The 57,671-nt window shown below is 32.0% G+C and carries 53 protein-coding genes, 6 tRNA genes, 2 pseudogenes, 3 riboswitches and 1 other annotated feature (2 of these 65 cut by a window edge); of the genes and pseudogenes, 18 read left to right on the top strand and 43 right to left on the bottom strand.

Annotation, left to right across the window (positions count from 1 at the left end; genetic code table 11):
• Window positions 1-345, bottom strand: the 5' end (the start) of a protein-coding gene (locus tag ACSVC9_RS15805) for a nucleoside kinase (RefSeq protein ID WP_446899883.1). It extends 1,287 nt beyond the left edge of the window; the window shows 345 of its 1,632 coding nt (coding positions 1-345); the start codon lies at window positions 343-345; its stop codon lies off the left edge, out of view.
• A 204-nt stretch (window positions 346-549) separates the two neighbouring features.
• Between ACSVC9_RS15805 and ACSVC9_RS15800 the strand changes: the two genes are divergently transcribed.
• The 9 genes from ACSVC9_RS15800 (at window position 550) to leuS (ending at window position 8,443) form a co-directional block, all read left to right on the top strand.
• Window positions 550-1,218 carry a DUF421 domain-containing protein gene (locus tag ACSVC9_RS15800; protein ID WP_446898349.1) on the top strand — a complete coding sequence of 223 codons (669 nt, stop codon included), beginning with the start codon at window positions 550-552 and terminating at the stop codon, window positions 1,216-1,218.
• A 62-nt stretch (window positions 1,219-1,280) separates the two neighbouring features.
• Window positions 1,281-1,634: a DUF4363 family protein gene (locus tag ACSVC9_RS15795; RefSeq protein ID WP_446898348.1), complete on the top strand. Its 354-nt coding sequence runs from the start codon at window positions 1,281-1,283 to the stop codon at window positions 1,632-1,634.
• Window positions 1,635-1,823: 189 nt separating this feature from the next.
• A complete protein-coding gene (gene fba / locus ACSVC9_RS15790) occupies window positions 1,824-2,756 on the top strand; it encodes a class II fructose-1,6-bisphosphate aldolase (RefSeq protein WP_446898347.1) in 933 nt (310 codons plus the stop codon).
• A gap of 151 nt (window positions 2,757-2,907) precedes the next feature.
• Window positions 2,908-3,441, top strand: a complete 534-nt coding sequence (locus ACSVC9_RS15785; protein ID WP_446898346.1) for a class IV adenylate cyclase — start codon at window positions 2,908-2,910, stop codon at window positions 3,439-3,441.
• Between the two features lie 5 nt (window positions 3,442-3,446).
• On the top strand, window positions 3,447-4,322 hold the full coding sequence (locus ACSVC9_RS15780) for a DUF5685 family protein (RefSeq protein WP_446898345.1): 876 nt from the start codon (window positions 3,447-3,449) through the stop codon (window positions 4,320-4,322).
• A complete protein-coding gene (locus tag ACSVC9_RS15775) occupies window positions 4,306-4,899 on the top strand; it encodes a J domain-containing protein (protein WP_446898344.1) in 594 nt (197 codons plus the stop codon). Before ACSVC9_RS15780 ends, ACSVC9_RS15775 begins: the two co-directional genes overlap by 17 nt.
• Before the next feature lie 37 nt (window positions 4,900-4,936).
• Window positions 4,937-5,455: a hypothetical protein gene (locus ACSVC9_RS15770; RefSeq protein WP_446898343.1), complete on the top strand. Its 519-nt coding sequence runs from the start codon at window positions 4,937-4,939 to the stop codon at window positions 5,453-5,455.
• A 101-nt stretch (window positions 5,456-5,556) separates the two neighbouring features.
• Window positions 5,557-5,631: transfer RNA gene (locus tag ACSVC9_RS15765), tRNA-Gln, on the top strand.
• Window positions 5,632-5,709: 78 nt separating this feature from the next.
• Window positions 5,710-5,916, top strand: a binding site (T-box leader).
• 94 nt (window positions 5,917-6,010) lie between these two features.
• The gene (leuS, locus tag ACSVC9_RS15760; protein ID WP_446898342.1) at window positions 6,011-8,443 is read left to right on the top strand and encodes a leucine--tRNA ligase; all 2,433 of its coding nucleotides are present in this window, start codon (window positions 6,011-6,013) and stop codon (window positions 8,441-8,443) included.
• A gap of 41 nt (window positions 8,444-8,484) precedes the next feature.
• On the opposite strand, the gene ACSVC9_RS15755 is transcribed toward leuS, so the two are convergent.
• Window positions 8,485-9,273 (bottom strand): GTP pyrophosphokinase, encoded by a 789-nt coding sequence (locus ACSVC9_RS15755; protein WP_446898341.1) that lies wholly within the window; start codon window positions 9,271-9,273, stop codon window positions 8,485-8,487.
• Between the two features lie 125 nt (window positions 9,274-9,398).
• Here ACSVC9_RS15755 and ACSVC9_RS15750 point away from each other — a divergent pair, with 125 nt between their 5' ends.
• The gene (locus ACSVC9_RS15750; protein WP_446898340.1) at window positions 9,399-10,169 is read left to right on the top strand and encodes a DUF2225 domain-containing protein; all 771 of its coding nucleotides are present in this window, start codon (window positions 9,399-9,401) and stop codon (window positions 10,167-10,169) included.
• Between the two features lie 55 nt (window positions 10,170-10,224).
• Here ACSVC9_RS15750 and ACSVC9_RS15745 read toward each other — a convergent pair whose 3' ends face one another.
• The 4 genes from ACSVC9_RS15745 to ACSVC9_RS15730 all read right to left on the bottom strand — a co-directional run bounded on the left by ACSVC9_RS15745 (window position 10,225) and on the right by ACSVC9_RS15730 (window position 13,672).
• Window positions 10,225-10,911 (bottom strand): metallophosphoesterase, encoded by a 687-nt coding sequence (locus ACSVC9_RS15745; protein WP_446898339.1) that lies wholly within the window; start codon window positions 10,909-10,911, stop codon window positions 10,225-10,227.
• Window positions 10,912-10,940: 29 nt separating this feature from the next.
• Window positions 10,941-11,207, bottom strand: a complete 267-nt coding sequence (locus ACSVC9_RS15740; RefSeq protein ID WP_446898338.1) for an EscU/YscU/HrcU family type III secretion system export apparatus switch protein — start codon at window positions 11,205-11,207, stop codon at window positions 10,941-10,943.
• A gap of 16 nt (window positions 11,208-11,223) precedes the next feature.
• Window positions 11,224-12,945: a hypothetical protein gene (locus tag ACSVC9_RS15735; RefSeq protein ID WP_446898337.1), complete on the bottom strand. Its 1,722-nt coding sequence runs from the start codon at window positions 12,943-12,945 to the stop codon at window positions 11,224-11,226.
• A gap of 112 nt (window positions 12,946-13,057) precedes the next feature.
• A complete protein-coding gene (locus tag ACSVC9_RS15730; RefSeq protein WP_446898336.1) occupies window positions 13,058-13,672 on the bottom strand; it encodes an ECF transporter S component in 615 nt (204 codons plus the stop codon).
• A gap of 102 nt (window positions 13,673-13,774) precedes the next feature.
• Window positions 13,775-13,890, bottom strand: a riboswitch (FMN riboswitch).
• Window positions 13,891-14,153: 263 nt separating this feature from the next.
• Between ACSVC9_RS15730 and ACSVC9_RS15725 the strand changes: the two genes are divergently transcribed.
• The 4 genes from ACSVC9_RS15725 to ACSVC9_RS15710 all read left to right on the top strand — a co-directional run bounded on the left by ACSVC9_RS15725 (window position 14,154) and on the right by ACSVC9_RS15710 (window position 17,512).
• Window positions 14,154-14,969 carry an alpha/beta fold hydrolase gene (locus tag ACSVC9_RS15725; protein WP_446898335.1) on the top strand — a complete coding sequence of 272 codons (816 nt, stop codon included), beginning with the start codon at window positions 14,154-14,156 and terminating at the stop codon, window positions 14,967-14,969.
• 593 nt (window positions 14,970-15,562) lie between these two features.
• A complete protein-coding gene (locus ACSVC9_RS15720) occupies window positions 15,563-16,891 on the top strand; it encodes a helix-turn-helix domain-containing protein (protein WP_446898334.1) in 1,329 nt (442 codons plus the stop codon).
• 17 nt (window positions 16,892-16,908) lie between these two features.
• The gene (locus tag ACSVC9_RS15715) at window positions 16,909-17,064 is read left to right on the top strand and encodes a hypothetical protein (RefSeq protein WP_446898333.1); all 156 of its coding nucleotides are present in this window, start codon (window positions 16,909-16,911) and stop codon (window positions 17,062-17,064) included.
• A gap of 148 nt (window positions 17,065-17,212) precedes the next feature.
• Window positions 17,213-17,512, top strand: coding sequence for a glutaredoxin family protein (locus ACSVC9_RS15710; protein WP_446898332.1), 300 nt, complete (start codon window positions 17,213-17,215; stop codon window positions 17,510-17,512).
• Between the two features lie 61 nt (window positions 17,513-17,573).
• On the opposite strand, the gene ACSVC9_RS15705 is transcribed toward ACSVC9_RS15710, so the two are convergent.
• Window positions 17,574-19,727: a Tex family protein gene (locus ACSVC9_RS15705; RefSeq protein WP_446898331.1), complete on the bottom strand. Its 2,154-nt coding sequence runs from the start codon at window positions 19,725-19,727 to the stop codon at window positions 17,574-17,576.
• 132 nt (window positions 19,728-19,859) lie between these two features.
• Between ACSVC9_RS15705 and ACSVC9_RS15700 the strand changes: the two genes are divergently transcribed.
• Window positions 19,860-21,200, top strand: coding sequence for a M28 family metallopeptidase (locus ACSVC9_RS15700; protein WP_446898330.1), 1,341 nt, complete (start codon window positions 19,860-19,862; stop codon window positions 21,198-21,200).
• On the opposite strand, the gene ACSVC9_RS15695 is transcribed toward ACSVC9_RS15700, so the two are convergent.
• From ACSVC9_RS15695 to hpf, 4 genes are all read right to left on the bottom strand, one after another.
• On the bottom strand, window positions 21,181-22,413 hold the full coding sequence (locus tag ACSVC9_RS15695; protein ID WP_446898329.1) for an MFS transporter: 1,233 nt from the start codon (window positions 22,411-22,413) through the stop codon (window positions 21,181-21,183). The two genes, ACSVC9_RS15700 and ACSVC9_RS15695, sit on opposite strands and share 20 nt — an antisense overlap.
• A gap of 37 nt (window positions 22,414-22,450) precedes the next feature.
• A protein-coding gene (prfB, locus tag ACSVC9_RS15690; RefSeq protein ID WP_446898328.1) for a peptide chain release factor 2 occupies window positions 22,451-23,558 on the bottom strand; the annotation gives its coding sequence in 2 pieces (ribosomal slippage) (window positions 22,451-23,479 and window positions 23,481-23,558; 1,107 coding nt in all).
• A 23-nt stretch (window positions 23,559-23,581) separates the two neighbouring features.
• Window positions 23,582-26,146: a preprotein translocase subunit SecA gene (gene secA / locus ACSVC9_RS15685; RefSeq protein WP_446898327.1), complete on the bottom strand. Its 2,565-nt coding sequence runs from the start codon at window positions 26,144-26,146 to the stop codon at window positions 23,582-23,584.
• 153 nt (window positions 26,147-26,299) lie between these two features.
• Entirely contained in the window at window positions 26,300-26,830 is a 531-nt protein-coding gene (hpf, locus tag ACSVC9_RS15680; RefSeq protein ID WP_446898326.1) for a ribosome hibernation-promoting factor, HPF/YfiA family, read from the bottom strand.
• A 1,155-nt stretch (window positions 26,831-27,985) separates the two neighbouring features.
• Here hpf and ltrA point away from each other — a divergent pair.
• Window positions 27,986-29,386, top strand: a complete 1,401-nt coding sequence (ltrA, locus tag ACSVC9_RS15675) for a group II intron reverse transcriptase/maturase (RefSeq protein ID WP_446898325.1) — start codon at window positions 27,986-27,988, stop codon at window positions 29,384-29,386.
• A 198-nt stretch (window positions 29,387-29,584) separates the two neighbouring features.
• Here ltrA and ACSVC9_RS15670 read toward each other — a convergent pair whose 3' ends face one another.
• From ACSVC9_RS15670 to crcB, 3 genes are all read right to left on the bottom strand, one after another.
• Complete coding sequence (locus ACSVC9_RS15670) at window positions 29,585-29,962, bottom strand: IDEAL domain-containing protein (protein WP_446898324.1); 378 nt, start codon at window positions 29,960-29,962, stop codon at window positions 29,585-29,587.
• Between the two features lie 146 nt (window positions 29,963-30,108).
• Window positions 30,109-30,615 (bottom strand): spore protease YyaC, encoded by a 507-nt coding sequence (gene yyaC / locus ACSVC9_RS15665; protein ID WP_446898323.1) that lies wholly within the window; start codon window positions 30,613-30,615, stop codon window positions 30,109-30,111.
• 305 nt (window positions 30,616-30,920) lie between these two features.
• On the bottom strand, window positions 30,921-31,295 hold the full coding sequence (gene crcB / locus ACSVC9_RS15660; RefSeq protein ID WP_446898322.1) for a fluoride efflux transporter CrcB: 375 nt from the start codon (window positions 31,293-31,295) through the stop codon (window positions 30,921-30,923).
• 32 nt (window positions 31,296-31,327) lie between these two features.
• Window positions 31,328-31,387: riboswitch (Fluoride riboswitch) on the bottom strand.
• A 209-nt stretch (window positions 31,388-31,596) separates the two neighbouring features.
• On the opposite strand from crcB, the gene ACSVC9_RS15655 reads away from it, so the two are divergent.
• Window positions 31,597-32,763: an MFS transporter gene (locus tag ACSVC9_RS15655; protein ID WP_446898321.1), complete on the top strand. Its 1,167-nt coding sequence runs from the start codon at window positions 31,597-31,599 to the stop codon at window positions 32,761-32,763.
• Between the two features lie 184 nt (window positions 32,764-32,947).
• Here ACSVC9_RS15655 and ACSVC9_RS15650 read toward each other — a convergent pair.
• The 11 genes and pseudogenes from ACSVC9_RS15650 to ACSVC9_RS15600 all read right to left on the bottom strand — a co-directional run.
• A pseudogene (locus ACSVC9_RS15650) lies at window positions 32,948-33,109 on the bottom strand (flavodoxin family protein); the annotation flags it as partial.
• A 614-nt stretch (window positions 33,110-33,723) separates the two neighbouring features.
• Window positions 33,724-34,371, bottom strand: a pseudogene (locus ACSVC9_RS15645) (PhzF family phenazine biosynthesis isomerase); the annotation flags it as partial.
• Between the two features lie 578 nt (window positions 34,372-34,949).
• Entirely contained in the window at window positions 34,950-35,630 is a 681-nt protein-coding gene (locus ACSVC9_RS15640) for a ComF family protein (RefSeq protein WP_446898320.1), read from the bottom strand.
• Window positions 35,603-36,628 carry a hypothetical protein gene (locus tag ACSVC9_RS15635; protein ID WP_446899882.1) on the bottom strand — a complete coding sequence of 342 codons (1,026 nt, stop codon included), beginning with the start codon at window positions 36,626-36,628 and terminating at the stop codon, window positions 35,603-35,605. The genes ACSVC9_RS15640 and ACSVC9_RS15635 overlap by 28 nt, the downstream gene beginning before the upstream one ends.
• Window positions 36,564-38,846 (bottom strand): SF1B family DNA helicase RecD2, encoded by a 2,283-nt coding sequence (gene recD2 / locus ACSVC9_RS15630; RefSeq protein WP_446898319.1) that lies wholly within the window; start codon window positions 38,844-38,846, stop codon window positions 36,564-36,566. Before recD2 ends, ACSVC9_RS15635 begins: the two co-directional genes overlap by 65 nt.
• Window positions 38,847-38,930: 84 nt before the next feature.
• Entirely contained in the window at window positions 38,931-40,106 is a 1,176-nt protein-coding gene (gene metK, locus ACSVC9_RS15625) for a methionine adenosyltransferase (protein ID WP_446898318.1), read from the bottom strand.
• A gap of 69 nt (window positions 40,107-40,175) precedes the next feature.
• A riboswitch (SAM riboswitch) is annotated at window positions 40,176-40,274 on the bottom strand.
• A 40-nt stretch (window positions 40,275-40,314) separates the two neighbouring features.
• Window positions 40,315-40,399: transfer RNA gene (locus ACSVC9_RS15620), tRNA-Tyr, on the bottom strand.
• 7 nt (window positions 40,400-40,406) lie between these two features.
• Window positions 40,407-40,482, bottom strand: a tRNA-Thr gene (locus tag ACSVC9_RS15615).
• A 19-nt stretch (window positions 40,483-40,501) separates the two neighbouring features.
• Window positions 40,502-40,577, bottom strand: a tRNA-Val gene (locus ACSVC9_RS15610).
• Between the two features lie 5 nt (window positions 40,578-40,582).
• Window positions 40,583-40,667, bottom strand: a tRNA-Tyr gene (locus ACSVC9_RS15605).
• Between the two features lie 5 nt (window positions 40,668-40,672).
• A tRNA-Thr gene (locus ACSVC9_RS15600) sits at window positions 40,673-40,748 on the bottom strand.
• A 289-nt stretch (window positions 40,749-41,037) separates the two neighbouring features.
• Here ACSVC9_RS15600 and yyaC (ACSVC9_RS15595) point away from each other — a divergent pair.
• Window positions 41,038-41,583, top strand: coding sequence for a spore protease YyaC (yyaC, locus tag ACSVC9_RS15595; RefSeq protein WP_446898317.1), 546 nt, complete (start codon window positions 41,038-41,040; stop codon window positions 41,581-41,583).
• Between the two features lies 1 nt (window position 41,584).
• Here the strand turns inward: yyaC (ACSVC9_RS15595) and mreB are convergent, their stop codons facing one another.
• The 18 genes from mreB to ACSVC9_RS15505 form a co-directional block, all read right to left on the bottom strand.
• A complete protein-coding gene (gene mreB / locus ACSVC9_RS15590) occupies window positions 41,585-42,613 on the bottom strand; it encodes a rod shape-determining protein MreB (protein WP_446898316.1) in 1,029 nt (342 codons plus the stop codon).
• A gap of 100 nt (window positions 42,614-42,713) precedes the next feature.
• The gene (gene spoIIID / locus ACSVC9_RS15585; RefSeq protein ID WP_182089129.1) at window positions 42,714-42,968 is read right to left on the bottom strand and encodes a sporulation transcriptional regulator SpoIIID; all 255 of its coding nucleotides are present in this window, start codon (window positions 42,966-42,968) and stop codon (window positions 42,714-42,716) included.
• 108 nt (window positions 42,969-43,076) lie between these two features.
• A complete protein-coding gene (locus ACSVC9_RS15580) occupies window positions 43,077-43,793 on the bottom strand; it encodes a peptidoglycan DD-metalloendopeptidase family protein (RefSeq protein WP_446898315.1) in 717 nt (238 codons plus the stop codon).
• Between the two features lie 87 nt (window positions 43,794-43,880).
• On the bottom strand, window positions 43,881-44,891 hold the full coding sequence (spoIID, locus tag ACSVC9_RS15575) for a stage II sporulation protein D (RefSeq protein ID WP_446898314.1): 1,011 nt from the start codon (window positions 44,889-44,891) through the stop codon (window positions 43,881-43,883).
• A gap of 109 nt (window positions 44,892-45,000) precedes the next feature.
• Window positions 45,001-46,260, bottom strand: coding sequence for a UDP-N-acetylglucosamine 1-carboxyvinyltransferase (gene murA / locus ACSVC9_RS15570; RefSeq protein WP_446898313.1), 1,260 nt, complete (start codon window positions 46,258-46,260; stop codon window positions 45,001-45,003).
• Window positions 46,261-46,317: 57 nt separating this feature from the next.
• Window positions 46,318-47,076 carry a hypothetical protein gene (locus ACSVC9_RS15565; protein ID WP_446898312.1) on the bottom strand — a complete coding sequence of 253 codons (759 nt, stop codon included), beginning with the start codon at window positions 47,074-47,076 and terminating at the stop codon, window positions 46,318-46,320.
• 193 nt (window positions 47,077-47,269) lie between these two features.
• A complete protein-coding gene (locus tag ACSVC9_RS15560) occupies window positions 47,270-47,668 on the bottom strand; it encodes a F0F1 ATP synthase subunit epsilon (protein WP_446898311.1) in 399 nt (132 codons plus the stop codon).
• 33 nt (window positions 47,669-47,701) lie between these two features.
• Window positions 47,702-49,096 (bottom strand): F0F1 ATP synthase subunit beta, encoded by a 1,395-nt coding sequence (gene atpD, locus ACSVC9_RS15555; protein WP_446898310.1) that lies wholly within the window; start codon window positions 49,094-49,096, stop codon window positions 47,702-47,704.
• Window positions 49,097-49,108: 12 nt separating this feature from the next.
• Window positions 49,109-49,957: an ATP synthase F1 subunit gamma gene (gene atpG, locus ACSVC9_RS15550; RefSeq protein ID WP_446898309.1), complete on the bottom strand. Its 849-nt coding sequence runs from the start codon at window positions 49,955-49,957 to the stop codon at window positions 49,109-49,111.
• A gap of 21 nt (window positions 49,958-49,978) precedes the next feature.
• Complete coding sequence (gene atpA, locus ACSVC9_RS15545) at window positions 49,979-51,493, bottom strand: F0F1 ATP synthase subunit alpha (RefSeq protein ID WP_446898308.1); 1,515 nt, start codon at window positions 51,491-51,493, stop codon at window positions 49,979-49,981.
• Window positions 51,494-51,503: 10 nt separating this feature from the next.
• Window positions 51,504-52,043, bottom strand: coding sequence for a F0F1 ATP synthase subunit delta (locus tag ACSVC9_RS15540; RefSeq protein WP_446898307.1), 540 nt, complete (start codon window positions 52,041-52,043; stop codon window positions 51,504-51,506).
• A gap of 2 nt (window positions 52,044-52,045) precedes the next feature.
• Window positions 52,046-52,525 carry a F0F1 ATP synthase subunit B gene (locus ACSVC9_RS15535; RefSeq protein ID WP_446898306.1) on the bottom strand — a complete coding sequence of 160 codons (480 nt, stop codon included), beginning with the start codon at window positions 52,523-52,525 and terminating at the stop codon, window positions 52,046-52,048.
• Window positions 52,526-52,582: 57 nt separating this feature from the next.
• Window positions 52,583-52,828, bottom strand: a complete 246-nt coding sequence (gene atpE, locus ACSVC9_RS15530) for an ATP synthase F0 subunit C (RefSeq protein WP_291723414.1) — start codon at window positions 52,826-52,828, stop codon at window positions 52,583-52,585.
• 39 nt (window positions 52,829-52,867) lie between these two features.
• Window positions 52,868-53,551 carry a F0F1 ATP synthase subunit A gene (locus ACSVC9_RS15525; RefSeq protein WP_446898305.1) on the bottom strand — a complete coding sequence of 228 codons (684 nt, stop codon included), beginning with the start codon at window positions 53,549-53,551 and terminating at the stop codon, window positions 52,868-52,870.
• A 27-nt stretch (window positions 53,552-53,578) separates the two neighbouring features.
• Window positions 53,579-53,941: an ATP synthase subunit I gene (locus tag ACSVC9_RS15520; protein WP_446898304.1), complete on the bottom strand. Its 363-nt coding sequence runs from the start codon at window positions 53,939-53,941 to the stop codon at window positions 53,579-53,581.
• Window positions 53,942-54,138: 197 nt separating this feature from the next.
• The gene (locus tag ACSVC9_RS15515) at window positions 54,139-55,326 is read right to left on the bottom strand and encodes an acetyl-CoA C-acetyltransferase (protein WP_446898303.1); all 1,188 of its coding nucleotides are present in this window, start codon (window positions 55,324-55,326) and stop codon (window positions 54,139-54,141) included.
• Window positions 55,327-55,910: 584 nt separating this feature from the next.
• Window positions 55,911-57,071, bottom strand: a complete 1,161-nt coding sequence (gene wecB, locus ACSVC9_RS15510) for a non-hydrolyzing UDP-N-acetylglucosamine 2-epimerase (RefSeq protein ID WP_446898302.1) — start codon at window positions 57,069-57,071, stop codon at window positions 55,911-55,913.
• Between the two features lie 43 nt (window positions 57,072-57,114).
• Window positions 57,115-57,671, bottom strand: partial view of a glycosyltransferase family 4 protein gene (locus ACSVC9_RS15505; protein ID WP_446898301.1) — the 3' portion only. 472 nt of this gene lie beyond the right edge of the window; 557 of the gene's 1,029 nt are visible here — the last part of the coding sequence; its start codon lies off the right edge, out of view; it ends in the stop codon at window positions 57,115-57,117.

Here is a 57,671-nt window from a genome sequence, read left to right as displayed (position 1 = left end):
CTCCTTTATTTTTATTATATCTTTTTCACTTAAAGGATTTGTCTTCTTAATTTCACCATATATAGCCTTTCCCAGAGAATGTTCTATAATCACTTCCGAGTCATCAAATAAGTCATAGACAGCTTTTATAAGCACAAATTGAAGGGTTCTTTCATATGTCCTGCTGCCAACAGGATCCGTTAAATCAATTGGTTCAAAAATTCCTCCTTCATTCAGAGAATCCGTGAATTCAAAATACTTTCCATTTATTTTTACAAGTAAAGCAAGTTTGCTGTCATCATAGTTGTCTTTAAATATCTTATATAGATTAGTCCCTTTTTTTAGATCGATCACTTTACCATCTATTTTTATTTTTACATATGAATCATTATAAATACCATTATTTTCTTGATATTTTAATTCGCTCATTGTTTCATCTCCTATTGACTTTTTATAGCTGGTTTCAGACTTATACTACTTTTATCATTATACTTCATATTTATCTATAAATGTTCTTGTTTTACTCATATTTTTATCATTAATGCAGAATATAATCATGAGGTGATTTTTGTGTTTATAGTACTTTTTAGAACAATCATACTTTACATAGTAGTAATAATCTCCATGAGACTTATGGGCAAAAAGCAGATAGGTGAAATGGAACCTTTTGAACTCGTAATTGCCATAATGATATCCGAACTTGCATCTGTTCCAATGCAGGATACCAGAATATCCATATTAAGAGGTATAATACCTATAATTACCCTTTTATTCCTACAAACCTGCTTCGCTCTTATGCAACTTAAAAGTGAAAAAATGAGACTTATCCTAAGTGGAAGACCAAGCATTCTTATAAATAATGGCAAATTGGATTTTAAAGAATTAAAAAAAGAAAAATTTAATCTAAATGACTTACTAGAAGAATTAAGACTTCAAGGTTACTACAATTTATCTGATATAGAATATGCTATTCTTGAAACCAGTGGCAAAATCTCTGTAATACCCAAGACAAACCTTTCTCCTGCAACAAAGGAAGATATGAAAATTACATCTACACAGGATACGATGCCTTTAATATTGATACTGGACGGAAAGGTAAACTCAAAAAATTTAAATACAATAAATAAAAATAACAGCTGGCTTAAAAATACGCTCAAAAAAAATAATGTACATTCCATGGAAGAAGTACTGATAGCCATGATAGATTCAAAGGGTAAGTTTTTTTATCAATGTAAATAGTTTAAAAAACAATCTAAAAGAATGGATGTGATAAAATGCGAAGTTCTATAGCGTCTATAATTATGTTTATAATTATGGCTATATGCATGATCTTTTCCGTAAATTATCTTAAAAGCACAGCATATAAATTGGAATATTCAAATAATGAAATTGAAAGAGCTCTAAAAACCAATTCCTTTCAAACTGCTGCTGACTCTTTAAATAAATTTAAATCAGTCTGGAACAGTCATTCACAGAATATATCAATATTTACAAATCACAGTGAACTAGATGATATAAATGCACAGATTGAAAAATTAACCCAGTACATAGATTATGGTAACAAAGAAGAAGCTCTGATATCCACAAATATAATAAGAAATATACTGGAAAGCATAACTAAAATGGAAAACCTAAATATACAAAATTTATTTTAATTTATTTATGACCCAGGTTCACAAAGCTTACAAAATAACTTATAATTAAAGTAGCAACAATATCAGCTTTATATATTATAAAATTAAGGTCCCAATGGGACTAATATAGCCCCTTTTGTGGATTATTTATATGGTTTAATTGATAAAATCAATTCACAAGTCAAATAAATTTTGAAAGGTGGAATACAAATGGCATTAGTTACTACAAGAGAGATGTTCAAGAAGGCATACGCTGGGAAGTACTCTATAGGTGCTTTTAACATTAATAACCTTGAAATACTTCAAGGGGTTATCCGTGGGGCAAAAGCTAAAAACTCTGCTGTTATTATTCAATGTTCATCAGGAGCAATAAAATATGCTGGTGCAACATATTTAGAGGCAATGGTTAAAGCTGCAATAGATGAAACCGGAGTTGATGCGGCCCTTCATCTGGATCATGGCCCGGATTTGGATACTGTAAAATTATGCATAGAAAATGGATTTACATCTGTCATGTTCGATGGTTCTCATTTTGATTATGATGAAAACGTACAAAAGACAAAAGAGGTAGTCAATTATGCACATGCTCATGGAGTAGTAGTTGAAGCAGAGCTTGGAGTTCTAGCTGGAGTTGAGGACAATGTATCTGCATCTAAACACATATATACGGATCCAGATCAAGCTGTAGATTTTGTAGGAAAGACAGGCATTGATTCTCTAGCAATAGCTATTGGAACATCTCATGGAGCATTTAAATTCCCACCGGACTTTAAACCTGCTTTAAGATTTGATATACTAGAACAAGTACAAGAAAAATTACCCGGTTTCCCTATAGTACTTCATGGAGCCTCAGCTGTGGATCCTAAAACAGTCAATATTTGTAATAAATACGGAGGAAACATAGCAAATGCAAAAGGGATTCCTATAGATATGCTTAGAAAGGCGTCATCTATGGCCGTATGCAAAATAAATATGGATACCGATCTTAGGCTTGCCATGACCGCTGCTGTAAGAAAAACATTTGGAGAAAAGCCGGAAGTATTTGATCCAAGAAAATATTTGGGGGCAGGAAGAGATTATATACAAAAAGTTGTAGAAGAAAAAATAGACAATGTATTAGGTTCTGCCAACTCATTAAATTAGCCCATTTAGTTAAAACCCCATTTAACTAAAATCAATAAAAACTTATATTTTACAAGATTAGTTCCTATCAAGTTATAGGAACTAATTTTATATTGAGCATATTTATGATATAATTCAAAATAATGATTGTTTTAAAAGCGAGTGATATTTTATGAAGGAATTAGAAACAAGAATAATAAAAATAGATGTGGATGCTATAAGAAATAAACTAGAATACATAAATGCTTCCAGAGTAAAAATGGAAGATCAGATAAACAACATTTACGATTATGAAGATAGACGTTTAATAAGGAACAAAGGTTATGCCAGAATAAGAGTAGTGAAAAATCTTATCAATAACTCCGTTGATTATTACATGACTACGAAAAAGTTAATAAGTCAGGGAATGTACAAAATAATGGACGAAAATGAGATTAAAATATCCGATGCGGAAACCGGTAAAAAAATCTTTGAGTCTCTTGGCTTAAAATTACAGCAGAGTATAAAAAAATACAGAGAAAGTTATAGATACAAGAACAGCCTTATAGAAATAGATATAAATGATAAATCTTTTTGTCCCTTTCCTTATTTAGAAATTGAAACACAAGACAATAACGAACTTCATGAAATAGTAAAGCTTCTTGGGTATACTATAAAAGATACAACCTCTGATACAATATATGAAATAATGAATAAAGAAAGGTAAAATTTATGTTTGGTTATGTTACTCCCTGTATTTCGGAACTTAAAGTAAAAGATTACGAAAAATTTAAGGCATACTATTGTGGACTATGCAGATCCATAAAGCACAATTTAGGGAATCTACCAAGAATAGCTTTAAATTATGATATGACTTTTCTGGCCATACTTCTCGATAGCATGTCAAATAGAAAATTAACATATGAAAAAAAAAGATGTATGATTCATCCCATAAAGGAAAAATTTATGTTGAAAGATAATCCGGCATTAAAATATGCATCCTTTTGCAATATTACATTAAGCTATTATAAACTTCTGGATGATATTCATGATGATAATTCAATAAAAGATAGATTTCTATATCACACTTTTAAAATATATTTAAACAAACTACCAGAAAAATTTAAGTCCAACGTAAATTACATAAAAAATAGTCTATATGACTTGTCTCAGATTGAAAATAATAATGAATGTAATTCTTTTGACAGAGTGTGTCACCCATTTTCTGATCTTATTGCCTTTATACTGTCAAATTACATACCCGAAAGTAATGAAAATCTGTATTGGCTAGGATACAATTTAGGAAAATGGATTTATATTATAGATGCTGTGGATGATCTAGAAAAGGATATGAAAAATCACAAATTTAATCCCCTAAATATTTGCTTTAACGTCAGAAACATAAGTTATGGTGAATTTTATCTAGAGATTAAAGACAGAGTTGATTTTATTTTAGGGACCTGTGCTTCACAGTGCATGGACTTTTTTAATAAACTACCTATAGTAAAAAATAAGGAATTACTCTATAACATATTACAATATGGACTTTTAGAAAAAATGGATAAAGTATTTAAGAGAGGTGTCTACAAAAATGAAAAATCCTTATGAGGTACTTGGAATAAAAGAAACTGCTTCAAAAGAGGAAATCAAAAAAGCTTACAGAAACCTGGCAAAGAAATATCATCCGGATCAATACGGGAACAATCCTTTAAAAGATCTGGCAGAAGATAAAATGAGAGATATAAATGCAGCTTATGATTATCTGATGAAAAATTCATCCGGTTCAAATAATGCAAATAACTCTTACAGCAGTGAAAGTACTTACTCCGGAGAAAATTCTGATTTGTATCAATCCATTGAAGTCGATATAAACAATGGTAACATAAGGAATGCCGAAGATAAACTTTCAAGATGTACTACAAGAGATGCTGAATGGAATTATCTTATGGGAATACTTAACTTGCAAAAGGGTTGGTACAATGAAGCCTTTTCCAATCTAAGTACGGCCTGCAACATGGATCCAGATAACTTTAAATACAGATCTGCCCTAAATAGGATGCAGAACATGAATAATACTTACAGGCAACCTTACTACAATACTAGAAGAGGTGATTCTGATATTTGCAATATTTGTGCCACCCTTTACTGTCTAGACTGCCTTTGTGGAGGCGGCGGAGGCTGCTAGTTTTATTATAATTCAAATTTGAAAGGAGGAATATAAAATGTCCAGTAATTCAACAAAATCCCTGTACATGGCAAAAGGCGGACTTCTAACTGCTGTTGGTGTAATTCTAGTGTATATAAGCGGAATAATACCAATAAACAAAACTTATTTATTGGCAATAGCTTCTTTTATTATACCTCTTTCCATATTGATCACGGATGTAAAGAATGCATTGGTAGTTTATATTTGCACCTCCATATTATCTATCCTTTTATGTGGAGTCAAGTTTACTGTGATTGCATATATACTTTTTTTTGGTTTATATGGTTTTGCAAAATTCTATATAGAGAAAATCAACAAAATAGTTCTGGAAATTATTCTTAAATTGATATTTTTAAATGCCTGCACAGCACTTTTATTCTTGATATACAGCCTTTTTTTCCCTGGATTGTTCGATTTTAGATTCCCTTTATATATGATTATCATAGGACTTCAAATAGCTTTTCTCCTATATGACTATTTATTAACTTTAATTATAAATTTTATGGACAGAAAGCTTATAAGAAAAAGCTTGTAAAAACATGTGCTATGTAAATAGCTTTTGGCGAAATTTAAAATACTATTGACATTTAAATCTGAAATGATATAATATTTAATGTTGATTGACTTGTAGAATAATGCCCATTAGCCAAATGGTAAGGCACCTGTCTCTGGAACAGGCATTTGTTGGTTCGAATCCAGCATGGGCAGCCAAAGAACTCGTTTCGAGTTCTTTTTTAAATTATTCTTGACAAAATGCTGATATATATTATAAAATTTGATGTAAGTTAATAATTAGCTTTGAATAAGGAATAGTAGTATTTATATCACTAAAGAGAGCTATTGTCAGGTGAAAAATGGCGTGAATTCAAAATATGAACTCACCTTAAGAGCTTATCTGAATAAAATCAGATACGGCAGAACCGTTATATTTTAAGTGAAATCATTTATTGATTTAATTAGAGTGGTACCGCGGAAATTGATCTTTTCGTCTCTTTTGGAGATGAAAAGTTTTTTATATTATCAGTATCAAATGAGTTCAAGTATTGACTATGTTAACCTATATAGCTGTTATGAACAAAGGAGAGATTTTATGTATAGTACTAAAATTGATAAGAAGTGGCAAGAAAAATGGGAAAAAACACATATCTATAAATTTGATGAAAATAATGTATCGAATAAATTATATGTACTTGAAATGTTTTCATATCCATCAGGAAGCAAATTACATGCCGGACACTGGTTTAACTATGCTCCTGTGGATTCCTGGGCAAGATTAAAAAGAATGCAGGGTTATAATGTATTTCAACCTATGGGATTTGATTCATTTGGACTTCCTGCAGAAAATTATGCTATTAAAACTGGAATCCATCCAAGTGATTCTACTGAAAAAAATATTGATACAATGGAGAAACAACTCAGATCTATGGGTGCTATGTTTAACTGGGAAAACGAAGTAATTACCTGCCATCCTGACTATTACAAGTGGAACCAGTGGCTGTTCCTCCAATTATATAAACATGGCCTGGCCTTTAGGAAAAATGCTCCTGTAAATTGGTGCCCGAGCTGCAAGACAGTTCTGGCAAATGAGCAGGTTCAGGAAGGTCACTGTGAAAGATGTGGAACCGAAGTTACCAAAAAAGACCTGACACAGTGGTTTTTCAAGATAACAGACTATGCGGAAGAACTTCTTCAATATCTTGACAAACTCGATTGGCCAGAGACAACAAAGGCAATGCAGAGACACTGGATTGGTAAGTCCACAGGTACAAATGTAACTTTCAAGGTATGGAATTCTGATCTTAAATTCAGTGTTTTCACCACAAGAGTTGACACTTTATTCGGCGTTACCTATGTAGTCCTATCCCCTGAAAACAACCTGGTGGATAAACTAACAAAAGAAGAATACAGAGAACAAGTGGAAGAATATAAAGAACAGGCTAAAAAGCAGAGTGAAATTGAAAGACAGTCAATTACAAGAGAGAAAACAGGTGTATTTTCCGGTTCTTATGCCATAAATCCTATAAATGGAAGAAAGGTTCCGATATGGATTGGTGATTATGTATTAAATACTTATGGTACAGGGGCTGTAATGGCTGTTCCTGCACATGATGAAAGAGACTTTGAATTTGCAGCCAAATACAAACTCCCTATTGAGAGGGTTATAGAAGGCGGCGATAGTCTCCCCTATGTAGATCATGGTAAAATGATAAACAGCGGCGAATTTAATGGTTTAACCACAAAAGAAGGCAAGGAAGCCATAACTAAAAAACTTGAAAGTATGGAACTTGGTTCTGGAAAAGTAAACTATAGATTAAGGGACTGGCTTGTATCCAGACAAAGATACTGGGGAACCCCTATTCCAATAGTATATTGTGAAAAATGTGGTATAGTACCTGTACCTGAAGATCAACTTCCTGTCAAACTTCCTTATAATGTTGAATTTTCTCCGGATGGAAAATCTCCACTTTTAAAATCGGAAGAATTCATGAATACTACCTGTCCTCATTGTGGCGGTCCTGCAAGAAGAGAAGCAGATACTCTGGACACCTTTGTATGTTCCTCCTGGTACTATTTAAGATATGTAGACAATAAAAACAGTAAGGAAGCTTTTAATAAAGATAAAATAGATAAAATGCTTCCTGTAGATATGTATGTAGGCGGTCGTGAACATGCATGTATGCATCTTTTATATGCTAGATTCATAACCAAAGCACTTAGAGATATGGGATTTTTAAAATTTGATGAGCCATTTTCATCTCTTAGACATCAGGGAATAATACTAGGACCTGATGGACAAAAAATGAGCAAATCCAAGGGAAATACCATATCTCCTGATGACTGCATAAAAGAATATGGTGCAGATGTATTTAGAATGTACCTTATGTTTGGATTTGACTATTCAGAAGGCGGTGCCTGGAGTGATGATGGAATTAAATCCATGAGTAAATTTGTAGAAAGAATAGATAGAATTATATCTCAGGTAAAGGAATTAACAGATAATCCTAAAAACAGCAAAACTTCTATGGATAATGATGAAAAAGATCTCAATTACGTTAGAAACTTTACTATAAAATCAGTTTCAGAAGATACCAATAAATTTCAATTTAATACATCAATAGCAAGGATTATGGAATTTACAAATGCTCTATCCAAATATTTGAAGGTAAAAAACAAGAATATAAAATTTTTACAGAATACAATAGTAGATTTTATAAAAATATTAGCTCCTTTTGCACCTCATTTTTCAGAAGAACAGTGGGAATTTTTAGGTAAAAAATATTCCATATTCAATGAAAAGTGGCCTGAGTTTGATCCAGCTGCTCTTATAAAGGACAATATTGAAATTGCCATTCAGGTAAATGGAAAAATAAAATCAAAAATAAATATTGCAACTGGTCTTTCAGAAGATAAAATAAAAGAGATATCTCTGACACAAGAAAATGTTCAGTCAGCCATTGACGGCAAGAATATTAAAAAAATCATAGTTGTAAGAGGAAGACTCGTAAATATAGTTGCAAAATAAATTAAAAAGGCAGGTAGAAACCTGCCTTTTATTATAATATTTTAATTATAAATCTGAATTATTTTTTCCGTAGATTTCAGTAAATTTACAAGTTCAAAAACTTCACCTTCATCAATAAGTTTATTTAATTGCTTCTGACATCTTGTAGCATCTGATAGTTTTCCCATTGAAGAAATTGTAATTATGTTGTTCATTATATCAGATACAAGACTTGATTTAACTTCAAATAATTTTTGTGCATCTTTAATTTCATCTTTAATATCAAGCATCTGCTGATCAAGATTAAAAGCAAGATCTGCGGCACTTTTAAGCTTATCCTTAATATAATCCGGTATCTCATGTTTGTATTTATAATTCAGAGAATGTTCTATAGTAGCCCAAAAATTCATTGCCAATGTCCTTATTTGAAATTCTGCAATTATATCCTGCTGACCTTCCGCCATATTTACAGGATATTTGATTATGACGTGATAACTCCTGTATCCACTTTTTTTTACATTAGTTACATAATCTTTCTCATACATTATGCTCATATCTTTTCTACTTCGGATTATATCAACTACCTTTTGAACATCATCTACAAACTGGCACATAATTCTTATGCCGGCTATATCCTCCATTTCATATCTTATCCTGTGAAATGGTATATTAAATTTATCTGCTTTTTCAAGTATGCTGGATATTTCCTTTACTCTCCCGGTTACAAATTCTATAGGTGAATATTCATTTTTTTTTCTATATTCAAGCCTTATACTCTTAATTTTAACTTTTAACTCTTCAACAGCCTGTTCATAGGGTATTAGAAATGTTTTCCATTCTCCTATTGCCATATTTATCCTCTCCCGTATTGGATATAAACTAAAATTATTTTATAATAAAAATTAAATAAAATCAAAATATATTTAAATTATTTGATATAATTAAAATATATTACTGAATAAGGGTGGAATTTTAAATGTCTAAAAAAACAGATGATTCAATATTGTATAATCCAGAAGAACAAATATCAATGTTATACGATAAAAAAGTAACCTGCCCTGTATGTGGGACTGAATTCAAAGCAAGATCCATTAAAAAGGGCTCTTATAGAATATTAAAAAAGGATCCAGACTTATTTATAAGATACTCAAAGATAAGTCCTTACTTTTATGATGTCTGGGTATGTGATGAATGCGGCTATGCTGCTATAAAAAACGATTTCGAAAAATTAAATGATTACGATGCAGAAACAATACGAGAAAAAATTTCTCCTAAATGGAAGCATAAAAATTATCCTGAAGTGTATGATATAAATTTAGCAATTCAAAGATATAAACTATCATTGTTAAATTACTATGTAATAAACTCCAAGGAAAGCAAAAAAGCAATTAACTGCTTAAAATTAGCATGGATGTATAGGCTTAAAAATGATTGTGAAAATGAACAACAGTTTTTAAAAAAAGCTCTTGATAATTTTTCCACAGCATATTATAATGAACCATCTCCAATATGTGGTATGGACAAGTTTACTACAATGTATCTCATAGGAGAATTAAAAAGGCGTCTTGGAAATAGTGAAGAATCCCTCATGTGGTTCAGCCAGGTAATAACTTCTCCAGTATCATCCCAGAAAATTAAAGATTTAGCCAGGGATCAAAGAGATACAATAAAAGTCAAAGACATCAGCAAAGACGAAGAAGTAGACGATAAAAAAGGCCATGGGTTCTTTTCAAAATTTCGTGAATAACAACATATAATTCAAAGTAAAAAGCATAAATTATACTTTTTACTTTGAATTATAGTCAAATTATTTTTATCGGATTAAAATTTATATAATCTGCGGAAGTCAATATATATTCTATTCCATTGATTTCTCCTGAAATTACCCTTGAAAATGACTCCCCATGCAAATGTCCATATATAACTTTTTCAACTCCGTATTCTTTAAACAAATTTGTAAATTCCGAATTCATAAACTTTTCATCTATTGGAGGATAATGCATCATTACAATGAATTTTTTATAATTTTCTCTTGATGCCGATTCTAAAGAATTCTTCAATCTCAGTACTTCCCTATTATATATTTTCTGATCATGTGAAGTAAAATTTTCATTTCCAGGACAATTCCATCCTCTGGTACCACAAATTGCATAATCGTTATATATATAAAAGTTATTTTGAATAAATTTCATATCTTCATATAAATTATTTAGTTTCTTTATACCGGTCCACCAATAGTCATGATTTCCTTTCACAAATACCTTTTTTCCGGGTAATTCATGAATCCACTCAAGATCTACAAGTACATTTTCCATATCCATAGCCCAGGATATATCCCCGGAAATTAATACAGTATCATCTTCAAATACTTTATCCAACCAATTTTCACGTATTCTCCTGTCATGCTCGAACCAGTTATTACCAAAAACATCCATAGGCTTGTTCCCACTTTTATCCAAATGCAAATCGGATATTGCAAATAAAGCCACTCAACCACCTTCCAACTACTATAAAAACTTTATTTTCCAGTTATACTATTATCTATATCCACCACATATGCTATTACTTTTGCAACAGCATCATACAATTCAAAGGGAATATTATCTCCAATATTTATATTAACCAAAAGATCCGTAAGTTCTTTATCATATACTACGGGCACATTGGACTCCTTCGCTTTTTTTAAAATATTATCAGCTATCTGTCCAATACCCGCAGCACTAACTATAGGTGCTTCATAATCAATATCATATTTTAAAGCTGCCGCTTTTTTCCTTTTATTCATAATATTTTACCTCACATCATACCCTAGTATTTATTATCCCAATCTCGTTGTCCTGAAAGAAGTCCCTGCAGGTGGATATGTTCATCTCTTCCTGTTTTTCACTGAAATCAATATCTATATTATAACCCAGGTTAGACAGACTCTCCAATATTTTTTCGCTGTGATTTTCCAGAAGTTTTATAAATGATTTTTGGCTTTTCACATCTATATGCATATTTTTATTTTTAACTGTTAAATATGCATCTACCACACCCATGTTTTCAGTATTTATAGATGTAGCAATTTTAACATCTGAGCTGTCAATCTTTTTTCCTCTTTTTCTATGATCTTTTATTATAAGCTTGCATTCATAATTATTGTTTTGAAGCTTTAACGGCAGGTCCATATAGTAGTAGGAATTTGATATAGTATTGAATATCTTAAAATCATTCATATTGTTATTTAAGAAACTTATAATATTTGCAGGCTTGTCAGAATTCTTATCCTGGATTTGATTAATTGCCTGTTCTATAACATCAGACATCTCACGTGTCTTAAAATTCACCTGTTCTTTTACCTGATTTGCAATACTTTCTATTAAATCCTTAGATATTAAGTTAGTCTTACCTTTGGAAACATAATCACTAAAAATATTCTTGATCTCATTTTTTATATCAATTTTTACATCACTCTTTGCATCTTTATCAATATTATTCTGTACATTTTCATTTTGGTCTATATTAATTTGCTTTATATTATTACCCTTTTCAATTTCATTTTTTGCAATCTTCAAATTTTCTGGAACCGACTTTGATATATTCTCTGTCGCTTTTTCATCTCCATCTAAAGGATAATTTTTTAAAGTACTTTCCTTACTATCTGTAACATCATTCACATTTTGTTTAACAGCAGCTATTTCAGAACTATCTACATTTTTGTATGCCTTTTCAATATTCTTCTGCAATACATTTATATAATCATCCGTACTTGATTTTACATTTTCAGAATTCTGCTTAATTTCAGGCTGAACATTCTTTCCAAATCTTTCTCCTAAAGCTTCAATTTCTCTATATATTATAGTTGGCTTTTTAAACACATCATTAAAGCTTTTTATATTTTCATTATTTACATCTATATTGTTTTCAATAAATGTAAATATGTCTTTACTATTGAGCTTTTCTATATTGGTAAAAAAATCTTTCAGTATACTACTTATCCTTTCTCCTTCAGTACTATTGACCGCTACATTTTTACTTAAAAGATATTTTTGTATAAAATTATCTTCTTCTCCATCATCCGTTTTCACTTTATTCATAAATTCCAAGAGTGATTTTATATTTGAAATATTATCTTTGGTAAGAGGAATTTCATGCTTTATCATATTTTTAACAAGATCATAATCTTCAGTACTCAAATTCATGGAATTTTCCTTTATAAAAAGTTTTACAGCATCTTTCCCGCCATTTTTCACTTCTTCATTTGTTCCAGTAACAATCTTTAACTTGAGTTTTCCATCCTGAAATCCATCCACTTGAAATGCCAACAATTGACCTTGAGATATTTCTCCCAGATTTTCTATAGCTGCAGGAAACTGCCATCCATCCAAAAGTCTTAATAGTATACCCTTAGAAACCTTATCCAAATCCATTACTCTAGCTAGAAATTTCTGTCCTATCTCAAAAGAAAGCTTTGTAGATATTCTTTTATTATTTACATTATAAGTACTATTTACATTCCATATTCCCGCCAATTTGATCACCCTTTATATAAATATACAATATATTTATTTATCGTATATAAGTTTAATTTCATGAATAAAAAGTCTGGCACCAATAATATCGGTGTCAGATAAATTCAGTTTTTATTTTATATTAGGCAGCCTGTTTTCCCTCTGTGTATTCTTTTTTTAATATAGGTGATACACTCTTATAAACTACTAATGTAAGCGCAGTCAATACAACTCCCTTTAATAAATTAAATGGTATGATAGACCAGAGTATCAAAGTTCCAACACTATCTACATTTCCATTTATCTTTGATGCAATCGCAACTATCTGGCTTATAGGAAAATTAAATGCCCTTTCATAGAGTGGTAAAAGTACAAAATAATTTAAAATTGCTGCTGCAATAGACATTGTTACGGTACCCGCCATAAGGCTCATTATTGCAGTGGATTTTGATTTTTTGAGTTTATATATGATTCCTGCTGTACCTACCAAGACAGATCCTATAGCGAAATTTGCCAATTCTCCTACAAAGGCTGTCTGTCCTGCAAATATACCATGAAGTATATTCTTTAAAAATTCTATTATAATTCCAGCTACAGGTCCCAATGCAAAAGTTCCTATTAATGCCGGTAAATCACTAATATCAATTTTCATGAACGATGGAAAAATTGGCAGCGAGAACTCTAAAAACATAAGTAAAAATGCAATAACACCTAATAAAGATATTTTCACAAGTCTGTTTAATTTCCTGTTCTTCATAATACACCCTCCTAATTCATAAGTATAATCTTCTGATATCCTATTAAGGGGTGATAAAGTATAATAAAAAAAGCTCCAACAAAAGTCAGGGCCAATAAATACTTTTCACTTCTTCCATCCAGACTATACTGTCGGCTTCGGAATTTCACCGAATCATGCCATGAAGGCTCGCGGGCTTTACCGCCGGTGGGGAATTACACCCCGCCCTGAAGATTATATTCAATTTAATTACAGATTTATTATAATACTTTTATTATTAAAAATCAACCTGCATTGAAAAAGATATTCCATTGATTTGTTGAAGGTTTTTATGTTAAAATATTTATATAAACATTTTCTTGATTCTTATCACTAAAATTGCTGAAATAAATAATTTATACGACAAAAGCAATATTTATCTCTATAGTTCTTATAAAAATTTTTCAACTCTGGTTTATTAAATAAAAAAAGTGAAATATTAGTATTAGAGGAGGTATTAATAATGTCATATTTTTTAACAGATGATAACACAAAGTTATACTATGAAGTAGCTGGGGAAGGTGAAAAAACCATTGTTTTCATACACGGGTGGTCTGCCAGTCATTTGTTTTTCAAAAAACAAATACCAGTGTTATCCAAGACCTATAAAGTTGTTGGTTATGATTTAAGAGGACACGGACTATCAGAAGAATCTAAAGATGGATACAACTTACCGCAATATGCACAAGATTTAAAAAATTTGATTGACCATCTTAAATTGAAAAATGTAGTATTAGTAGGCTGGTCTATGGGTACCCACATCATATTTGAGTACATTAAACAATTTGGATGCAGTAGTCTGTACAAAATAGTGCTAATAGACATGACTGCTAAACTTATAACTGATGATAACTATAAAGACGGACTTTATGGAAAGTTTACACATGAAGATAATTTAAATACACTGGAAGCTATGAATACCAATTGGAAAGCATTTGCAGACGTATTCACCCCTGCTATTTTTGCAAAATCAGGTTGTAAAGATAAGGAAGAACTAGATTGGACATATAAAGAAGAATATAAGAATTCACCCACTGTTATGACACGTATGTGGGTTAGCATGAGTATACAGGATTATAGAGATGTCCTCGATAAGATAGATATTCCTACACTCATAACATTTGGCGAGGAAAGCTGCTTATATATGCCTGAAAACAGTGAGTATCTAAATAAAATGATAAAAGGTTCAAAAAAAGTAGGTTTTCCGGGATGCGGTCATTCACTAATATTAGAGGATCCAGATAAATTCAATAGAGAGGTTGAAAATTTCATAGGATAAGGTTCTATAAAATATATTCTATATAGCAGTAAAATTCCAGTAAAATTTTATTTTTACTGGAATTTTATTTTATTAAGTCTAATTAGCTGCTAAACTCTTTTAAAGAATAGAAAGATATTATTCTGAAAAATAACCGCAATATGCTCCCCCTCAAATTTAAAACCTACCACAGTTTCATTACATTTTCTTATTCAAGAATATCTTTCTATTTTTTACATTAATATGACTTTCCTTCTATGCATATATATTACTATATTCAAAAACATTTTGCAACTATTTTAATTAAAAATAGTTGCAAAACTATATGAGATGGTATATTATATAGTTAATTGATATTTATCACAATAACCATATAATTAAAATTTAAAACTTACATCACCTTTGATATAATCAGTCTATATAAATTGGATTGATTATATCATTTTTTAATTATCAAATTATATTCGCTTTAACTTAATTTTATTATGTTAATATAATACCATTTTTTTTGAATATAGTTGCAACTTTTTTTTTATTTTTTGTTGCAAAATTCATATTATAGGTGTAAAATGTAAATTAATGAAAATAAAAACTATTTCTTTTTAGGTGACTAGATGAAATTTTTAACCAGCAATGAAAAAATAAAAAAATTAAGAAAAGATTTGAACATGAAGCAGCAGGATCTACAGGATGAAAACATAACCAGAGGACTTATAAGTATGATTGAAATAGGTCGGAGAAATCTTAAATATGATACTGCTGTAATACTTGCTAAAAAATTTAACGCTAGAGCTAAGGAATTAGGTCATGAATTATCCATAGACGGGGATTATCTATTGAGGTCACCAGAAGAGGATGCAAGGTTGTACTGTCTTAAAAGACTCAGACAAAAAAATATTTCCATGGATGATGTAAAATATGTAATGTCAATATCAGAAAGGTACAATTTGACAGATGTGGAAGCCGAGGCTTATTGTAAATATGGTGATATCTATTATGAAAAAAAAGATTGTGAAAAGGCATTTGTAAATTACAATCAGTCTTTAGACACCTATAAAAATATAAAGCAGAATGAAAAGGTATCTTATATATATTGGCGGCTTGGACTATGTAAAGGAAATCTTCTTCAGTACTCGGACTGTATTACATATTTGAATTTCTCTATACACTATTCCCTTGCTTATGACAATATGAAGATCTATGAACTAGCTTTATACGATATGGCACTTGCATATAGAAAGTTAAACAAGATAGATTTGTGTCTCGAAAATATAGATAAATACTTATCTATCCATAATAAGCAAGACAATTTTACATTTTACATATATGCCAACATTTTAAAAGCCGACTGTTTTGAGATTAAAAATGATCTTAAGACCGCTATAGACATATATATTTCTTTAGAAGATAAAATTGTAGATTTAGAGAACCCCTTACTTGGATACATATATAATAATTTAGGCTTGGTATACTGTCATATGAATGATTTTAAAAACAGCATAAACTATTTCAATAAAGCGGAGACCTTTAAATATAAATTTGACAGACCTACTTTATCCCATACATTTATAGAAAAATCCTATATATTTATAAAGCAGAAATCATATGATAAGGCCGTTGAATCTATAAAAATAGGTCTTAAAAACGCAGAAGAATATGGTGATATGGAATATATCATAAAAGGTAATCTTATGCTGTCTAGAATATATGATATATTGAATGATTATGATAAACTTGAAAAAGTCTATTTAAAACTAGTTGAAATATTAAAAAAAACCGGTGAAATTCATAATATTGTAGATCTTTCACTTGTCTACAACAAGCTATCATTGATATATCTGACAAAAGGAGATAAAACCAATACCAGAAAGTATCTGCTATTGTCACAGGATACTATAAAAAGCTACAATAATTCAACATATTACAATATAGATATTTTTTAATAGGGGGGAATTTTAAAATGAAAAAGAAATTGATCAAAACTGTTGCTGCCGCTATATGTTTTTTGACACTTTCACTAGGGGTTGTTACAACTGCTCAAGTTGAAGCCAAATCCATTTCTGCTAAAAATTCTGTAATTGTCGTTCAACCAATGGAGCTTCCGCCATTTCATTAAATAACATATAACAATATTTAAAAAACAGATAATCTGCCTATGTTTGATAAGTGCAGATTATCTGTTTTTATATTAAACTGAATATATAGAAAAATATAGTCTTTTGATATATAATTATGACATAAAATAGAAAGTCAGGTGATTTAATATGGAACCAGTACATATGTTTATAACAAGTTGGTGTCCTTACTGCAAACAGGCCCTTAACTGGATGAAAGAGCTTAAAAATGAAAATCCGGAATATACAAATATAGATATAAAAATAGTAGATGAAGAACTGAATCCAGAAACAGCAAAAAAATATGATTACTATTATGTACCTACATATTTTGTAGGAGAAAAGAAAATGCATGAGGGTGTCCCATCAAAAGAAATTATTCGCCAAATATTTAAAAAATCCCTCGAGTCATCTTCTTCTAACCCTAAAAACACAAAAATCTTTAAATAGTATTTTCTCCATACAGAAATAAGCTCTCATTTAATTACATTATCAAATAAGAGCTTATTTTTTATTTCATGCTAAGTGAAATTCTTTTTCTCTTTTCATCTATCTCAAGTACGGTAACCTGCACAATATCTCCAACCTGAACTACATCAAGAGGATGCTTCACAAACTTGTCTGAAAGCTGGCTTACATGTACTAATCCGTCTTGATGAACTCCTATATCAACAAAGGCACCGAAATCAGCTACATTTCTAACCGTGCCCATGAGTACCATCCCCGGCTTAAGCTGATTCATATCAACTATGCCGGTCTTTAGTATAGGCTTGGGAAGTTCCTCTCTAGGATCCCTACCGGGTTTTTTTATTTCATTTATAATATCTTTTAAAGTAGGTATTCCTGAATCAAGTTTTTTAGAAAGTATCCCTATTCCTATCTCTTTAACTCTTTCATCTATATCCTTGAGTGCTCCACCTCTGAAACCCTCCATAGTATATCCAAGAATATTCAAAAGTTCTTTGGCCATATCATAAGATTCAGGATGTACAGAGGTATTGTCAAGAGGTTCACTACTTTCCATAACCCTCAGAAAACCTGCACATTGTTCAAAAGCCTTTGCTCCCAATCTCTTAACTTTTAGTAATTCCTTTCTGCTTCTAAACTTCCCATTTTTTTCTCTATAATCTACAATATTTGCAGCTATAGCTGAATTTATTCCCGATATATAGGAAAGGAGTGATGGTGTTGCTATATTTAAATCTACACCCACACTGTTTACACAATCTTCCACAACTCCTTTCAGGGATTCATCCAACCTTTTAGGAGCAACATCATGCTGGTATTGCCCAACGCCTATTGCCTTTGGGTCTATTTTTACCAGCTCTGCAAGCGGATCTTGAAGCCTTCTACCTATTGATATTGCACCTCTAAGTGATACATTTACATCTGGATAATCTCTTGCAGCAAGTTCTGATGCCGAGTATACAGAAGCCCCAGCTTCAGATACTATAGCATAGTATAAATCCTTTTCCCTTTCCTCTTTTACCTCCTTTATGAGTCTTCCTATTATTTCCTCTGACTCTCTGCTTGCAGTTCCATTTCCAAGCGATATCATATTTATATCATACTTATACACGAGATATTTCAGTGTTTTTATAGAACCTTCCACATCATTCTGAGGTGCAGTTGCATATACTATAGCCGTATCCAGCAGCTTTCCCGTATCATCCAGCACAGCTACTTTACACCCATTTCTAAATCCAGGATCATATCCCATTACATTTTTGCCTTTTATCGGAGGCTGCATGAGAAGCGCTTTCAAGTTCGCCTTAAATATTTTTATGGCCCCTTCCTCGCCTATATCTGTAAGTTCAGATCTTATCTCCCTATCAATGGAAGGGTATATCAACCTTTTCAGAGAATCCACAATACTTTTTTCTATATAAATATCTGTAATACTATTTCCTTTAAGACACTCTTTCTCTAAATATGATACTATTCTATCCATATCACAATTTATCTTAACAGATAAAATTTTCTCCTTTTCACCTCTATTTATAGCAAGTATTCTATGAGGTGGAATAGACTTTACCACTTCGTTATATTCATAGTACATTTCATAGGGAGTAGGTTCTTTGCTTTCACCTTTTGTTTCAATTATTCCAGTATCATGCACAAATTTTCTTATCCACTTCCTATACTTTGCTTCATCAGAGATAACTTCACTTATTATATCCATGGCACCAGATAGAACATCTTCTATATTTTCCACTCCTTTTTCTGCATTTATAAACTTTTCTGCATATGAGTTTATATCACCCTTAAAACTTCCGCTTATTATAACATCAGAAATAGGCTTCAATCCTTTTTCCTGCGCAATAGTAGCTCTAGTCCTCTTTTTAGGTTTATATGGTCTGTATATATCCTCAACCTCAGTTAGAGTACCACAGATTTCTATGGATTTTTTTAATCCTTCTGTAAGCTTTCCCTGTTCTTCTATTATTCTTATTACATCTTCTTTTCTTGCCTTTAAATTTCTAAGATACATAAGTCTCTGTGCAAGCTTTCTTAAAGTTATATCACTCATGCTGCCTGTCAGTTCTTTCCTATATCTTGCTATGAAAGGCACTGTATTACCTGAATCTATTAATTCAATTACATTATTTATATATTTTTTATCTACACCTAATTCTAATGATAATGTGTCTATTATATTGCTCATTTTTACCTCCTGCCTTAATTTTAAAGCTATGTTAAATAAATAATCAATTAAAAATATATTACAACAGTTATATGAGCTTTGGCAAATTAATATATATTTATATACAATAAATAATTTTAGGAGCTATAATATATGAAAAGATTTATATTATCTTTATTTATAACCATATTTTGCTTAATTTGTTCTATGAGTTTTCAAATCTATTGCTCTACAAAGCCTTTAGATTATGCAGACATAAAAAATGATATAACCTATCTATCCTCAAATGATTTCAATGGCAGACTCCCAGGAACCATAGAAAATTACGAAGCAGTACGCTTTATAAATGACTATTTCAGAAGCCAAAACTTAAAGCCTTACAATAACAACTATCTAGAAAGCTTCAATGTCATATATCCCAAAAGAATAAATGGTATACCAAGCTTAACAGTAAAAGATAAAAATGGATTCATAATAAAGCAATATAAATATGGAATAGACTATAAAGAAGACATGTTGAACTTCAGAAACAATAATGTATCCTTTAACAAAAAAGATACTATACTGTGGAAAGGAAATAGTTTCCAAGTTCAAAAGGGAAATGCATATTTTCTATTCTACAATCCGCAGCAGGACAATTTGAATTTCAGAAGCTCCTTTATTGCTAACTCTCCTAATTCCATGTATATAATGATAAAGAAACAAACTTCTCAACAAATAAAAAATTACATAGATTCAGGTTGTGAAATAACTTGTTTTATACCTTTTGAAAATAAATTCACATCTATATACAATGTAATAGGCTATATAGCAGGTAAAAATACATCTCTTCCTCCAATTATATTGTCTGCTCACTTTGATCACCTTGGGAGTGATCTATCTGGAACAATATACGGAGGAGCCCTGGACAATGCCTCTGGAACTTCCTTTTTGCTTGGACTTGTAAAATATATAAATTCTTTAGGAAAACCTGACAGGAACATAATATTTGCAGCTTTTAATGCAGAGGAATTCGGCTGCCTAGGCTCAAAAGATTTCGTAAAAAAATATAAACAGAATCTAAAAGGCAGCAAAGTTATAAATTTGGATATGATAGGAAGCAACAAAGATGTACCTATATCCATAATGGGAGGTAGATGGGATAATAAAGACGTAAACTTCATAAAAGAAATAGCAGCTCTTTGCAGTAAAAATAACGAAAGCTTCAAATATTCATTTGAAAACGCAAGTGACCATGAATATTTCAGGGCCTATGGCATAGATGCCATAACACTGTCAGATGCTGATATGTCAAGGATACATACTCCAATGGATAAGTCATATTATATCGGTACAAAATCTATAGAAAGATGTTTTAATATTGTTTCAAAAGAGATAAACAAATATGCTTTTTCTAGCAATCCATATTTTATATACTATAAATCCTTTTTTCTTCTATCACTAGCGGGCATAACAATAACAAGCATTCTATACCTCAGACATGATTTTCTTTAAATTTAATATAGAACAACACAGGAGCAATAAGAAAAAGCATGCCTAAACCACAACTGAAGAATCCAAATTTTCCTCCAAATTTTTCCATTATAACCCCTACAAATGCATTTCCAATAGGTGTACTCCCTATATTTAAAAATGCATATATGCTCATTACCCTTCCCCTGTATTCATCTTCGGTATTAAATTGTAAAATTGCATTGGCTCTATTCAAAAAAGTCAACCCAAAAAAGCCTATAAATATAAAGAGTACTGCTACTATTATATAATCAGACGTAAATACAGTTATTATCTGTAAAACTCCGAGAATAATTGAATTTATAATTAGATAATGATGAACTTTTAGTTTTCTACCTTCGTTTGCCATAAATACAGCTCCCAAAAGAGATCCTACTCCTATAAGACTCAATAAAAAACTATATTCAGCGGCATCTCCATTCATAACCTCTTTTGCAAATACAGGTATAATTACGTTGCTGTTAAATGCAAAAGTACATACTATTGCCAACATAAGCATCGTAGATATCAGGATCTTTTTGCTGAAGGTATACATTATGCCATTCTTAAGTTCCCTAAAAACCCCAGAGTTCATATTAACAGATACCTTTGGATTTCCCATGGCATTTATTTTAAATATACCATAAATAACTGGTATAAAGCTTATTGCATTAATTAAGAAACATTGAAATACACCGAACCTGTTCATTATTATTCCTGCAAGTGCTGGTCCAACTATACGAGACATGTTAAATACGGTTGAATTCAATGATATAGCATTTGGAAGATCTCTTTTTCCTACAAATTCTATAAAGAAAGACTGTCTTGTAGGCATATCCAGACTCGTTATACTACCATTTACTGCAGCCAACAATGCAAGCATCCAGTATTTCCCTATACCACTATATACAATAATGCACAGTATAAATGCTTGAATCATATATGAAAATTGAGTTACTATTAAAATCTTTTTCTTAGAATGCCTTTCGGCTATGACCCCTCCTATCAGTGTTATCAAAAGTACCGGTGCATATTGAAACACTCCTATAAGTCCTAGAAGAAAAGGTGAATTGGTCATCTTGTACACATACCAGCTCAAGGCAGTATTTTGAATCATAGTTCCCATCAAAGATAACAACTGCCCTGATAAAAAATATCTAAAATCTCTATGATTGAGAGATATAAACGTATCCTGTAATTTGCTCTTAAAACTCATATTCAAATCCCTTTAAACATTACTTTGTATAAATAGTTTATTTTACCTGCTGTTTTAAATACGCCGCTATAAAATTATCTATATTTCCATCCATTACCGAGGTTACATTTCCATTTTCCTCTCCGGTTCTATGGTCTTTAACCATGGTATACGGTTGAAATACATAAGACCTTATCTGACTTCCCCATCCCATGTCCTTTAACTCGCCTGTCAAATCCTCTATCTTTTCTTTGTGTGCTCTTTCCTTCAATTCTACAAGTTTGGATTTTAACATTGACATTGCAGTTTCCCTGTTATAGTGCTGACTTCTCTCATTCTGACATTGTACTATTATTCCCGTAGGAACATGGGTTATTCTAACGGCAGATTCAGTCTTGTTAACGTGCTGACCGCCGGCTCCACTGGATCTATAGGTATCCACTTTTAAATCTTCCGATCTTATATCTATATCCTGATCTCTAGTAAGTTCAGGTAAGACTTCCACTGAAGCAAATGACGTCTGCCTTTTACCATTGGCATTGAAAGGCGATATTCTAACCAGCCTGTGTATTCCTTTTTCAGCTTTTAGGTACCCATAGGCAAATTCGCCTATTATCTTCAATGATACACTTTTTATACCTGCGTCTTCTGCAGGAAGCATATCCAGCATTTCGACTTTATAACCTGATTTTTCAGCCCATCTAGTATACATCCGGAGCAACATTTCAGTCCAATCCTGGGCATCTGTTCCGCCTACTCCTACATGGAGATTTAATATTGCATTGTTTTTATCATACTCTCCTGATAAAAGTAATTCTATTTTAAGTTTTTCCAATACTTTTTCAATATTTTCTACTTCAGCTATTATATCTCCAGATACAGAGGAGTCTTCTTCTTCTATGGCTATACTGGACAGGGTTTCCACATCTTCCACTCTATCTTTCAGTTTATTGTATATATCCAGCTTTTCATTTAAAAGTCTCTCTTCAGAAGATACCTTCTGTGCCATCTGGGGATTATCCCAAAAACCCTTTTCCTGCATTTTAAACTGAAGTTCTTCTATCCTATTTTTACAGTTATCCAGGTCAAAGAGACCCCCTTATTTCAATTAATGACCTTTTAAGCAGACTTATTCTTGAAAATATATTTTCCAATTCAACTATCATGTAATCACCTCATTTATTCATAATTAACCATTGCTATTGACTACTTTTCCGCAGCAGTTTTTATATTTTTTGCCACTTCCACAAGGACAAGGATCATTTCTTCCAACTGTCTTCTGCTTCCTTATTGGCTGCCTTTTAACTGGCTCACCTGCATCTTGGTTTGTGCTTAAATTTTTAGCAACCCTTTCTCTTTCAGGAGCTCTCTCAATCTTTACATGGAATAAATATTTTATAGTATCAACTTTAATATTATAGATCATCTCATTAAACATTTCACTGCCTTCAAACTGATAAGCCTGAGCAGGTTCCTGCTGTCTATAGGCTCTAAGTCCTATAGCCCTCTTCAAATGTTCCATATCGTCTATATGATCCATCCATCTAGTATCAACCACTTTAAGAAGTATAACCCTTTCTATTTCCCTCATCTGCTCTGACGTAAATTCTTTCTCTTTTTCTTGATAAATTTTCTCTCCCAATTCTATATATTTATCTATTATATCCTCATTAGAGAGATTTGCTATATCATCAAATTTAATTGCTCCTTCAGGAACATAAATTTCTTCCATATAGCTTATCAAATTTCTGATTTCTTCATCAAATTCATCGTCATCACCAGATATGTGGGATTCTACAATTTCAGAAACCAAGCTATTCAGCATATTTTGGATCTGATCTTTTAGATCTATCCCTTCAAGCACTTCAGATCTCTGTTTATAGATTATCTCCCTCTGTTTATTTATTACATCATCATACTGCAGCAATGTTTTTCTTATATCAAAGTTATTGCCCTCCACTTTCTTCTGGGCATTTTCTATAGCATTTGTAACCATTTTACTTTCTATTGCCTCATCTTCTCCAAGTCCAAGTTTTTCAACCATTCCCTGGAGTCTATCTGATCCGAATATTCTCATCAAATCATCTTCAAGAGAAACATAAAATCTTGATTCTCCAGGGTCACCCTGACGTCCTGAACGACCTCTAAGCTGATTGTCAATTCTTCTCGATTCATGCCTTTCCGTACCTATTATCTTAAGTCCACCTAAGTTTACAACGCCTTTTCCAAGTTTTATATCGGTACCACGTCCTGCCATATTAGTAGCAATGGTCACAGTTCCCTTTTCGCCAGCATGTGAGATTATCTCGGCTTCTTTTTCATGATATTTCGCATTCAATACCTGATGAGGTACCCCTCTCTTTTTAAGCATATCAGAAAGAAGTTCAGATTTTTCTATACTTACTGTACCAACAAGCACCGGCTGACCTTTTTTGTATGTTTCATATATATCGTCTGCCACAGATTTAAATTTACCTTTTGCAGTCTTATAAACCAAATCAGGCAGATCTTTTCTTATAACAGGTTCATGGGTAGGAATAACTATTACATCCAATCCATATATTTCTCTAAACTCATTTTCTTCTGTCTGAGCAGTACCTGTCATACCTGAGAGTTTATTGAATATTCTAAAATAGTTCTGATATGTTATAGTTGCAAGAGTTTTTGATTCTCTTTCAACTTTTACTCCTTCTTTCGCTTCTATAGCCTGGTGAAGTCCATCACTATATCTTCTTCCTTCCATCATTCTTCCAGTAAATTCATCTACTATTAAAACCTCTCCATTTTTCACCATATAGTCCTTATCACGTTTCATTATATAATTTGCTTTCAATGCCTGAACTACATGATGTTGAAGTTCCATGTTTTCTGGATCTGCATAATTATCGAGATTGAAAAACTTTTCAGCTTTTTCTATACCTCGTGATGTAAGGATTACTGCATTTGCCTTTTCATCTACTGTAAAATCGCCTTTATCTTTTTCTTCAATTTCCTTCTCATCTTCAGATGCATTCTGCTTTTTCAATGTTTTTGCAAAATGATCCGCTACTTTATAAAATTCAGTTGATTTCTCACCTTCACCTGAAATTATAAGCGGAGTTCTGGCTTCATCAATTAAAATTGAGTCAACCTCGTCAACTATAGCAAAACTCAATTCTCTTTGAACTCTCTCTTCTTTGTATACTACCATATTATCTCTTAGATAATCAAAACCGAACTCACTGTTGGTTCCATAAGTTATATCACAATTATATGCTTCCTGCCTCTGTGATTGATCCATGTCATGAAGTATAACTCCAACTTTAAGTCCAAGAAATTCGTATACAGGTGCCATTGAATCCCTATCTCTTTTTGCCAAATAATCATTTACTGTAATTATGTGAACACCCTTACCTGTAAGTGCATTCAAATAAGCTGGTGCAGTAGCAACCAATGTTTTACCTTCACCAGTTTTCATTTCAGCTATTCTGCCTTGATGAAGTACAACTCCACCTATTAGCTGTTCTCTATAATGCTTCAATCCTACAGTCCTGGCCGCTGTTTCCCTGACCACTGCAAAAGCTTCTGGTAGTACCGAATCCAAAGCTTCTCCATTCTTAAGCCTTTCTTTAAATTCATCAGTCTTAGCTCTCAGCTGATCATCTCCCAATTTTTGCATGTCACTATCTAAATTATCTATTTTATCTACTATGGGAATAATTCTTTTTACTTCCTTCTCGCTGTACGAGCCAAATATTTTTTGAAAAAGTTTCATTATTTTCATCCTCACATGTAATTTTATATAAATATATACTTTATAAATTATATCACCTAATTATAGGGCATTCAACTAATTAAAAAATAGTTTACTTTAGTTTAATAAATAATAAGAGAGGAAGCTTATAAACTTCCTCTTACTAAATACATTCTAAAATTCAGGCTCAATAAGCCCATAATCTCCATCTTTTCTCTTATAAACTACATTTACTTCTCCACTTTCTGCAGCCTGATACACAAAGAAATTGTGGCCTAAAAGTTCCATTTGAAGAACCGCTTCTTCTGCAGACATTGGTTTTACTGCAAACTTTTTAGTTTTAACTATTTTATTTTCTTTCTTCTCCTCTTCACGTTGATCTGGTATGAACTGGAACCTTAATGACTCTGAAGAACGTTTTCTTTTGAGCAACTTAGTTTTCTGTTTTCTTATTTGTCCTTCCAATTTATCCACAACTAAATCAATTGAAGCATACATGTCATTATTTCTTTCTTCTCCCCTAAGTATAACCCCTCCCAATGGAATGGTAACTTCAACAATCTGGGAATTCTTTTGCACACTCAATGTAACATGTGCCTCTACATTAGGGTTGAAATACTTATCTAGCCTTGAAAGCTTTTTATCCACTGTACTTTTCAATGCATCAGTCACTGAAATGTTTTTCCCTTTTACCGTTATTTTCATATTTCCAGCCCCTCTCTCTTATCATATATGTCCATGATAAAATCAGCATAAACATATATTTTATAATAGTTTTAAATAAAATCATATCACATAATATTATGTAATATCTTATGACTATATTTTAATACTCTTTATCACAAAATACAATAGTGCAGATTTCTCAAAAGTCATGCTTAAAAATTAAAAAGGTGCCTGCTATAATATTGCAAAATTTCCAGTATAATAAATTAAATTTTGCGTATCATATTTATATAAGGTTATCAATATATTATCCAAAATATATTGATATTGACCTTTATGCCCTGGATGATGAATTCCGTGATTTAAAAATTCTTCATTAAATTCTCTACAGCATAATACATTTTTACATTCTTTAACCAAGGTTTTCACCCCTTGGTTTTTTTCTTTACAAAGAACATTAAATATTTTTTTGTGGCGGTTGCACTTAATTTTAGTGTGTCCTGCAACCGTAGACACAAATGATGGTAATTACCTTCATTTTCTTCATGTATATAAATCTATTATTTTCAATTTCGCTAAGGTATTTCCTTAGGACACTTATTATTCTACATAGTATTTGTTACAGCTTAATGTCATATTTATTAATTGTTTGTAACAAAATACAATGAACTTTTCAGTATGGATAATTACAGTTTATTATATATTATCCATATATAATATATAATAGGTAGAAATATTTTAAAACTTATCAACAATGTTGATAAGTTTTTATTTATGTGCGCCCAGCATGGGCGCAATCTAATGGGTGAAAGTCCCAAGCACGGGTTGATAGTGCCAAGTGCATAGCTTAAGACAAGGGTGTCCATGGTGACGTGGAATCTGAAGGAAGTCGGTAGCAAAACTCTGGTCTGACGGACAGAAACTACATATAAGGCATATGTCTGTGGGTAAGTTTGCATAACAAAATGAAGCCCTAAACTATCCAAAAACAGGCGGTGTAAATGTAGCAGATAGATAGAGTGAAAGATTGCGTTCTTACCTGGGGAGATCTGACAGATAAGTTACAGATATGAATTTAGAAATAACAACCCATACAGTAATGTGTGGCTGAACTGTCAGAAGTCAGCAGATGTCATAGTACCACGTAAAACGCGTTAGCGTGGGAAGGACTGAACAATAGGAGGTTTTGAAACTTTGAAAAACACAGAGAAATGTGATAACAGCAGACAACTTCATAATGAAGGTTACCTACAAAAGGATAGAGTGGAACTCAAAGAATATGTAGGAGCGCCGAGCATTTCATTGACGTTAAAAAAGCAACAGAACGCCAAAAGTAGATACAATAATGAATTGCTTGAGAGAATTGTTGACAGAAATAACTTAAATCAAGCATTTAAGAGAGTTAGAGCCAATAAAGGCAGCCATGGAATTGATGGTATGAATGTAGATGAACTTCTACAATACCTAAAGGAAACGGGTGCCAGCCTTCGGCAATCATTATTAGAAGGTAGTTATAAGCCTAATCCAGTAAGACGAGTGGAAATTCCAAAGTCTGATGGAAAGAAACGACCACTAGGTATACCAACGGCTGTAGACCGAGTAATACAACAAGCTATTGCTCAAATATTAAGTCCAATATTTGAAAAGAAATTTTCAGATAAAAGTTATGGATTTAGACCAAATAGAAGTGCTCATCAAGCAATTCTAAAATGTAAAGAATACATGGACAATGGCTATAGATGGGCAGTAAATATTGATTTAGAGAAATACTTTGATACTGTAAATCATGATAAATTAATTGGATTGATTTATGAAGAAATAAAAGATATTAGGGTAATATCTTTAATAAGAAAATATCTACAAGCAGGTGTAATGGAAAAAGGTATTTTTAGCATTACAAGAAGAGGCGTTCCACAAGGTGGAAATCTCTCACCATTGCTAAGCAATGTCATGTTAAATGAACTGGATAAAGAATTAGAAAAGCGAGGACTACATTTCTGTAGGTACGCTGACGACTGTAATATATACTTGAAAACAAAAAAGGCAGCATATCGAGTAATGGCAAGTATAACAAGGTTTATAGAAGAGAAATTAAAACTCAAAGTCAACAAAGATAAAAGTAAGGTCGATAGACCGTGGAAGTTGAAATATTTAGGATTTACATTTTATCCAAAGAAAGGTGAAATGGGAATAAGAGTACATCAAAATTCTGTTAGGAAACTTAAAGTTAAACTTAAGGAAGTAACAGGAAGAAGTAATGCTATGAGTATGGAACTCCGTGCGATTAAGCTAAAACAGATTATAATCGGATGGATTAACTACTTCAAACTGGCAGATATGAAAAGTACACTTAAGATGTTAGATGAGTGGCTTAGAAGAAGGATTAGGATGTGTTATTGGAAACAATGGAAGAAACTCAAAACAAAACACGATAATCTTAAAAGGCTTGGTATTGATGAATATAAAGCTTGGGAATATGCAAATACAAGAAAAGGCTACTGGAGGATATCCTGCAGCCCTATTCTATCAAAGACACTATCTAATAAACATCTTAAAAAGCAAGGCTTTATAACATTAACCGAAAGGTATCTATAATTAGGTAATTCTTATTGAACCGCTGTGTACCGAACGGTACGCACAGTGGTGTGAGAGGTCGCTGAATAAAATAATTATTCAGCTCCTACTCGATTTAGAATATGTCATTCTATAAACAAACAAAAAAGTAAGCATTCAAAATACTACAGTAAAATGCTTACTCTGTTATATGGAACTACTTTGCTATTTGGTATTTTATTATTCACCAATAAACTCCTTTTCTTCTAACAGTTTTTTATATTCAGATGTCAATTTCATAAAACCCTCTTCGTTATTCATATTCAACATAATATCTATCTCATTTCTTACAATACCTATTCTACAATCTATATATTCTTTAGCAGATAACCATTCATATATTTTTACTACATTATTTTCTATATTTATTTTTAATGTAGAATAATTCATAAAAAAACTTATCCAGGTAGATTCAGAGATATATTTCATAAACGTGATTCCATAATGTAAATTTTTAATCACATATACGTCAGCTCCGTGATATTTAAATTCTCCCCATACTTTAGTATTTGAGTTCAGATTCTTTAAGTCTTCAAAATTGAATAGCTCTCCTTTCATACTTATTCACCTACTCTTTTATATTGGTCTCTACCTTTAGTATATTAAACTTAACCAGATATTTAAAGCATTTAATTATATCTCAACCTGTTTTATATACTTTTTGACTAAATCTTTATTAAATTTTTAGCTATCTGTTTAGCCTACTACAATAATTCTGAAAGCTTATTTTCTTTTCCCATAACTCTACAAATAGCATTTGCTGTCTGTAAAGCTAAATAATAAACAAAACTTAATCTAGTGCCCTGTAGAGCCATAGAATCATATTTACCGTATACATTTATTATTGCCGTAATACTTATATCTCCAATTGCCGGTAAATTTTTATTAAGCCCAGCTCCAGGCTTTAAAGCCCTATTTTTTATAAATATTTTGCCAACATCTCCTCTATATCCTAACCCTGCATCCACAGCTACAATTAAATTGTTTTTGATATCTATATTTTTTAAAATTAATTCTAAATTATTTGAATGCATAGGATATTTTAATGTGCCATAAACTTTAAATCCATATTGCTTAAGTTTTGTACCAACTATAGGTCCATAACTATCCCATATATATTTATCTGTACCTATACAAGTAAATATTATTTCTTTATATGGCTTTTGTATATCATCTAAAGATGTCTTTAACAAATTTTCTAAATTTTTCATCCAATCATCTCCATAAATTTTAAGTATCTTTATTATGATGTATGGACCTTTCATTACAGTATTTTGCTATAGACAAATCGTATAATTTGTTATCAACATTATACGCTACTTTATAAAATGTAACACTATATATTTCAGTATTATTATAGGCATTTATTACTCAAATTTTGTCATTTATACTGTTTTTATTGGCTTTATAGCTAAAATTTTTATTATTTTATGTCCTTCTTCCTCTATTATACAATAAAAAACACCATAAAATTCTTTTGAATAATACGATGTATTAGTACTATATTATTTATTTGTTAAATTATATTTGCAAAATATCTGCCTGTTAAAACTCCAAGAAGACTTAAGAATAAATTTAAGCAAATATTCAAAACTCCCAGTAAATACCTTCCTCCACTAAGAAAAGCTATGGTTTCATAACTGAATGTAGAAAATGTAGTAAATCCACCCATTATCCCAGTAGTAAGAAACAATCTTAAATTTGGAGAAATTAAATTAGTTACCAAGCTTAACTGCATTATAAAACCCATCAAAATTCCACCAACTACATTTACAATTAATGTCCCGTACGGTAATGGTCCTCCAAATAATTTAGGTGAATTTATCGATATAATATATCTTAAACAAGAACCAATAAGGCCACCAATTCCAATAAATAATAACCTTTGCATCTGCATTTCCCTCCCAAAATAATAATTTCTATTTTAATCTAGGAGTCATCAGCATAACGCAGTTAAAGGCGAACTCCATCACCTAAAATAACTTGCAAGCCAAGCTATAATGTATTTATTATACACCGTACTATTTAATTTTCAAAGAACAAATTAACAATTATAAGTTCAAAAGATTCTTTTTTATTCATAATGCTCATTGGGAATTTTTATGATACTATATAACTTATACATATGAGAGACAGAAATATTTATTTGTTCTTAAATAATTCTTATAAGTAAACCACAGGAGGATATTCACATGGTTGAAATTAATCAACTAAATGTAAAATCGCAAAAAAGAATTTTATTAATTATTGTAGTTATGTTTTGGTTTTCACAATATGTCTATATACCTTATCAAACTCCATACTTACTTTCAATTGGTGTAGCCACTAGTTTTGTTGGAATCGTTGTTGGTGCATATGGATTATCACAAATGCTACTTCGAATGCCAATAGGAATAATGGCTGATAGAAAAGGACATCATAAATTATTTATTATAATTGGTGCTTGTTCCAGTGGACTAGCTTCTCTTTTTAGAATATTTATTCCAAATGGTATTGGTTTCTTGCTTGGAAGTTTGCTTTCTGGGTTGGCATCAGCAATGTGGATTTCTTTTATGGTTTTATATTCAAATTATTTTAAAAAAGAGGATATTCAAAAATCCATGGGAACTATTATTGGTGCAAACAACATAGGAATTCTTGTGGGATTTGTTGTTGGATCTATGTTTTACGATAAATTGGGGATGAATTTCTTATGTATATTAAGTCTTGTAGCTGCATTTCCATCTACTGCTATCGGATTTTTCATAAAAGAACCTAAAACTGATTTTAAACCATTACCTGTTAGAAAACTTATTACCGTATATACGGATAAAAGACTTATAGGTTTTTCATTGCTTGCACTGATACAACAGGGAATACTTATGTCTACAGCAATGTCTTTTACAAATCAGATTGCTAAACAACTAGGAGCTTCTGGTTTTCAAATTGGTATAAATTCAATAATATATATATTAGCAGCTGTGATTACTTCCTATTTTTCAGCTTCAAAATTAGCAGCAAAACAGGGCGCTAAGTTCTGGATCCCTACCGTACTTATATGCATCTGCATATATTGCATAATTGTTCCAAATACAAGTTCCGTATTGCATATATACTTTGCGCAAATTTTGATTGCCATGTCTACAGGTATTTTGTTTTCTTTTTGTACAAGCGAGTCAATGAAAAATGTAGATCAGAAGAAAAAGTCTACTGCTATGGGATATTTCCAGGCTATTTATGGCCTAGGTATGACTATTATTCCAATTTTTACAGGAATAATTGTAAATAATTATAATATGAGTTTAGCATATTACCTTATGGCATTTATATCTTTCGTAGGATTTTTAAGTTCATTCTATTGGTATAAATTCAAAAATTAGGGATACATTGATTCGACAAAGTAATATTTATTTCTCCTTCAAATCTTTTCCTGCAATTCTCCGTCCCATTTTAAAAGCCTTTTGGCAATCTATTGGAAATTGCGTTTGTTTATATGAAGCCTTTTCTGTTTCCGAAAATTTAGAGGATTCATATCTGCTGTAATTTGGAAATTGATAAGTATTATTTACATGCAAAACAACTGACACAACCCTTGTATCTCAAATCATACAAGTTAATTAGCTCTGTTTCTACACCTTCCGATGTGACTCCTTCCATTGCCTTTCCCAGTACAGTACCCGTATTCCATTCTTTTCTCGGACTGCCATTGACAAAATATATCTTCATGACTTTATCTCCTTTACCATTGAAATTTACAGTTTCAATTATACCACTTCTCAAAACACAGCCTATCAACTATTATGTTACGATTTGTATAATACACTCATCATGACGTTTCAAGGTTATCTCACTCCAGACTTTTCTCCACACAAAATAAGCACCCTAAACAACGGATGCTTATTTTTACAAATATAATCTTGGGAGTCAAATTTTATATAGTACCTCGTGGCGGTTACACTTAAATTTAAAGTGCCCTGCAACCACAGACACCTACTTATAATAATAGGGGGAACTATTATTTTTAAGTTTTTCTAAGGTATTTCTTAATATGTTTACTATTATATAAGTTATTTGTTACAACTTAATGTCATATTTATTAATTGTTTGTAACAAAATATATTATTTTATGAATAAAAAATAAGCACCGGGAGAACAAATCCCAGATGCTTACCTTGTTATATGGAACTATTATGTTACTTATCATATTAGATAAACTTTGTTACAGTACTGTGTCAAATTTATTAATTAATCATTTACTTTATTAACGATATTAAAATGACACCTACCATTATATTGTATTTTGGCAATATTTTAATTTCTAATGATTCCTCCTTGAAAAATTATCTCAATAGCAACTCGGATTTAAACACTATTACAGCATTTCCTGAAACTTTAACTTCTACAGGTTTATTATCTTCTATAACTACTTCCACCTCAATAATACCTGAACGCTTTATAGCTTCGCCTTGTTTAGCTTTAAATTTAAGCAAAGAATTATTATGATTGATCAATTTATGATAAACCAAATATGCACCCAAAGGACCGTTCGCATTACCAGTTACAGGATCTTCATTAATACCTATAGCAGGAGCAAACATTCTACCATGAACCAGAATATCAGTATCTTGAGAATCAACTGTAAAAACGTAATATCCATTACATTTGATAATATGGCTCAACTTAGAAAGGGCATCATAATTAGACTTCATTTCATTTAAGGTTGCAATATCTTTTATACCAACCATAATCTTAGAATGACCTGTTGAAACAATCTGAATCGGATAACTTTCTAATAAATTATCATCACTTATATTTATTGCTGATAAAAGTTTTTCTCTATTTATCCCTTTAATAATATCACCAAATCCAATTTTCCCTTGCGTCATAGTAATCTTGTAATCTTCATTCTCTCTCACTATATCAACAGGCAAAATTCCTACACCTGTCTTATGATAAACTCTTGAAGTGTTAAGATTATTTTCAATAGCATTTACAGTTTGCCTTGTTACATTTAAAGCGTTTGCCACATCCTCTTGCCTAAGTCCAAGCTAATCCAATATCTCGTGTATGAACAAAGTTATTTTTAAGGTTATATCTTCACTTGCAAAATCTTTGCCATAATAGATCTTGTCCATTACAGCATTTATTCTTATATCTAAAGCATCAAATATTTCTTTAAATTCACGGTTATTAATATCAACATTATTAACATAGACAATAGCTTACTTAAAAAGGAAAATTCCGAAGACATAGGGAAAATACTAGCTTTAAATAGTTTGCTCCTGAAAATTATAAAGAAATATAGCAGCCTATAAAAGGCTGCCAATCCGCACCGTTGGTGCATTGTCAAGCTAGCTGACCTGGTTTTTGACCCCACACCCGCCTGCTGGAGATTTTGCTACCCGGGGTTAGCCCTCTCACTAATAACTCTCTCGTACTTTTTCATACGGCAGGACTTACCTCTAAACCGCACCGTGCTCATCAAATATTTTATTTGATTTACGTGGATCGTTTCGCCTGCGACTGGCATCGATTTTCAACCACAGACCTAGCTTAACACAATAAATTATACCTTACTTTTTGCTCCAGTCAATATTATAATTTTATTTGCACCACTATTTTTTAATTCAAGTGCAGAATAAAAAGCTGTGGCACCAGTTGTTATAACATCATCTATAAGTAAAATATTTTTATTTTTTACTATACTCTTATCTATAATTCTAAAACTTCCTTCTATATTATTCCACCTATCATTTTTATCCAGGCCTATTTGGTCTTTAGTACTTTTAACTTTAACAAGACATTCAATAACAGGTTTATCTACATAATCTTTCAAAACTTTTGCAAGATATTCACTTTGATTATATCCTCTCTTTTTCAAATCTTTTTTGGTCATTGGAACATAAGTTATCATATTAAAATCCAGTTTATTAGATTTTATAGTTTCATACATATATTTGGCCATAACATTTCCTGACCTAAAAGAACTTTTATATTTCAACTTAATTACAAGTTCAGTTACTGGTCCTGAATAATAAGTACCACTGTAGCACTCAAATCTTACGTTACCTAATCCAATCTGCGTCTTATCTGTACAAATCATTATTTTATTTGCACAACAGTTACATATGAATTTGTCAGAGTAAAGTTCATTTCCACAAACAATACAAACATCATCAGTACAATATATAACTGACAATATGCAGTCTTTAATATTTTTTAGACTCTCAATAATCCCATGTTCCATGCTTCCTTATTAAAATTTCTGGTCATATTCTTAGCCTTTTCCATATTCTTGTTTTCACAATTAGCTAAAAATATAACCTCTCCTTTCAAATCTTTTTCATTTCTTATTACACTTCCACATAAATATATAAAATCCTTATAACTAAAATTTGAACTATCTGCAAAATAAACCATTATATCAGAATTTTCTATATGTGGAGCAACTTCTTTAATACAATTTGTAACAAGTACTACATCTTTTATGTTTAAAAATCTTGAGATGAATTTTTCATTGAATCTATTATCTACAAAACACATTATATTCTTTAAAAAATGGCTACAATACTGTTTTATATAACAGGATACTTTTTCAACTTTATCCTTATCCGGAACAAATATTATAACTTTTCTTCCAGCATTTATAGACCATCTCAAATAATCATAGACAATAAACGGTATCCCTTTATTTATATCAACTCTCGTGAGTATCGTCCTGGGTTCAACCATTGGAGTGCTATTATTCTTTACAGGCAGCACTATGTTTTCAGCATTTCTAAGTACTTCCTCTATAGAGTAAACAATAGTTTTGTTATTTTTATTAGATAATCTACTTAATATATCCAATATTTCATATTTATTATGACATGAAAAACTACTTATATCGTCATATATTATAAGATCAAAATTTTCATTCATACTTATGGACATAGTAAAATTACATATTTTTAAGTTTGAACTGCTATATTCTACATTATCTTTTATGTAAGCATAGCTTTTTATATTTGTATATTTTTTTATATCAGCTACTATACTTATTTTATTGCTGTGTTCATCAGTTATATATAATATCTTTTTATTTTCTAAAACATACCTCCTAATAATTTCAACAAATATTTCTGTAGAATTATATGGAATTGAAATAATATTTAAAAATTTTTTTCTCCCGTTACTCCAGTTAATTATCATTTGATTTATCTTTTTTTTCTCTTCCTGGAAATTCATCTTTTCCCAAAGTAACATCTTCTTCACTCTCCATTATATCCATTATTCTATTTTTTAATAATGAATATCTTTCAAAACTTCTATTATTATCTATCATAAATTTAAGTGCTTTCAAATCACCCACAAGAACAACCATCTGCTTTGCCCTCGTTATAGCCGTATATAATAAATTTCTATTCATAAAAAAATTAGATCCCATAAAAACAGGCATTACAATTACAGGAAATTCACTTCCTTGACTTTTATGTATGGTTATTGCATATGCAAGTTCAAGTTCATCCAAATATATATTATCATATACAACTTTTTTGTCATCATCAAATATTACAGTTATATTATTATTTTCATTGTCTATATCTTCTATATATCCAACATCACCATTGAATATTCCAAGTCCCTTCTCCTCTTTATCTGAAATCAGCGTCCAATTTAGAGAATAATTATTTTTTGTCTGCATAACTTTATCCCCTACTCTAAAAATTGTACCCCTAAATTCCCTTTGTCTTCTATCAATACTTTCAGGATTTAATATATTCTGCAGCTTTTTATTGAGGTTGGAAACTCCCAGAATTCCTTTTCTCATAGGAGAAACTACCTGTATATTATTTAATTTATTCCATGATTTATTAAATTTAGGTAGTCTTGTATCTACTAATTCAATTAAAGTATTTAACATTTTATTTGGATCTGTACACCTTATAAAATAGAAATCTTTATCTTTTTTATTTATAAAAGGCATTTCTCCGGAGTTTATCCTATGTGCATTAACTATTATCATACTTTCCTTTGATTGTCTAAATATTTCCTTCAACCTTATTACCTTAATACATTTGCTGTCTATAAAATCCCTAAGTACATTCCCGGGTCCTACCGAAGGAAGCTGATCCGCATCACCCACTATTATGATTCTCGTTCCAATAGATATTGCCTTCAGCAAATTGTTCATAAGCATTATATCTATCATAGAGGCTTCATCTATAATAACTACGTCACATTCAAGAGGTGTCTCTTCACTTTTCGAAAAAAACAATGTTTCCTCATCACTAGGTACACCCATTTCAAGAAGTCTGTGTATAGTTTTTGATTCTCTACCTGTAGATTCAGACATTCTCTTCGCAGCTCTTCCTGTAGGTGCCGCCATAAGAACCTTCATATTTAATTTTTCAAATATGTCGGTTATACAATTTATTATGGTAGTTTTTCCTGTACCTGGTCCCCCTGTTATTATCTCTACCCCATTTTGAAATGCTCCCCTTATTGCCTCTTTTTGGGATTTTGCAAATTTTATATTATTGTCAGATTCAAACCTTGCAATTTCCTTTTCTATATCCATATCTATTTCATCATACTTATTAAATTGCACATATAAAATTTTTTTAGTTACACTGAGCTCGCAATAATAGTAAATAGGCAAAAATACACAAACTTCATCTTTTGATTTCTCTAATTTAAGTTTTCCTTTAAGTGAACTATCATATATGTTCTCCTCTATTTCTTCTCTCGTCACATTAAGTACACTTTCCGCTTCCTGTATAACCTTTTCAAGAGGCATGTATGTATTGCCAAAATTACAAAATCTGCTCACTATGTATTTTATTCCACTTTGTATTCTAAAAGGTGAATTTGCTTCTATTCCAAGGCTTCTGGCTATTCTGTCAGCTATTTTAAATCCTATTCCAGATATTTCATCTGTAAGAACATATGGATTTTCTTTTACTATATTTATAGAATCTGCACCGAATCTTTTATGTATTTTCACACACTGATTTGCACCTATCCCATAAGTCTGTAAAAATACCATTATGCTCCTAACTTCACTTTGTTTTGAATAAGATTCACATATCAGGTTTATCTTTTTTTTTCCAATTCCATCTATTTCCCTTAACCTCTCAATATGATTATCCATTACATCCAGAGTCTTATCTCCAAATTTATCTACTATTTTCCTTGCAGTAACAGGTCCTATGCCAGATATGGCTCCAGACGATAAGTATCTTTCAATTCCAATCGTAGTATCTGGTACTATTTCTTCAGAGTATTTAATCTTAAATTGCTTTCCAAACTGCGGATGTGTTACCCATTCACCTATAAACTTCAAGTTCTGTCCTTCCATAATAAAAGGTATATTTCCTACTACCGTAGTAATACCACTCTTATTTTTCAACTTGGCAACTACATATCCATTATCCTCATTTTGAAATACTACATCATCTATAACACCCTGTATTTCCTGCATAAAATCTCCCTACTTTTAAAAAATTATATCCATAAATTAATTATAACACATTAGGCACGCATCATTTTAGATGCGTGCCTTTATTTATAAGTACTTTTTTATTTCATCCACTTTATTGAGTTTTTCCCATGGTACATCTATGTCTGTTCTTCCAAAATGTCCATATGCTGCTACCTGTCTATATATAGGTCTTCTCAAATCCAAATACCTTATTATAGCTCCAGGTCTCAAATCAAATACTCTATTTACTATATCCACTATTCTATCTTCTGAAATTTTTCCAGTACCAAAAGTATCTACTGTTATAGATACTGGTTTTGCAACTCCTATAGCATAAGCCAGCTGTATTTCCAGTTTATTAGCCAAACCTGCTGCCACAAGATTCTTTGCAACCCATCTTGCTGCATAAGCAGCTGATCTATCAACTTTAGTCGGATCTTTTCCAGAAAATGCGCCACCACCATGTCTTCCATATCCACCATAAGTATCAACTATTATTTTTCTTCCTGTAAGTCCAGAATCTCCCTGTGGACCTCCAACTACAAATCTTCCTGTAGGATTTATAAAATACCTTGTATTATCATCTAAAAATTTCGATGGTATCACCGGTTTTATGACATTCTCTATTATATCTCTGTTTATCTGCTCCTGACTTACACGTGGATCATGCTGTGATGATATGACTACAGTATCTATTCTGATCGGTTTATCATTTTCATATTCTACTGTAACCTGTGTCTTCCCATCTGGTCTTAAATAAGAAAGGGTACCATCTTTTCTAACAGCTGCTAATCTTTTTGCAAGTTTATGTGCCATACTTATTGGAAGCGGCATATATTCTGGAGTTTCATTTGTAGCAAAGCCAAACATCATTCCCTGATCTCCTGCGCCTATAGCATCTTCCTTGTCCATTTCACCAGATTTAGCTTCAAAAGCTTCATTTACTCCCATGGCTATATCTGACGACTGTTCGTCTATTGAAGATATTACCGAACAAGTATCACAGTCAAAACCGTATTTTGCCCTAGTATAGCCTATCTCTCTTACAGTATTTCTAACTATTTTAGGAATATCCACATAGCAATTAGTTGATATTTCACCCATAACCAGAATCATTCCTGTTGTAGTTATAGTCTCACAAGCTACTCTTCCATCAGGATCCTGCGCCATTATTGCATCAAGTATAGCATCTGAAATTTGATCACACATTTTATCTGGATGCCCTTCTGTAACTGACTCAGAAGTGAACAACTTTTTCATCTCTTTTACCTCCATCTATATAAAATAAAAAACCTCTTAATAAAAAGAGGTTAATAAGCTTTATCAACTCCCTTATCTTGCAGAACAACTGCAGGAATTGGCACCTTAGTATAATTACCGGTTGCCGGGTTTCAAAGGGCCCTTTCCCTCCACCTCTCTTGATAAGAGTTTCAAATTATAAAATAAAAAACACCTAATAGTGTTTTTATGGTGGAGGAAGATGGATTCGAACCATCGAAGTCAATGACAACAGATTTACAGTCTGCCCCCTTTAGCCACTCGGGAATTCCTCCATATTTTTGGTGCTGGCAGTAGGCATCGAACCCACGACCTACTGATTACAAGTCAGTTGCTCTACCAGCTGAGCTATGCCAGCTTATTCATTATTTTATACATGGTGGGCACAACAGGGCTCGAACCTGTGACCCTCTGCTTGTAAGGCAGATGCTCTCCCAGCTGAGCTATGCGCCCGAAATTGGTGGAGGAAGATGGATTCGAACCATCGAAGTCAATGACAACAGATTTACAGTCTGCCCCCTTTAGCCACTCGGGAATTCCTCCACTTTTGGTGCTGACAGTAGGCATCGAACCCACGACCTACTGATTACAAGTCAGTTGCTCTACCAGCTGAGCTATGTCAGCTTATTATGTAATTCATTTACAATCAACATTACGCATTGACGTATGTTAGTATACCGTTTAAATATCTCTTTTTCAAATTTTATTTTGTATTATATTCTAGTGTTTAAATTGTTTTTTCTTCATATTTCTTTATATTTCTCTTTAAATCACATTTTCACAATTTCTACTCAACATATTACTTATTCTAATTTTCTTCAGGCCTTCATATAAATTATATATGACGTTTCAAACAGTTGCATATGTACATCTTATGAAATGAAATAAAGCACAATTTAAAGAGGTGAATATTTTGAACAAAGTAAAAGTCAACTATAAAACTCCCCTGGCATATTACAAATTAGCACATTTTCTAAGAGATCATATCGATAAAAATACAATCATAGTTTGTATTGGCACAGATAGATATATAGGTGATTGTCTTGGCCCTTTAGTAGGTACATTACTTACATATAAACACTTTCCTCTCCCTGTTTATGGTACAATACAAGAACCAATACATGCCCTTAATATTGACAGCAAATTAAAACATATCACATTGCATCACAAGAAATGCAATATAATAGGTGTAGATGCGTGTCTTGGTGATGTAAATAATATAGGTGAAATACAAGTAAGAGATTTTCCAATTCATCCAGGAAAAGGAGTGGGGAAATCCTTACCAAATGTAGGAGAGACTTCGATAATTGGTATAGTGGATTCAAATACAAGTAAAAATATCTTCAGCAACTCAAACAATATAAGATTAAATCTAATTCTATCTATGTCAGAAGTAATAGTTAATTCACTAATTCATGCATACTATCTATATTTCAATGACAGCACTGAAAATAAATAATTTAATCAATCAGCGTTATATCATCTCCGCTGAAAGTAAGTTCCATTTTATCTAGATATTCCAATACCTTGCCAGTCCCAAGAGCAACGCAGGATACTGCATCATCTGCTACACATACAGGTACATTTGTAACTTGCTGTATTAAATTATCTAAACCATGTAGAAGTGATCCTCCCCCGGTCATAATAATTCCCTTATCTGCAATATCAGCAGCTAACTCCGGAGGAGTTTTTTCAAGTACCGCATGAGTCGTATCCCCTATAGCATTTATAGTATCCTTCAATGCCTCTCTCATTTCATCAGAGGATACTGCTATATTTTTTGGGAGGCCCGTAATCAAGTCCCTTCCTCTTATCTCCATTCCAATATCATCATCAGATTCAAAAGCTGAACCTATGTTTATCTTCAATTCTTCTGCAGTTCTTTCACCTATCATCAATTTATGCTCTTTTCTTATAAACTTAATTATAGACTCATCAAATTTATCTCCCGCAATTTTAATAGAAGATCTTACTACAATTCCCCCCAAAGAAATAACAGCTACGTCTGTAGTTCCTCCACCTATATCGATTACCATATTTCCCTCAGGCTTTGTTATATCAATACCTGCACCTATAGCTGCCGCTAAAGGCTCTTCAATCAAAAATACTTTCTTTGCACCGGCATTCTGTGCTGCATCAATTACAGCTCTTTTTTCAACTTCTGTGGCCTCACAAGGTACACAAACTACAACTCTCGGCGTAGTCCTTTTACGTCCACAAGCTTTCCCTATAAAATATTTCAACATTTTTTCCGTTACATCATAATCAGAGATAACTCCATCTTTCATAGGACGTATAGCAACAATATTACCTGGAGTCCTTCCAATCATCTGCCATGCTTCTTCACCCACAGCAAGTACCCTGTTCTGATTCTTATCTATTGCCACTACCGATGGTTCTTTCAATACTACACCCTTTCCCTTAATATAAACAAGTACTGTAGCCGTCCCTAAATCAATTCCCATGTCCGTTCCTATACTAAAAAACATTCCTTTTTCACTCCTACTCTCCCTTGCTTTTCATTAGCAGCTAAAATTATCTATTCGTATTAAGTTTACCATATTATATATAATTATAATAGGAGTGTTTTTAACCTTCAATAGCTTTATATTTCATTTTAGTGGCATTGCCACCTCTTATATGTCTTTCAGCCTTATTATAATCTAATATCATTTTAGCCTGTTTAGCAATTTGAGGATTTATTTTGGGCAGTCTTTCTGTCATATCCTTATGTATAGTACTTTTACTGACCCCAAAAACCTTTGCTGTTTTTCTTATTGTAGCTTTAGATCCTATTATATATTTAGCTACTTCTAAAACTCTTTCCTCTATATAATCCTTCAACTGTTATCAACTCCTTTATTTAGTCCGCAGCTAATAATATTTATACTTACATCTAATTCACTTTCTTTTAGCCATTTCCACATTTTAATATGAAGAAATGGCTAAACTTTAATATTTTATATATTTTCCCGGATCAACAAATTCATTTCCCTTTAAGACAGCAAAATGAAGGTGATCACCATATTTTTCATAAGCAGATCTAAGTGTGGTATTTCCTACAACACCTATCACTGTTCCTTTTGATACATTTTGACCTTTAGAAACCTTTAAATTAGCGTTTAGGTTTGAATATACTGTTTTCAAACCATTCTGATGATTTACAATGACTTCAACTCCGTCTTGAGTATTGTTACTTATCTCCTCCACTTTTCCATCCATAGCAGCAAAAACCGGTTTCCCAATTGGAACCTGTATATCATAGCCTAGATTAGGTCTATAGGTTCCAGTAGAATCCCAATATACAGGATTTTCTGAAAATCCCCTCGCTATATTTCCTTCAACAGGTTTTTGAAAAGACGTACTAATCGAATTCGATACTCCTTTTGATACTTCTTCTTTTCCAGAAGTACTATTTGTCTTACTTTCTGTACCCTCATTCTTTTTAACTTGAAGAGCATTATCATGTTTATTCTCCACTTTAGCAGTTTTATCAATTTTGGCCTGCTGTGATACAGCCGGCTTATTTTCCTGTACTTTTTGATCCTTGCTATTCTTAATTGTCAAAATAGCAGCAGTAGCCGCAATACATAAGCAGATGAATAAAATTATATAAAAGCCCTCCTTCTTTATAAAATTAAATGGTTTTTTAACAATTTTTTTATCCATATCAACACCTCCTTTTTGTAGTTTGTCCAGACAATGACAAAAAATACATATTTTATTAATTTTCCATAAAAAAAATTGGTAGTTCAATTAACTACCAATTTTACATACTTTTACTCCATCATAATAATGATATAATATATCTTTATAATTTTTCCCCTTTTTGGCCATGGCATCTGCACCCCACTGACTCATTCCAACATCATGACCATATCCGAGACATTTAATACTGACTATGCCATCCTTGAAACTTATACTAAAATTAGATGAATTAAGTCCCATAAGCGCCCTGAATTTTATTCCTGATACAGTAACCCCTCCAAGCTTGATCTCTTTTACAGTTCCACCCTCATTTCTGCTCTTTATACTGACTGCAGTTTCCAAATTGGGAACTGAAAGCTGAGCAGTTTTATAATTGGAATTCACTATTTTTATAAATTCTCTTTTAAGTATATCCTTACGGGTTTCATACTTTTTAGCCCTTTCTTCCCCAGGACTTTCTACACTCTTTAAATATCCTATATCATCATTAAATACCGCAAGTGCACTCTCCGTTCTTCCTCCACTTATAGCAAAATAATATGGTTCCATAACCAACTTACCTTTATAAGTTAAAATCTCTCCTCCCGTGGAACTTACTGCATCAGTTATTTTATTCCAGTACATATTTCTATCTTTATCAGGCCACTTACTCATTCTTTCCTCTTTTGACATAAAAACCTGACACTGTGCCGTGTCACATACATCCGCCCCTGTACTGCCCTTATATTTTTTCCCTCCGTACTGTTCCATATGTGCTAATGCAAAGGTCCTGGCTGCCACGGCCTGCGCCTTGAGAGCCTCTATAGAGAATTCCGCAGGCATTTCTCCAGATACCACTCCCACAACATAATCTTCTATAGGGATTTCTTCTATCTTTTTTTCTTTAGTTATATATACCTTTATTTTTTCTTCCTGCTTGTTTTTAAAAACTAGTTGTTCCGGGTTTATTGGATTTCCTTTAGAACCACCTACAACCAAAGAAAGTACAATTATAAAGCATGTACACATAAGCATTAGTATTGATATGTTTTTTAATATAAAAAAGATATTTTTCTTCATTAGACTCCTCTCATAATTATACCTGCAGTACTACTGCAGGTTTTCATCTTAATTTTATATACAATATAATTATGAAAATACTAATGATAATATTCCTAAATACAAATATCTAATTTTCTATCCTTTCAATGTCTGCACCAAGTATTTTAAGCTTCTTTTCAATATTCACATATCCTCTATCTACATGATATATATCTGATACTTCTGTTTCACCCTCTGCAGAAAGCCCACAAAGTATCAATGCAGCTCCTGCCCTTAAATCCGTAGCTTTCACTTCTGCTCCCGTAAGCCTTGGAACTCCTTCAACGACAGCACTTCTTCCATCTATTTTTATATTAGCACCCATTCTTTTCATCTCAACAGCATGCATGAATCTGTTCTCAAAAATAGTTTCTGTTATAATGCTCGTTCCCTGTACGGTGCACAAAAGTCCTGTCATCTGCGATTGCATATCTGTCGGGAATCCAGGATAAGGCATGGTTTTTACATCTATGGGTCTGAGTTCTCTATTACCATTTACAATTATACTGTCTCCTTCAGGTTTAATATATATTCCAGCCTCAGTTAATTTAGCAATTATAGGCTTTATATACTCTAAATTAACTCCATTTATTTTAATTTTACTCCTGGTTATTGCAGCTGCAATCATAAAGGTACCACATTCTATTCTGTCACTTATAGGTCTATGGGTAGTTCCTTTTAAATTTTTAACTCCTAATATATGAATTGTATCAGTACCAGCCCCTATTATATTAGCTCCCATATTATTTAAGAATTTACCAAGATCACCTATTTCAGGCTCTTCTGCGGCATTTTCTATTATAGTTTCCCCTTCAGCCATTACAGCTGCCATCATTATATTTTCAGTAGCACCAACAGAAGGAAAATCCAGATATATGTTATTTCCCATAAGTTTATCAGTTCTTGCTTCAACATATCCATGTCCTACGCTTACTTCAGCACCAAGTGCACTAAGTCCTTTAAGATGTAGATCTATAGGCCTTGTTCCAATATTGCAACCGCCAGGAAGCGATAATTTAAAATGTCCAAATCTAGACAACATAGGACCCATTATTAAAAATGAGGCTCGCATCTTTTTTACTAAATCGCTAGTCGGCATCAAGTCACTAATATTTGAGGTATCTACTATTATCTTATTCAAATTTCTATCTATATTTATTTTTGCTCCAATACTCATCAATATATCACTTATTACAAATACATCTTCAAGCATTGGCACATCATCTACTATGCACTTATCACCACTTAGTATACAGGCTGCTATAATGGGCAATACAGAATTTTTAGCTGAACTAATATCTATTTCTCCATGAAGTTTATTTCCTCCCCTAACTACTATCTTACTCATTGATTGTCCTCCATTCTATAATTTCTGTATGTTTTTTATGTGTTTACTAATATGCCATCAATATGTTTCCATAATTTCTGGTGTTCCCATTATTATATAAGTACCGGTAGTATACCTAACAATAGCAAAATTGAAATCAATAGGCTCTCCATTACTGTAAATACTTTCATATTGACCCGTATACGTAGTAGCAGTATATCCATTTTCTAAAGTTCCGGTTCTTATATCATTGTCCCCAATGTTTTTTAAAACTCCCGTTGCTTTTTCATAACAATTGTCTATATTATTATTTTCTACTTTTGCCTTTATATACTCAAAATACCTAATTTTTGTTGGTGTATTTTGTAATATAGAACTAATATTATTTTTAAGCTCACTAAGCCTATATCTACTGTCCTTTTTTATTATGTCTATCTTTATGATATTGTGATCACCATATAAAGTACTTTCTATATATCCATTAAGTGAATTCCCATAAAATTCTATAAGATAATTTTCTCCATTACGAGAATAACTTTTATTTAATTTAGCAATACTATTTAGTTTATAAAATAATTCCTTTATAGCTTCTTCTCCTGGCTGAAAACTATCAAATTGAGCTGTAATACCATATTCTACTGTTTCTCCATGAACAGCCTTAAGCATTTCATAAAAAACATCCAGTTTATTCTGAGAGAAAACTCCATTACTTTGGGAAAGGATTTTGCCAGATGCGCTTTTTTCTTGAGTATCAATTCTATAGGCTAAAGATCTGAATGACAAAGATAGTATACATATTATACATAAGACGATTGAAAAGATATTTTTTCTGTTCATAATTTTCCCCCCTTATTCTGTTTAAAATTATGGACAGAATATATATAAATATTCATTTAGAAAACATTTTTATCATAAAATTCAATTGTCAGACATAAAATATAAATATACCCACTACCAATATATAATTAATCCAGCTGAATTGTGAGTTTATTTTAGTCAAAAAAAATAAGCATGGAGCTAATCTCCATACTTATTTTAAATTAATCCTAGCGAGAGCCCTCGCTAATGCCATCTGGGCCCTCTTTATGTCTATTCCGTCTTTTTGACTTTGCAATCTTTCCTCTGCTCTCTTTTTGGCCTTCTGTGCTCTTTCTATATCTATTTCTTCCGGCCATTCACAATCATCACAGAGAATCTTGAGTTCATTGTCCTTTACTTCCAATACACCTGTAGAAGTAAATGCCTTTAACTTCTTGCCATCTTCTTGTGTAATTTCAGTGTCTGCTGGTCGAAGAACAGTTATTAAAGGCATATGATCCGGAAGAATTGCAATTTTACCATCTACGCTGTCTGTTATTACCTCTACCACTTCTCCACTGTAAAAATCTCTTTCAGGAGTAAGGATAGTCAACTTCAAGACCTTTGACATATTAATCTCCTTCTTACAAATTAATGTAATCTATCAATCTTTGTTCATATTTTTAGCAGCCTCAATTACTTCGTCTATACTTCCTTTGAATAAAAATGCTGTTTCCGGCAAATCATCATACTTGCCTTCCATAATTTCCTTAAATCCTTTTATAGTATCTTTTATAGGAACATATTTACCTTTATATCCTGTAAACTGTTCCGCAACTGAAAATGGCTGAGATAAAAATCTCTGAATTCTTCTAGCTCTCAAAACAACTAATCTATCTTCCTCCGAAAGTTCATCTACACCAAGTATTGCTATAATATCTTGGAGTTCACTGTATCTTTCAAGTATATGTTTAACATTTGATGCCACTTCATAATGTTCCTTACCTACAATTCTTGGATCCAGTATTCTTGAAGTAGAACCAAGAGGATCAACTGCAGGATAAATACCAATTTCTGATATTGATCTTGAAAGAACTGTTGTTGCATCCAGATGTGTAAATGTTGTTGCCGGAGCCGGGTCAGTCAAATCATCAGCAGGCACATATACTGCCTGAACGGACGTGATAGACCCATTCTTTGTAGATGTTATTCTTTCCTGTAGAGCTCCCATTTCAGTAGCAAGCGTAGGTTGATAACCAACTGCACTAGGTATTCTTCCAAGGAGCGCCGAAACTTCAGAACCAGCCTGCGTAAATCTGAATATATTATCTATAAACAGAAGCACATCCTGACCTTGATCCCTGAAATATTCTGCCATAGTAAGACCTGTAAGTGCAACTCTCATTCTTGCTCCTGGTGGTTCATTCATTTGTCCAAATACAAGTGCGGTTTTATTTATAACTCCTGATTCCTGCATTTCATAATAGAGGTCATTGCCCTCCCTTGTTCTCTCTCCAACACCTGTAAATACAGACAATCCACCATGCTGCTTTGCAATATTATTTATAAGCTCCTGTATAAGTACTGTCTTACCAACACCTGCTCCACCAAATAGTCCTATCTTTCCACCTCTTTGATACGGTGCAAGAAGATCTATAACCTTAATACCAGTTTCAAACATCTCAGGTTTTACGGATTGATCTTCAAAACTCGGTGCCGCTCTATGAATAGGATATTTTTTATCTGTATTTAAATCTCCTTTTTCATCAATTGGCTGACCCAGCATGTTAAAAAGTCTTCCCAAAACAGGTTCTCCTACAGGTACCGATATAGGTGATCCAGTGTCAACAGCATCCATATCTCTCATTAATCCATCTGTACTTTCCATTGATATGGTTCTTACTATGTCATCCCCCAAATGCTGGGCTACTTCTGTAACAACCATTCTATCTTTGCATTGTATATTTACAGCATTATATATATTAGGAAGGTTTTCCGGTTTGAATTTTATATCAACAACAGGTCCTATAACCTGAACAACTTTGCCTATGTTAGGCATTAATATCCCTCCTTACTTGAGTGCCTCTGCTCCTCCAACTATCTCAGTTATTTCCTGAGTTATAGCAGTTTGCCTCTCTCTATTATATTTAAGATTTAAACTTTCCAATAAGTCATTTGCATTTTTAGTTGAACCATCCATTGCCGTCATTCTGGAAGCCTGTTCGCTTGCCTTTGAATTCATCATACAATTAAGAACCTTCTGTTTTAAATGTGAAAATACCATGTCCTCTATTATTTCTTCTACACTAGGTTCAATTTTTATAAAGCCCCTTTTCTCTTTCTCATCGGCAACTATAGGAAGCAATTTTTCAACAATTACTTCTTGTTTGATTGTAGAAATAAATTTTGTATATGCTATATTAACCTCTCCAACTTTACCATTTCTATAGAGATCAATAATCTTATATACTATGGTATTTGCCTCTTTTAATGTTGGAATATCGGGAATATCCACATATTCTGCCTCAGTAACATAATGAAGTCTTTTAAAATACATTCTTCCCTTTTGTCCTACTGCTATTAAAATACAATTTTCTCTATCTTTCGATATTTCAGCATCAAGTCCGCTCACAACATTGTTATTAAATCCTCCACAAAGACCTGTATCTGAATTCAAACATATGTAGAGTTTTTTCTTGCTGTCATTACCATAAGTATAAATACTTCTGTCCAGATCTTCCAAGACAATATTTTTCACAATATCACTGAATAATTTACAATAATTGTTGTTAACTTCAAGGTTTTTTCTAACTTTTCTAAGATTAGCAGTAGCAATAAGTGCCATGGCATTCGTTATTTTTTGGGTACTGGTTACTGATTTAATTCTTCTCTTTATTGCAACAAGTCCTGCTCCTGCCATATTTCACCTCCCGCAAAGGAATTATACCTCTGCTAAAAATATTTTTTTAAATTCTTCTATAGCGTTTCCCAGCTTATCACTCAATTCATCAGATATAACTTTTTTATCTGCTATTTCCTGTACTATCTCTTTGTGGTGGGTATTCATGTATTCAAGAAACTCATTTTCAAACTGAACAATTTTTTCAACTGGAATATCCATTAAATGATTTCTACCAGCTGCAAATAATATAATTACCTGATTTTCTACAGGCATTGGCCTATACTGGGGCTGTTTTAATATTTCCGTTAACCTTTTTCCCTTTTCAAGTCTCCTCATTGATTCTTTATCAAGATCAGAACCAAATTGAGCAAACGCTGCAAGTTCTCTATATTGTGCAAGATCCAGTCTAAGTGTACCTGCTACCTGCTTCATAGCTTTAATTTGTGCATTACCACCAACCCTGGATACCGATATTCCTGCATTTATAGCTGGTCTCTGTCCTGCATAAAAAAGTTCTGTTTCTAGAAATATCTGCCCATCCGTAATTGATATAACATTTGTTGGTATATATGCCGTAACATCTCCTGCCATAGTCTCTATTATAGGGAGTGCAGTAAGAGATCCGCCACCTAATTTGTCAGACAATTTTGCAGCCCTTTCAAGTAATCTTGAATGTAAATAGAATACATCACCTGGATATGCCTCTCTTCCTGGTGGTCTACGAAGTAATAATGACATCTCTCTATATGCAACCGCATGTTTTGACAAATCATCATATACTATAAGCACATCTTTTCCTTTATGCATAAAGTACTCACCCATAGTACATCCTGCATAAGGGGCAATATATTGAAGCGGTGCTGGATCTGATGCCGTAGCTGACACAACTATCGTATAGTCCATAGCACCCATTTCCGTCAATTCGTTTACCATATGAGCTACAGTGGACTGTTTCTGTCCTATAGCTACATATATACATATTACATCTTTTCCTTTTTGGTTGATTATAGTATCTATGGCAATAGCAGTTTTACCCGTCTGTCTATCTCCTATAATCAGTTCTCTTTGGCCTCTTCCAATTGGTATCATTGAATCTATAGCTTTGAGTCCAGTCTGAAGTGGTTCCTTAACAGACTGCCTTGTTATAACTCCTGGAGCCACAACATCTACTGGTTCAGTTTGTGAAGTTTTAACAGGTCCTTTACCATCAATAGGCTGTCCGAGTGAATTTACTACTCTTCCCATTACATCTTCACCTACTGGAACCTCTACAACCTTACCTGTACTCTTAACTACGTCTCCTTCTTTTATTCCTTCCTCTGAACCTAAAAGAACACAACCTACATTATCTTGTTCAAGGTTCAAAGCCATACCATAAACACCATTTGGAAACTCTAGAAGTTCATTGGCCATACATTTATTAAGGCCATAAACCCTGGCAATACCATCACCAATTTGAATTATTGTACCTGAATCAACTGTCTCTATTTTCTTTTCATATTTTTGTATTTCATCTTTTATAATTGAAGTTATCTCTTCAGGTTTTATGTTCATAGGCTCACCTCTAATCTTTCCTAAGCATTACTTTCTTCATTTCAGAAAGTTTTGATTTTATAGTTCCATCAATAACTTGATTATCTACATTAACATATACACCACCTATTATAGATGGATCCAATTCTGATTTTATTAAAATCTTCTTATTAAATTTTTCTTCTAATTTAGCCTTTAATTTTCCTTTTTCATCTTCTGTTAAAGGAACAACTGTCTTTACTTCTGCTACAATGGTATCATGCTTTTCAAGATATATGTTTTCCATCTCTCTAAGCTTTCCTCCAACATCACCGATTCTACCTTTTTCTACAAGAACTAACAGGAACGAAAATACATCATCATTAACTTTATTTTTAAATACGGTGGTAAGTATACTCTTTTTTTCTGACGTACTTATTTCAGGATCTCTAATAATTTTCATAAATGTAGCATTTCCTTCTATTGCTGCTACAACTTGCCTTAATTCTTCAAGATATTCCTCGACTTTATCTTTTTCTTCTGCAATTTTGTAAAGTGCTAGTGCATATCTTCTATTTAAATATTCATACATAGTCAGATACCTACCTTAGTTATAAAATCTTCAATGAGTTTTCTATGCTGATCTTCATCGATAGATCCCTCTAAAGCCCGTGATGATACAAGAAGAGCTAAATCTACAACCTGATTTTTTATGTCATCCTGTGCCTTTTCTTTTTCCCTATCAGCTTCAGTTTTTGCTCTAGTTAATATTATTGTAGCCTCTTTTTGTGCATCTTTTATTATATCTTCAGAAACCTTGCCAGCTTTGTTTTTATAGTCCTCAACAATAGATTTGCCTTCTTGTTTTGAATTGCTCAGAAGTTGCTGATGTTGAGCCAACAGTTTCTGTGACTTTTCTTTATTCTCATCGGCATTTTTAATTTTGTCAGCAATCTCCTCTTTCCTATTAGTAATGCTGTTATCAATTGGCTTAAAAAAGAAATGCCTCAAAATAAAATACAATATAATGAAATTTATTATTGTTATAATAACCCTACTTAAATTAATTTCCATATTGAAACTGATTCCTCCCCTCTAAAACATCAACATAAGTTGGTGAGGTATGTAATATCAAACTTTAAATACTAAAATAAGTGCTATCAATAGAGCATAAATAGCAGTTACTTCTGATAAAGCTGCACTTACGAAGAATGTACTCAATATCTTACCACTTGCTTCTGGCTGTCTTGATACTCCTTCAACTGCTTTTCCTGCAGCATTACCAACTCCAATACCTCCTCCTAAGCATCCTATAGCAGCTAAACCTGCTCCGATAGCTGCCATACCCGATATAAATGACTGTGCATCTAAATTCATAATAAAAATCCTCCTTAAATATATAAATAGTTTATGCTACTACTCTTCAGCTATAACTTTTATGTTCATCATTGTAAGCATAACAAATACTATCATTTGTATTGAACCATCAAATAAATCAAAGAAAGCATGAAAGGGAATAGGTACCAGCAACTGTGCAAACCATCCTATATGGCTTAACCCACCATATACCATCCCAACAATTACAGCACCTGCAGTTAAATTTCCAAATAGTCGTAAACTCAATGAAACTGGAAGAACCACTCTTTCTATAATATTAAGTGGCAACAACGGTACTACCGGTTTAGAATACGCTACAAAATACCCCTTTAAACCAATTTTCTTGATTGCATTAAATTGAACTAATACAAATGTTATAAGTGCCAGTCCTACTGCAACACTCAGATCTTCACTAGGAGATCTTACTCCAACAATTAATGGAAGAATATTGATTGCTATAATATAGATAGCTAAAGTTCCTATATAAGGTATATAGGATTTATATTCTTTCCCCATATTGTCTTCAACAAGATTTCGTATTGATTCAAATATAATTTCAACAACGCTTTGCTTCTTATCAGGTATTTTCTTCATATTAGTAGTAAAAACTTTTGCAAGAACAGCTAAGAACAAAATAATAATCCATTGTACAAGAATGCTAGATGTTATTCCAATATTGAACGAACCAAAATGCATTATGAACAATGGTGAAAAGCTTTCCATTTCATCACATCCTTTCTTTAATTGTCGTCAATTGTTCTTAATAACTGAATATATATATATTCCCATTAAATGAGAAGTATATCCAAATAGATATGCAACTGTACTATATTTGTCATAGGTAAAAACTGCATATCCTATCCCTGCAGCAATTGCAATTCTTATAAAAAAACTTATTATGTATAGGGATACCGATGAATTTTTTAAATTTTTAAATATCAATCCACCTACTGCACTATTAATAAAAAAATTAAATAAAGCTATACACATCCCCAGCATTACAAACAATCCATAGTTTTTAAATAATATCTGTATGACAAAAGCTGCAATTATACCAATTACCGAATCAATTATGGATACTTTTTTTATCATGTCCAAAATATCTTTATCCATTAAGTTCCTCCGCCTAGAGTAATTAATAAAATTATACACCTTTAAAATACAATCGGAAAGCTTTATTTTAAATTTAACATACTTTTTTTAATAAACTGACTTTACTAAAAATAGATAAATAAGCAAACCAGGTATTTTATATTTAACCTGGTTTACTTTTTATTTATTTAGAATATTATATATGTTATTTCTCTAAATTATTTATAGTTTTCTACTATTACAGCTGTTCCCATTCCTCCGCCTATACACAGTGTAGCTAAACCATATTTTGAATCTCTTTTCTTCATTTCATAAAGTAATGTAGTAAGTATTCTTGCACCAGAAGCTCCAATTGGATGTCCAAGAGCAACTGCTCCACCATTTACATTTACTTTGCTCATATCGAATTTCAAATCTTTAGCAACTGCCAAACTTTGTGCTGCAAAAGCTTCGTTAGCCTCAATTAAATCTATATCTTCTATAGTCAAATTAGCCTTTTCAAGTGCTAATTTTGTAGCAAAGAATGGTCCGTATCCCATTATCTGAGGATCTAATCCCTTTGAGCCATAAGAAACTATTTTAGCAAGAGGCTTTATTCCAAGCTCTTTAGCTTTATCAGCACTCATAACAATTAAAGCTGCTGCTGCATCATTTATACCTGAAGCATTACCTGCTGTAACAGTTCCACCATCCTTTTTAAATGCTGGTTTTAATTTGCTCAATGATTCAAAAGTTGTCCCAAATCTAGGGAATTCATCAGTATCAAATACTATTTCACCTTTTTTTCTATCTTTTATAACTACTGGAGTTATTTCATCCTTGAATCTTCCACTCTTTATTGCATTTTCAGCTTTGTTTTGTGATGATGCTGAAAATTCATCCTGCATTTCTCTTGTTATACCCCATTTTGCTGCTACATTTTCAGCTGTCATACCCATGTGGTAATTATAGAAAGCATCCCAAAGTCCATCTTTTACCATCTCATCTATTACTTTTCCATCAAACATTCTTTGTCCCCATCTTGTAGTTGGAAGTACATAAGGAGCTGCAGACATGTTTTCCATTCCACCAGCTACGACGATATCATCATCGCCAGCTTTTATTACCTGAGCTGCTAAGCTTACTGCCCTAAGTCCTGAGCCACAAACTTTATTCAATGTAAAAGCTGGTACTGTGTTTGGAATATCTGCTTTTATTAGTGCTTGTCTTGCTGTATTTTGTCCAAGTCCTGCTTGCAATACATTTCCCATTATAACTTCGTCTATATCTTCTGCCTTTATGTTAGCTCTTTTTATTGCGTCTTTTATAACTATAGCACCTAACTCTGGGGCAGAAATGCCTTTTAAGCTTCCTCCAAATTTACCTATGGCTGTTCTAGCTGCACTTGCAATAACTATTTCTTTCATGATTCATCCTCCTATATTTTTAAAATTTTAATAATGTTAATAAATTTAATAAATTATAAATTTTTCTGTCAACAATTTCAATAGCTATATAGAAAGTAAAAATAATTGAAAGTTTTAAACAAATTTTGCCAATAACCCGTTAGTTAGACAAATTAATACGTTTAATAAAATTTTGAATAGATGTCTTTATTTTTGTCGAAAAATACATTACCTAAAACCAATTTCATAAACTTTCAATAAAATTAATTTAAGGTTCTCAAAGTTTATTAAAAATAAGAGAAATAATCTAATGATATTTCAATCTTCTTTTGCAACAAAACATTTTTATTCCACTTATCATTTCATTGTTAAAACCATTTTGTCTTTATAATTCCAATGTTCAATAAATTTTATTTCGGAATTTATTAGAATAATTTCACAAGTTTGTTGCTTTCTATATAGGTAATTAAAATTTTGTTAAAAAAAAGACAAACTTTTTTTAACAATATAGCCAGGAAATTCAATCTCCTAACTATGTAATGGTTAACATACTTATATGTTACACTATCTATAAGATATTTGCAATATTTAATTTTTTATTTTTTTTATTTTTTTAAATAATTGAACTCATTATATTTTCCTTTTTCGATTTCAAAATAATCCAGTATTGCATCAGCAATTCTTGCAGAAGCTTTTCCATCGCCATAAGGATTTATTGCCCTACTCATCTTTTCATATTCATAGGTATTTCGTATAAGTTCATTGGCATTTTTAATTATCATCTCCTGAGAAGTTCCCACAAGTTTTACAGTACCAGCCTCTACAGCTTCCGGTCTCTCCGTAACATTTCTCAATACAAGTACTGGTTTTCCTAGGTGTGGAGCCTCTTCCTGTAATCCTCCTGAATCTGTCATGACCATATAACACTTGTTCATTAAATTATGAGTTTCATCCGTATCAAGAGGTGGAAAAAGATGTATTCTATCTTCTTCTCCAAGTATTTTATATACTACATCCTTAACTATTGGATTTAAATGGACTAAATATATTAATTCTACATCTTTATTTTGTTGTACCACAATTTTCAAAGCTTTGCAAATATTTTCTATTCCTGCACCCCAATTTTCTCTCCTGTGGGCCGTTACCATTATCACTTTATTATTTTTATAGTCTATTTCATTCAATTTATGGTTGTTAAATTTATAACTTTTATTTATTGTAACATTCATAGCATCTATTACTGTATTTCCAGTTATAAATATTTGATCTTCGCAAACCCCTTCCTTTAAGAGATTATCCCTTGATTTTGGCGTAGGTGCAAAATGCAAGTCTGCTATAGCACCTGTAAGTTTCCTATTCATTTCTTCTGGAAAAGGAAAATATTTATTATAGGTTCTAAGCCCAGCTTCAACATGACCTACTTTAATCTTCCTATAAAATGCAGCCAACGCTCCTGCAAATGTTGTAGTAGTATCTCCATGAACCAAAACAAGGTCCGGATTTTCTTTTATAAATATTTCCTCAAGTCCTTCAAGTACCTTTGTTGTTATTCCTGTCAATGTCTGTTTCTTTTTCATTATGTTTAAATCAAAATCTGGATTTATGTCAAATAAATTCAATACCTGATCTAACATTTGTCTATGCTGCGCTGTAACGCACACTTTATTGTCTATGTATTTTCTTTTTTCAAACTCCTTTACAAGTGGCGCCATCTTTATTGCTTCAGGCCTTGTACCAAATATGGTTATAGTCTTTAGTATTTTCATATATATACCTCCATTTTTTTGAGACAATATCTCGTGTAAAAAACTATCCCCTATGTTTAAAAAAACCAACTTTCCAAGCAATTACAACAAGTACTACCATAACTCCTGCCAGAACAAAATAAGACCTCTGTGGATTAATTTGCATGGCAATTATGGAGAAGCTTCCCAGTATCGCACTTATTATATACATTATTATAACTGATTGCCGCTGAGTAAGTCCCATGTCAAGTAGCCTATGATGTAAATGTCCTCTATCTGCCTGCATAATGGGCTTTCCATTTATCTTTCTTCTTATCATAGCAAATAATGTATCATATATAGGTATACCCAATGCTAGTATTGGAACCGCAATAGAGAATGCTGCCGCCGACTTTATTGCTCCTTCTATTGATATAGATGCAAGCATAAATCCTAAAAGTTGTGCTCCGGTATCTCCCATAAATATTATAGCTGGATTAAAATTATATGGTAGAAAACCTAGTATAGCTCCTGAAAGTATAATCGTAAGCATAGCTGCTTCATTTCTACCATTTAAAATTGATATTACGAAAAGTGTAATAGCTGATATCAACGATATTCCTGCTGCCAGTCCATCAAGCC

This window comes from Clostridium sp. LBM24168 (assembly GCF_052953915.1).
This window is presented reverse-complemented; position numbering and strand designations above follow the sequence as displayed.

Coding starts and splice junctions, on each gene's coding strand:
- ACSVC9_RS15740 (WP_446898338.1), bottom strand. CDS start 11,207: ATGAATAAAAGGAAAAAAGCGGCAGCTTTAAAATATGATATTGATTAT.
- secA (WP_446898327.1), bottom strand. CDS start 26,146: ATGAAACTTTTTCAAAAAATATTTGGCTCGTACAGCGAGAAGGAAGTA.
- ACSVC9_RS15565 (WP_446898312.1), bottom strand. CDS start 47,076: ATGAACAGAAAAAATATCTTTTCAATCGTCTTATGTATAATATGTATA.
- ACSVC9_RS15695 (WP_446898329.1), bottom strand. CDS start 22,413: ATGAGTTTTAAGAGCAAATTACAGGATACGTTTATATCTCTCAATCAT.
- ACSVC9_RS15560 (WP_446898311.1), bottom strand. CDS start 47,668: ATGTCAAAGGTCTTGAAGTTGACTATCCTTACTCCTGAAAGAGATTTT.
- murA (WP_446898313.1), bottom strand. CDS start 46,260: ATGAGTAAGATAGTAGTTAGGGGAGGAAATAAACTTCATGGAGAAATA.
- crcB (WP_446898322.1), bottom strand. CDS start 31,295: ATGCAAAGGTTATTATTTATTGGAATTGGTGGCCTTATTGGTTCTTGT.
- yyaC (WP_446898323.1), bottom strand. CDS start 30,615: ATGAAAAATTTAGAAAATTTGTTAAAGACATCTTTAGATGATATACAA.
- ACSVC9_RS15775 (WP_446898344.1), top strand. CDS start 4,306: ATGAAAAATCCTTATGAGGTACTTGGAATAAAAGAAACTGCTTCAAAA.
- wecB (WP_446898302.1), bottom strand. CDS start 57,071: ATGAAAATACTAAAGACTATAACCATATTTGGTACAAGGCCTGAAGCA.
- ACSVC9_RS15730 (WP_446898336.1), bottom strand. CDS start 13,672: ATGAAGAACAGGAAATTAAACAGACTTGTGAAAATATCTTTATTAGGT.
- ACSVC9_RS15520 (WP_446898304.1), bottom strand. CDS start 53,941: ATGGATAAAGATATTTTGGACATGATAAAAAAAGTATCCATAATTGAT.
- ACSVC9_RS15700 (WP_446898330.1), top strand. CDS start 19,860: ATGAAAAGATTTATATTATCTTTATTTATAACCATATTTTGCTTAATT.
- ACSVC9_RS15770 (WP_446898343.1), top strand. CDS start 4,937: ATGTCCAGTAATTCAACAAAATCCCTGTACATGGCAAAAGGCGGACTT.
- ACSVC9_RS15720 (WP_446898334.1), top strand. CDS start 15,563: ATGAAATTTTTAACCAGCAATGAAAAAATAAAAAAATTAAGAAAAGAT.
- ACSVC9_RS15750 (WP_446898340.1), top strand. CDS start 9,399: ATGTCTAAAAAAACAGATGATTCAATATTGTATAATCCAGAAGAACAA.
- metK (WP_446898318.1), bottom strand. CDS start 40,106: ATGAAAAAGTTGTTCACTTCTGAGTCAGTTACAGAAGGGCATCCAGAT.
- ACSVC9_RS15670 (WP_446898324.1), bottom strand. CDS start 29,962: ATGAAAGGAGAGCTATTCAATTTTGAAGACTTAAAGAATCTGAACTCA.
- ACSVC9_RS15540 (WP_446898307.1), bottom strand. CDS start 52,043: ATGTATGAATATTTAAATAGAAGATATGCACTAGCACTTTACAAAATT.
- ACSVC9_RS15515 (WP_446898303.1), bottom strand. CDS start 55,326: ATGAAAGAAATAGTTATTGCAAGTGCAGCTAGAACAGCCATAGGTAAA.
- spoIID (WP_446898314.1), bottom strand. CDS start 44,891: ATGAAGAAAAATATCTTTTTTATATTAAAAAACATATCAATACTAATG.
- ACSVC9_RS15725 (WP_446898335.1), top strand. CDS start 14,154: ATGTCATATTTTTTAACAGATGATAACACAAAGTTATACTATGAAGTA.
- recD2 (WP_446898319.1), bottom strand. CDS start 38,846: ATGCAGGAAATACAGGGTGTTATAGATGATGTAGTATTTCAAAATGAG.
- mreB (WP_446898316.1), bottom strand. CDS start 42,613: ATGTTTTTTAGTATAGGAACGGACATGGGAATTGATTTAGGGACGGCT.
- ACSVC9_RS15525 (WP_446898305.1), bottom strand. CDS start 53,551: ATGGAAAGCTTTTCACCATTGTTCATAATGCATTTTGGTTCGTTCAAT.
- ACSVC9_RS15580 (WP_446898315.1), bottom strand. CDS start 43,793: ATGGATAAAAAAATTGTTAAAAAACCATTTAATTTTATAAAGAAGGAG.
- atpE (WP_291723414.1), bottom strand. CDS start 52,828: ATGAATTTAGATGCACAGTCATTTATATCGGGTATGGCAGCTATCGGA.
- atpA (WP_446898308.1), bottom strand. CDS start 51,493: ATGAACATAAAACCTGAAGAGATAACTTCAATTATAAAAGATGAAATA.
- atpG (WP_446898309.1), bottom strand. CDS start 49,957: ATGGCAGGAGCAGGACTTGTTGCAATAAAGAGAAGAATTAAATCAGTA.
- ACSVC9_RS15780 (WP_446898345.1), top strand. CDS start 3,447: ATGTTTGGTTATGTTACTCCCTGTATTTCGGAACTTAAAGTAAAAGAT.
- ACSVC9_RS15705 (WP_446898331.1), bottom strand. CDS start 19,727: ATGAGCAATATAATAGACACATTATCATTAGAATTAGGTGTAGATAAA.
- ACSVC9_RS15640 (WP_446898320.1), bottom strand. CDS start 35,630: ATGGAACATGGGATTATTGAGAGTCTAAAAAATATTAAAGACTGCATA.
- ACSVC9_RS15535 (WP_446898306.1), bottom strand. CDS start 52,525: ATGGAAATTAATTTAAGTAGGGTTATTATAACAATAATAAATTTCATT.
- ACSVC9_RS15635 (WP_446899882.1), bottom strand. CDS start 36,628: ATGTTACTTTGGGAAAAGATGAATTTCCAGGAAGAGAAAAAAAAGATA.
- ACSVC9_RS15715 (WP_446898333.1), top strand. CDS start 16,909: ATGAAAAAGAAATTGATCAAAACTGTTGCTGCCGCTATATGTTTTTTG.
- hpf (WP_446898326.1), bottom strand. CDS start 26,830: ATGAAAATAACGGTAAAAGGGAAAAACATTTCAGTGACTGATGCATTG.
- ACSVC9_RS15755 (WP_446898341.1), bottom strand. CDS start 9,273: ATGGCAATAGGAGAATGGAAAACATTTCTAATACCCTATGAACAGGCT.
- atpD (WP_446898310.1), bottom strand. CDS start 49,096: ATGCCTAACATAGGCAAAGTTGTTCAGGTTATAGGACCTGTTGTTGAT.
- ACSVC9_RS15655 (WP_446898321.1), top strand. CDS start 31,597: ATGGTTGAAATTAATCAACTAAATGTAAAATCGCAAAAAAGAATTTTA.
- leuS (WP_446898342.1), top strand. CDS start 6,011: ATGTATAGTACTAAAATTGATAAGAAGTGGCAAGAAAAATGGGAAAAA.
- fba (WP_446898347.1), top strand. CDS start 1,824: ATGGCATTAGTTACTACAAGAGAGATGTTCAAGAAGGCATACGCTGGG.
- ACSVC9_RS15785 (WP_446898346.1), top strand. CDS start 2,908: ATGAAGGAATTAGAAACAAGAATAATAAAAATAGATGTGGATGCTATA.
- ACSVC9_RS15795 (WP_446898348.1), top strand. CDS start 1,281: ATGTTTATAATTATGGCTATATGCATGATCTTTTCCGTAAATTATCTT.
- ACSVC9_RS15710 (WP_446898332.1), top strand. CDS start 17,213: ATGGAACCAGTACATATGTTTATAACAAGTTGGTGTCCTTACTGCAAA.